Raw genomic sequence first — 57,343 nt, 5'->3', positions numbered from 1 at the left:
AGGCTACCAGGAATGCGGCCGCGATGCAGACCAGGACGCGGTTCATCCACCTCGGCGTTAAAACGGGGGGCGGGGCGAGCATCGACAATCTGTTCTGATTTATCCCGGCTGATAGAAAGCACGTCATCGCGTGAGCGAATCGCATTTTCATCCAGCGTGGCGTGGAACGTGGTTGGCTTCGGCGTTACATCGCCCTGTTCCTGCGGTAGATTCTGCGCTGTCCAGCCCGCCAGCCCGCCGCTCAGGATCGAAAGTGATGTCGCGCCGAAGGTGTGCAGCATCCACCACGCTCGTGGCGCGGAGAAGAGATTGCCTTCATCGTAAATCACCAGATGCTGCTGGTTATCGATCCCCAACTTGCCCATCGCGCGTGCGAAGTCTTCGCGAGTCGGCATCATATGTGGCAGATCGGTGCTGTGATCGGACAGCGTTTCAATATCAAAAAAAACCGCGCCAGGCAGATGACCGGCGCGGTATTCAGCATGAATATCACGGGTGCTGTTGCCCGGCGGTAGCATCCGGGCGTCGATGAGTGTGATGCTGCTGTCATTCAGGTGGCTGGCAAGCCAGTCTGCGGAGACAAACCGCTCATGAGAAACGGGCAAATCAGAAGACGATGCTGACATAGCTCCTCCACGTTGGGGCCGACGAATTCGACCCCGAATCTATCATTGATGTGCAATGATAGATTCATTGTCAGCGATTTTTCCTCATCCGACAAGTCGCGGATTATTGGGCAATACCGTCTCTATATGCTTGTTTTAATTGCGGCCAGTAATCCTGATTGGCTTCAATCATCTCGTCCAGAATGGCTTTGGCGTGCTGCATTGTCGGCACGGTTCGGTTCAGAGTAAATGCCTGCAAGGCCTTCTCGTAGCTGCCTTCCAGCGTGGCTTCGACCAGCAGCTGTTCAGACGCCAACTGCTGTTCCAGCAAGGCACGATGGAACTGCGGGACATTCCCCATCCGCACCGGTTCCGGCCCTTGCGAAGTGATATAAGCAGACACTTCCACCATCGCGTCGTAAGGCAGATTGGCGATGGCACCTTTATTCTCGACGATCACCAGATGGCGCTGGCGCAGATCGAACGCCAGCGAGCAGGCGACATCAACGATGAATGAACCGTGCACGCCAACGTGGAACGCATCGGACAGAACCCCGGTTTCCTTGTAGTTGGCGGCGGCCGCAAACAGCTTCTTCTCACGCCCGTCCATCACTTCATTGGCGCGTGTGTAGTCAGGATCCTGATGCTCCACGATCTGATTCGGCATCAGGTAGTACTGCAAATACGGATTCGGCACGAATTCTGGGAAATGATCCATGACTGGTTTGATGTTGCGCCAGGTTTTCACCCACGACGGATCGGCGTGCTGCGGATCGGTATCGGCGGCATCGGCGGTCAACAGGCCGTAGCGGGCGATGTGTTCGCGCAGTTCTGGCATACGATCGACGCCGTCGACCAGCACGCGGGTAAACCAGCCAAAGTGATTCAGCCCGAAATAATCGACCGTGATGTCGTGGCGATCGACGCCCAGCACGGCTGCAATGTTACGCATCGCAGCTACCGGCATGTCACAGATATTCAGTACGCGGGCGTTAGGACGCAGGCGGCGCACGCCTTCGGCAACAATTGCGGCGGGGTTGGAGTAATTGACGATCCACGCCTCTTGATGCGCATAGCGCTCAACCAGATCGATCAGCTCAGCCATCGGCAGAATCGTACGCAGGCCGTAGGCCAGCCCGCCGGGGCCACAGGTTTCCTGCCCGACGACGCCGTGACGTAGTGGGATTTTCTCGTCCTGTTCGCGCATCTTGTACTGGCCGACGCGCATCTGGGCAAAGACAAAGTGAGCTCCAGTAAACGCGGTCTCTGCGTCGGCTGTGACGGTAAAGACGATGCTGTCACTGTGGTCGCGAATGACCTTTTCCACCACTGGCGCGATGATATCCTGCCGCGGGCCGTCGATGTCATACAAACGAATCTCCGCCAGCGGGAAATCCGCGAGACGTACCATCAGACTCTTTACGATGCCCGGGGTATAGGTACTGCCGCCACCAGCGATGGTCAGAATGAATGGGGGTTTCGTCATGGTCAGTCTCCTGTTAAAGCGCGTTTTCAACTGCTTCGCGTATCGTTTTGACGTGAAGTCCGTAAACCACCTGTACGTTGTTACCCTGTCGGATAACGGCTTTCGCACCGGTGCTCTTAAGCTGTTGTTCGTCTACCAAAGCGGGGTCGATGAGCGTGACCCGCAGGCGGGTGTAGCAGTTATCCACCACTTCGATATTGGGTTTGCCACCCAGCCCGGCGATGATGGTGGCACCCACAAGTTGGGCATCGCCTTTCGCCGCGTCCTGCGTTTTTGCCGGATTCTCGGTCTTGGCCTGATATTCGGTTTTGGAATAAAGTCGCGTCTCTTCCTCATCGGTTTCACGCCCTGGTGTTGGCATGTCGAAGTACAGAATCAGGAAGCGAAAGACGAAGAAGTAAATCACCGACATGGTCAGCCCAACCGCGATGTACATCGGCCAGTTGGATTTCTCGGTGCCTAGCGGCAGGTTATAAAGCAGGAAGTCGATGACGCCGTTGGCACCAATCGCATGCACGCCCATGATGGAGAACAGCATCATGCCTATGCCAGTCAGTACGGCGTGGACGGCAAACAGCATCGGCGCGACGAACAGGAACGAGAACTCCAGCGGTTCAGTAACGCCCAGTAAGAAAGAGGTAAACGCGGCCGGAATCAGAATGGCTTTGGCGGCCAGCCGTTTTTCTGGCTTCGCTGTCACATACATCGCCAGCGCAGCGGCCGTCAGACCAAACATTTTACTGATACCGCGAGCATCCCAGACCACGGTGGAACTCAGCTGTTTGACGTCCTGACAGGCCATTTCAGCAAAATAGATGTTACGTGCGCCCTGATACAGCTTGCCGCATACTTCTGCGGTGCCGCCCAGTTCGGTGTACAGGAACGGGGTATAGACCAGATGATGCAGCCCAGTGGGGATCAGTACGCGTTCGAGAAAGCCATAAATCGCGATGCCAACAGGACCCGCACCTTTGATAGCGAAGGCCAACCAGGTAATACCGTGCTGAGCAAACGGCCACAGGGCGCTCATCGCAAAGCCCAGCGCAATCGCCAGCGGAATAACCAGAATGGCGACGAAGCAGTGGCCGGAATAGATCGCCATCACGCCGTTAAACTGTTTACTGGAATAGCGGTTATACAGATAGCCTGCGAATCCGCCGATCAAAATACCAGCGAACACGCCCATTTCCAGCACCTGAACGCCCAGCACCATGCCTTGCCCGGCAGGGCGCATTTCTGCGGCTGGTACGAGTTTGCCCTGCAATTGCAGCGTGATGTTCATGGCATTAATGAAGATGATAAACATCACCAGACCAATCAGCGCAGCGTAGCCTTTATCGCGTTTCGCCAGTCCGATCGGGATCCCGACGGCGAACACCAGCGCCAAATTAGCCAGAATCGCCACGGCAGATTTGGAAACTAGTTGACCAAAATCCTGAATCAAGGGGTGATTAAGTAAAGGGACGTAGCCCGCTAAATTGCCGTTACCGAACACATTCCCAAATGCGATGAATAACCCGACAATCGGGAGTATCAGCACCGGCCCATACAGGGACTTGCCGAAATTTTGCAATGCATTGACCGCTCTTTTCATTATCAGCCCTCTTACTGGCCATTATGGTGGGTACGGCAGCAAGGCTAGCAGTGAATGACAAAGAGATTCCAGTTATCTTATTGTTTTAAAAACAAATAACCTATAACGTTACAAGTAACCTTCAGAACTGTGATCGCCGATGATTTGTTACATTCAGCATTGGGGCGGTGAGAAACGAAAAAGCGTGATGCGTAATCGTTAATGAAGGGAAAATGAGAGGTAATATTTTTTTAATAAAATGTTATCTACTTGGTAGGCAACAAAGGCCGCTACCCCTATAATTTGCGCCACTTTCACTGGCTGGGTATACAATTCTTATAATCCGGCTGTAATCTGACAGTTTAGTTAATGAGGTCAATATGACGATAGAACGTACCTTCTCCATCGTAAAACCTAACGCGGTTGCTAAAAATGCCATCGGTGCGATTTACGCACGCTTTGAAAGCGCAGGTTTTACCATTGTTGCGGCTAAAATGCTGCGTTTGAGCCGTGAGCAAGCGGAAGGTTTTTACGCTGAGCATAAAGGCAAGCCGTTCTTTGATGGCTTGGTTGAATTCATGATGTCTGGCCCGATCATGGTGCAGGTGCTGGAAAGTGAAAACGCCGTTCAACGTAACCGTGACATCATGGGTGCCACCAACCCGGCAAACGCACTGGCGGGAACGCTGCGTGCTGATTACGCGGACAGCTTCACGGCGAACGCGGTACACGGTTCTGATTCTATCGAATCCGCTCAGCGTGAAATTGCTTATTTCTTCAGCGATGATGAAATCTGCGCGCGCGCGTAAATGAAACAACGGTTACGCACGATGAATTGTTGTGCGTGATAACAGGTCAGCCTGTGATGTTGCTTCTTTTTTGTTGCGTTAGTGCGCGACAGCGAAGTAATGACACAGAAAAAAAGCGGTGATGGTAGCTTACCTGTTTTAAAATTTGTACAATGCTGCGCCCCGGATGAGCCTGCACTTATCCGGGGCGTTTCTTTGGTCATTACCATCGAATTCAACCTTCTTTTTAGCGCCATAACGTGTAATAACGAGGCCAGGATTGACAATGTCTAAGCAAATCGCGTCTGAAACCGTCATGTCTGAAACGACGGCATCTCACACTACCGCATCTACAACTACCGTATCCGAGCAAACCGTGTCCGAATTCACTCCGGCGTCCGCTGATGCCTCTCAATCCGTCAAAGCCAGTGCGGAAAAAATCAACCTGTTGGATCTTAACCGCCAGCAAATGCGTGACCTCTTCATGTCGATGGGAGAGAAACCGTTCCGCGCCGATCAGGTCATGAAGTGGATGTATCACTACTGCTGTGATGACTTCAACCAGATGACGGATATAAACAAAGTCTTCCGCACCAAATTGCAGGAGATCGCTGAAATTCGCGCCCCTGAAGTGGTGGACGAACAGCGCTCTTCCGACGGCACCATCAAATGGGCGATTCTGGTGGGTGGTCAACGGGTTGAAACGGTTTATATTCCAGAAGAAGATCGCGCCACGCTGTGTGTGTCGTCTCAGGTAGGCTGTGCGCTGGAGTGCAAATTCTGTTCAACGGCGCAGCAGGGCTTTAACCGTAACCTGCGCGTATCGGAAATCATCGGACAGGTGTGGCGTGCGGCGAAGATTATCGGTGCGTTTAAAGTCACCGGCCAGCGTCCAATCACCAACGTTGTGATGATGGGCATGGGCGAACCGTTGCTGAACCTGACTAACGTGGTGCCGGCGATGGAAATCATGCTGGATGATTTCGGCTTTGGTTTGTCCAAGCGTCGCGTGACGCTGTCTACGTCAGGCGTAGTGCCTGCGTTGGATAAACTGGGCGATATGATCGATGTTGCGCTGGCGATTTCTCTGCATGCGCCGACCGACGACATCCGAAACGAAATCATGCCGATCAACAAAAAGTACAATATTGAGATGTTCCTGAGCGCGGTACGTCGCTATCTGGAAAAATCCAATGCGAATCAGGGACGTGTTACCGTTGAGTATGTGATGTTGGATCATATCAATGATGGCACCGAGCACGCGCATCAACTGGCGGAATGCCTGAAAGATACGCCATGCAAGATCAACCTGATTCCGTGGAACCCGTTCCCGGGCGCGCCGTATGGCCGCAGCTCAAATAGCCGCGTTGACCGTTTCTCCAAGGTACTGATGGAGTATGGCTTCACGACGATCGTACGTAAGACCCGTGGGGATGACATTGATGCTGCCTGCGGTCAGCTGGCGGGTGAAGTCGTAGACAGAACCAAACGTACGTTGAAGAAGAAAATGGCCGGTGAACCTATCGCGGTGAAAGCAGTCTGATATCAAATCGGCGCGGGTTAATGCGGAAGCGTTAACCCGACGTCGTTCGCTGAGGTAATTTGCAGGGTAAAAGTGAGCAAATTGCGAGGCGTGCCGCGTTGTTGTTAGGTCTGACTGTCACCCTGTTCATATTCAGGTAACCTCGCAGGTCAGGATGTCTGACAAAGACGACAAGGCGGGGGTACAGGGATGGCAAAGCCACTATCACAGAGACTTTCTTTATTACAAGGAATGTCTTTATCACAGGGAATGTATTGGCTGAATGGCCTGGTCGCGGTGCTGTTGCTAGTGGGGTGTGTGAAATCGCCTCAGGAGACGACAAATCCCGCGGTCGCCCAAACCCGCTTGCAGCTGGGGTTGACCTATCTGGCGCACAATAATCTGGATTCGGCACGGCAGAATCTTGAGAAGGCGGTAGCGATTGCTCCGCAGGATTATCGAACACAATTGGGGATGGCGCTTTACGAGCAGCGGATAGGTGAAAATCGTCTGGCTGAACAGCGTTATCAACATGTATTAAACATGGCGCCGGAAAATGGCAGCGTCATGAATAATTACGGTGCGTTTCTGTGTAGTTTAGGGCAGTATGTAGCGGCTCAGCGACAGTTTAGTGCGGCTGCACAACTTCCTGATTACAGTCAGGTTGCTGATGCGTTGGAAAATGCGGGATACTGCTTTTTCAATGCCGGACAGACTGAAGACGCGCGCAATTTATTGAGTCGGGCGCTGAAGTATGACCCGACGAAAGGCAGTGCTTTGCTGACGGAAGCGAACCAACAGTTTGCTGCCGGGAAAAATGAGCAAACGCAGCTGCTGCTTGATATTTACCAGCATATTCTTCCGGCCAGTGCCGAAAGCTTATGGTTACAGATTCGTTTCGCCGCGTTAGCGGGCCATGATGGCGATAAAGAACGTTATGGCAACGTGCTGGCGCGAAGTTTTCCACAATCTAAACAGTACCAGCATTTCTTAGCTAATGAATACTGAAGCCACCCAAGATAAAACAGAAGCAAAACTACCCGGCGAACGTCTGCGTGAGGCGCGTGAACGCCTTGGGCTGACTCAGCAAACTATTGCTGAGCGTTTGTGCCTTAAAATCACCACCGTTCGCGATATTGAAGACGGTACGACGCCTGCCGATTTAGCGCCGACCTTTCTGCGCGGCTATATCCGTTCTTATGCCAAGCTGGTTCATTTACCCGAAGATGAACTGCTTCCCATCGTGGATAAGCAGGCCATACCTAAAACGATCTCAGTCTCGCCGATGCAGAGTTTTTCGCTGAAAAAAAGCCGCAAAAAGCGTGATGGCTGGTTGATGACAATCACCTGGCTGGTCGTGCTGGTTGTTCTGGGGCTAACGGGCGCATGGTGGTGGCAAAACCATCAGGCTCAGCAGGCGGAAATCAACAGCATGGTCGATCACGCCAGTTCGATGCAGGCACAGACGGAAGGGCAGTCCGTTCCACTGATGGACAACAGCGCAGCGCAGGAAACGGCGACGCCGGACTCGGCAGCGGCACCTTCTACGCCAGTTGATCTTTCTGCTACTGTCGCGGCGACACCTTCAACGCCTGCTTCTTCTACAACCGCATCGTCCGCTGCACCATCCAACCAATCACCTTCACACGCGAACACCGCACAGCCACAGGCTGCGGGCAATGTTCTGTTGGGTGCTGGGGCCGTGGCTCCCGCTGCGGGTACGGTAGCGGAGAGCAATCCGGTCTCTGCGGCTCATGCCTTGGTGATGACTTTCACGGCCGATTGCTGGCTGGAAGTGACGGATGCCAGCGGTAAGAAACTGTTCAGCGGTATGCAGCGTAATGGCGGCACACTGAATCTGGATGGTCAGTCACCCTATAAACTTAAAATTGGTGCGCCTGCTGCGGTACAGATTCAATTTCAAGGTAAGCCGGTCGATTTAAGCCAATTTGTGCGTAGCAGTCAGGTTGCACGTCTGACGCTGACCGCAGAATAACGTGTTGTTCAGGTAAGACTGCAATGTTGGAGATGAAGTAATGCATAACGCTGCACCCATAACCCGTCGAAAATCAACACGGATTTACGTCGGCAAGGTGCCTGTTGGTGATGGTGCGCCGATTGCGGTGCAATCCATGACCAACACGCGAACCACCGACGTTGAAGCTACCGTTAACCAAATCAGAGCGTTGGAACGTGTTGGCGTCGATATCGTCCGCGTCTCCGTGCCAACTATGGACGCGGCAGAAGCCTTTAAGCTTATCAAACAGCAGGTGAATGTTCCGCTCGTTGCTGACATCCATTTTGACTACCGCATCGCGCTGAAAGTTGCGGAATACGGTGTCGACTGTCTGCGTATCAACCCCGGTAATATCGGTAATGAAGAGCGTATTCGCTCGGTTGTCGATTGCGCGCGTTACAACAATATCCCGATCCGCATTGGTGTTAACGGCGGTTCGCTGGAAAAAGATTTGCAGGAAAAATACGGTGAGCCAACGCCGGAAGCGCTGCTGGAATCGGCGATGCGCCATGTCGATATCCTCGATCGTCTGAACTTCGATCAGTTTAAAGTCAGCGTCAAAGCTTCGGACGTATTCCTTGCCGTGCAATCCTATCGTTTGCTAGCTTCACGTATCGATCAGCCACTGCACCTCGGTATTACCGAAGCGGGTGGCGCACGTAGCGGAGCGGTGAAATCAGCTATCGGCCTCGGTTTGCTGCTGTCTGAAGGCATTGGCGACACGCTGCGTATCTCGCTGGCGGCCGATCCAGTTGAAGAAGTGAAAGTCGGTTTCGATATCCTGAAATCGCTGCGCATCCGTGCTCGAGGGATCAACTTCATTGCTTGCCCAACCTGTTCTCGTCAGGAATTTGACGTGATCGGTACGGTGAATGCGCTGGAACAACGGCTGGAAGATCTCATCACACCGATGGATGTTTCGATTATCGGCTGCGTGGTGAATGGTCCCGGTGAAGCGCTGGTGTCGACAATTGGTGTCACCGGTGGACACAACAAGAGCGGCTTTTATGAAGACGGCGTGCGGCAGAGAGAGCGCTTCGATAACGAACAGATGATCGATCAGTTAGAAGCCAAGATCCGCGCGAAAGCCTCCATGATGGACGAAAATCAGCGTATTACCGTCAATCTGGTGGATAAGTAACTCTGACGGCGTGACGGTATGCCGTCACCCGCATAATTAACGATTCCTGAACCCGATGGGGATGCCCCGCATTGAAGATGCGACGACAATCCCTCTATAATCGGGTTTATTTTTTGAAAAACGCATAGAGAACTGACGTGGCAAAAAATATTCAAGCCATCCGTGGCATGAACGATTACCTGCCAGCCGAAACGGCATTGTGGCAGCGTATTGAAAACAGCCTGAAACAGGTGCTCAGCGGCTACGGCTATAATGAAATTCGTTTGCCGATTGTCGAGCAAACGCCGCTGTTTAAGCGCGCTATCGGTGAAGTGACCGATGTCGTCGAAAAAGAGATGTATACCTTTGACGATCGCAATGGCGATAGCCTGACTCTGCGCCCGGAAGGGACGGCAGGCTGCGTCCGCGCCGGTATTGAACATGGTATTCTCTATAATCAGGAACAGCGGCTGTGGTATGTCGGCCCGATGTTCCGCTACGAGCGTCCGCAGAAAGGGCGCTATCGCCAGTTCCATCAGTTGGGCTGTGAAGTGTTTGGTCTGCAAGGGCCGGATATTGATGCTGAACTGATTCTGATGACAGCCCGCTGGTGGCGTGTGCTGGGCATCGCCGACCACGTGAAGCTGGAACTGAACTCGATTGGTTCGTTAGACGCGCGCGCGCGCTATCGCGAAGCGCTGGTGGCGTTCCTCGAACAGCATAAAGATCAGCTGGATGAAGACTGCCTGCGCCGGATGTACACCAACCCGCTGCGCGTTCTGGATACGAAAAATCCGCAGATTCAGGTGTTGCTGAACGACGCGCCAGTGCTGACGGACTATCTGGATGATGAATCGCGTGCACACTTTGAAGCGCTGGGTGAACTTTTAACGCAGTCCGGCATCCCATATACCGTTAATCCGCGCCTGGTTCGTGGTTTGGATTACTATAACCGCACCGTATTTGAGTGGGTGACGACCAGTCTGGGCGCGCAGGGCACGGTCTGTGCCGGTGGGCGTTATGATGGTATGGTGGAACAGCTGGGCGGGCACGCGACGCCAGCGGTCGGTTTTGCGATGGGTCTGGAGCGTCTGGTTCTGCTGGTGCAGTCTGTCAATCCAGATTTCAAAGCACAGTCAGGCGTAGATGCTTATCTGATTTCTTCCGGTGCGGGAACGCAGGTTGCGGCAATGCAACTGGCGGAGAAATTACGTGACGCGCTGCCGCAGTTGAAACTGATGACCAACTACGGTGGTGGCAACTTTAAGAAGCAATTTGCTCGCGCTGATAAATGGGGCGCACGCGTCGCATTGGTATTAGGCGAAAATGAAGTGGCGGCCGGTCAGGTTGTGGTTAAAAACCTGAGCAATGGCGAGCAGGATACATTGGCACAGGCCGACGTCGCATCGCGGCTGGCAACGTTACTGGATTGAGGAGAGAGACACCGTGGAAGTCTATACCACAGAGAATGAACAGGTTGATGCACTACGTCGTTTCCTCGCGGAGAACGGAAAGGCGTTAGTTGTCGGTGTTGTGCTGGGCGTTGGCGCACTGGTTGGCTGGCGTTTCTGGCAAAGCCATCAAAATGACAGTGTGCAGGCGGCATCGGCATCTTATCAGCAGGTGACGGAGCAATTGGCCGAAGGCAAAGCTGAAGCGATTGCTTCAACTGAGAAATTTACGGCTGAGAATAAGAATACCTATGGTGCGCTGGCTTCTCTGGAACTGGCTCGTCATTACGTTGATCAGAAAGATTATGCTAAAGCCGCACAGCAGCTGGTACAGGCGCAGTCACAGACTAAAGATGCCGACCTGCTGGCGGTAGTGAATCTGCGTCTGGCGCGGGTTCAGCTACAAGAAAACAAAGCGGATGACGCGCTGAAAACATTGGATGCCATCAAACTGGAAGGTTGGGCGTCACAGGCTGCGGAAGTGCGTGGTGATATCCTGGTGAGCAAAGGGGATAATCAGGCTGCGCGCGATGCCTACAACAAAGGGTTGTCTTCCAATCCATCGCAGGCACAGCAAGCGTTACTGCGTATGAAACTGAATAACCTGTCCAGCTAAGAGGAATTCCATGCAATTGCGTAAAACACTTTTGGTAGGACTGGTTTCTGTTGCCCTGCTGAGCGGATGTTCGCTGTTTAACAGCGAAGAAGATGTTGTCACTATGTCTCCACTGCCGCAGGTGGAAAACCAGTTCACGCCAACCAAGGTGTGGAACAGCTCGGTTGGGAGCGGGATTGGTGAGTTTTACTCCAATCTTCACCCCGCATGGCAGGATAATCGCGTTTTTGCTGCCGATCGTCGTGGCACCGTGAAAGCGATGGATCTGAGTGATGGCAAAGAGGTTTGGCGTGCGGATCTGTCAGAGAAGACCAATTTCTTCTCCCGCAATAATCCAGCGCTGCTGTCCGGCGGCGTAACGGTTTCTGGTAACCATGTCTATGTCGGCAGCGAAAGAGCGCAGGTTTATGCGCTGAACGCGGAAGATGGTACGCCGGTATGGCAGACCAAAGTGGCTGGCGAAGCGTTGTCTCGCCCTGTCGTCAGCGACGGTGTCGTGCTGATTCACACCAGCAACGGCATGTTGCAGGCATTGAATGAAGCCGATGGCGCAATCAAGTGGAGCGTCAACTTAGATATGCCGACGCTGTCTCTGCGCGGTGAATCTGCCCCGACAACCGCATTTGGTGCGGCGATTGTGGGTGGTGATAACGGTCGTGTAAACGCCGTGATGATCAATCAGGGCCAGCTCATTTGGCAACAGCGTATTTCACAGCCGAGTGGCGCAACCGAAATCGATCGTCTGAATGATGTCGACACCACGCCAGTGGTAGCGGGCGAAGTGGTTTACGCGTTGGGCTATAATGGCAACATGACCGCGCTGGATCTGCGTTCTGGTCAGGTTCTGTGGAAGCGTGAACTGGGTTCAGTGCATGATTTCATCATTGACGGTGACCGCATCTATCTGGTCGATCAGGACGATCGTGTTGTTGCATTGAATACCAACGGCGGCGTGAGCCTGTGGCGTCAAAGCGATCTGCTGCACCGTAACTTAACGGCTCCGGCGCTGTATAATGGTTATCTGGTTGTCGGCGATGCCGAAGGGTATCTGCACTGGCTGAATACGGCGGATGGTCGCTTCGTAGCGCAGCAAAAAGTGGATAGCTCTGGCTTCCTGAGCAAGCCTGTGGTTGCCAGCGATAAGCTGCTGATTCAGGCGAAAAACGGTGATGTCTACGCGTTCACTCGCTAAGTAACCCGTATTGATTTGGAGCACAGCGTTTTTGGGTGTGCTCGTATAACGGCTCCTGACATTATCAGGGGCCGTTTCGTCTTTTTATCGTCAGCGAGTATTTCGCTGTAACGTATTGAAATATAAGTAATGAGGTTGTAACAATGATACCTGTCGTCGCGCTGGTCGGGCGCCCGAATGTGGGGAAATCCACGCTATTTAACCGCTTAACGCGCACTCGTGATGCATTAGTGGCGGATTTTCCTGGGCTGACTCGTGACCGCAAGTATGGTCGTGCAGAAGTGGAAGGGCATGAATTTATTATCGTCGATACCGGTGGCATTGACGGTACAGAAGACGGTGTAGAAACGCGCATGGCGGGCCAATCGCTGGTCGCGATTGAAGAGGCGGATATCGTGCTGTTCATGGTGGATGCTCGCGCGGGGCTGATGCCTGCGGATGAAGGCATTGCCAAGCATTTGCGTAGCCGCAAAAAAACTACGGTGCTGGTCGCCAATAAGACCGATGGCCTCGACCCAGATACGGTCACGGCGGATTTCTACTCGCTCGGTATGGGCGAAGTGTACGCGATCGCGGCGTCTCATGGCCGTGGCGTGACGTCACTGCTGGAAACGGTTTTGCTGCCGTTCGTGCAGGATGAAATAGAAGAGCCGGTCGAGTTAACCGAAGAAGAAGAGAACGCGGCTTACTGGGCTGCGTTAGAAGCGGAAGATAAGGCCAGCGAAGAAGAAGCAGAAGACGATTTCAACCCTGAAGATTTGCCGATCAAACTGGCGATTGTCGGGCGTCCGAACGTGGGTAAATCCACGCTGACTAACCGTATTCTGGGTGAAGAACGCGTGGTGGTGTATGACATGCCGGGCACGACGCGTGACAGTATCTACATCCCTATGGTGCGTGACGAACGTGAATACGTTCTGATTGATACCGCTGGGGTACGTAAGCGCGGCAAAGTGACGGAAACGGTAGAGAAATTCTCCGTGATCAAGACGTTGCAGGCGATTGAAGATGCCAACGTAGTTCTGTTGGTTATCGATGCGCGTGAAGGCATTTCCGATCAGGATCTCTCGCTGTTGGGCTTTATCCTCAATAGTGGGCGCTCACTGGTGATCGTAGTGAACAAGTGGGATGGCCTGTCACAGGAAGTGCGCGATCAGGTGAAAGATATGCTGGATCTGCGCCTCGGCTTTATCGATTTTGCCCGCATTCACTTCATTTCTGCGCTACACGGCAGCGGCGTGGGTAATCTGTTTGAGTCGGTAACCGAAGCCTATTCTTGCGCGACTCGTCGCGTCAGTACGGCGATGTTGACCCGCGTGATGCAAATGGCGGCAGACGATCATCAGCCGCCGCTGGTGCGCGGTCGTCGCGTGAAGCTGAAATATGCGCATGCCGGTGGTTATAACCCGCCGATTGTGGTGATCCACGGTAACCAGGTGAAAGACCTGCCGGATTCTTACAAGCGCTACCTGATGAACTACTATCGTCGTTCGCTGGAAGTGATGGGCACGCCGATTCGTATTCAGTTTAAAGAGGGGGAAAACCCCTTTGCAGACAAGCGCAATACGCTGACGCCAAACCAGCTCCGCAAGCGTAAGCGGTTGATGTCGCATCTTAAAAAAAGTAAGTGATTTATCTACGGGGCGAATAGCGATATTCGCCCCGTTTTGTTAGAGACGAAACCAATAATAATCAAGGAAAGCCATGTCCTGGGAAACCTGGAGTTTTGCGTTCAACGTCACGATGCCCAATTTGTTGATGTTGTTTATGGGCGTTGCGTTGCGCAAAATCGGCCTGCTAAATGATGCCTTTTGCGATGCAGCGATGCGTCTGGTGTTCAATCTTTCTTTGCCTTGCCTGCTGTTTTTCAGCGTGGCAAGCAATCATCAATCGTTTTCGGAACAGTGGCCGCTGGTGCTGTATGGCACGTTAGGCACGCTGGCGACATTCCTGCTGCTGGAAATTGCTGCTGTCCGCCTCATTAAAGAACCCACTGAGCGTGGCATCTTCGTGCAGGGCGGCTTCCGCTCTAACACGGGCATTATGGGGCTCGCGTTTGCCGTGAGCGCGTATGGTGAAGAGGGCGTGGCGGTGGGGTCGCTGTATCTGGTTGTCACGGTGATCATGTTCAACGCGCTGTCGGTGATTACCCTCACGCGCAGTTTGCAGCGTAAATCGCCTGATCAACGCATCAGCGTTCTCATGTTATTACGAGGCATCGCCACCAACCCGCTGATCATCGGTTTACTCTGCGGTGCCGCGTATGCGCAGAGCCATCTACCGATGCCAGCCGTGATTAAGCAAACGGGCAGCTTTATTTCCTCAATGGCGTTGCCGCTGGCGTTGCTCTGTGCCGGAGCCAGTCTGGAGTGGCGTAGTATGTTTCGGTCGTCCAACGTCGCGATGCTTGCTTCCGTGGCGAAGCTGTTGGTCGTTCCGGGGCTGTTGACGTTTGGGGGATGGCTGGTGGGCTTCAGGGGCGTTGAACTCGGTATTATCTTCCTGTTCTCCTCAACGCCGACGGCATCGGGAAGCTACGTGATGACGCGAGCGATGGGCGGAAACGCTACTCTGGCGGCGAATATCATCGGGTTGACGACGGCGGGAGCCTTCTTTGTGATTGCGTTCGGGCTCTACTTTTTACGTTCACTGGGCGTGATTTAGCGCTGTTGGCTTCTGTTGCAGTAAGTGACAGAGTCTTACGTCTTGCCTTTTGGCTGACAGAACAGGAATTTGATAGCGTACTCTTGGACAGTCTTCTTCCTGAGGCGCAGTGATGAAAACAAAGCATTCTGAGCGGGGCGTATATTGCCAGCGGATTGCCCCGCAGACCCAGTATCAGGGCAAACAAGGCTTGGTTTACTCGGTTGGAATTTCACGCGAGACGGTGGGTGCCCAGCATCTTCATATGCAGTTGGCGTGGATTCCACCGCGTTCGCAAGGCAAGGCGCATAAGCACGAGCATCACGAAACGGCGATTTACGCGCTGAGCGGTATTTCCTGTGTGTATTACGGGGAACAGCTTGAAAACATGATTGAATTACCCGAAGGTAATTTCCTCTATATCCCTGAGAACGTCCCACATTTACCCTATAATCCCAGTGATGATGTCGCCGTGTTGGTGATTTCCCGCACTGACGCCAACGAGCAGGAAAGTGTGGTTATGCTGCCTGAATTGGACAGAAATGTGCTGCCTGAACGTGGTGAAACGAGAGGATAAATATGGAAGCAAATTGCCCGAGCTGTGGTCATCCTCTAGCTTGGAAAAGTGGTGCGCGGTTTCAGTGTACTGCCTGCCAGCAGGATTATCTGCGTGAGGCTGCGTGCCCTGAATGTAAGCACTCGCTTCAGGAACTGAAAGCCTGTGGTGCGGTGGATTATTTTTGCCAGCAGCACGGGATGATTTCCAAACGGCGAGTCGCATTCAGCTACGCGCCTGCCGATTAAATTCATTATTACTTAATCAATGGTTACTCCTCTACGCCGTTGCGCCACAGCTCGGTCAGCTCCGGCGGCGCGCGGTCTTCGGGGATCAGCAGAATGATATCGGTATATTGATTCTGCTGCGGTTGGCAGTAGCTGATGTGGATGCGGTAATAGAACTGGTCGCCGCGCCCTGGGCCATCAGGTTCACCGGGTTCGCGAGCCTGAGGTGCGGCATTACGGATCGCGTTACAAATCCGCTCCCGTTCGGATGGCGGTACGCTGGCGAGCGCGAAACGTCGCGGCCCCGCCAGCTTGGGGATAAAGGCAAATCCCCCTTCACGCGCTAGCTCAATGATGGCATCGTCGTTGAGCTCTGGCAGCGTTTTCATAAGAACTCCTGTCGTACCTCCACGCCTACCGTTTCCCACGATTGCATGACGATATCGGCAACGGTGTGGTTAAAACGTTGAGCGGCATGTTGAATGGTGTGGCGCGCGAAAATTTCGAAATCCGCATTTTGCGGCAGCGTTTTATCACACAGCGTGTCGTACCAGATGCGGCCGGCTTTTTCCCATGAATGGCCGCCCAGCGCGATAGCTGTGAGATAGAATGCCCGGTTGGGGATACCTGAATTCAAGTGTACGCCGCCGTTGTCTTCACGCGTGTTCACATACTCGTTCATGTGAGAGGGTTGGGGGTCGATACCGAGCAGCTCATCATCATACGCCGTGCCCGGATGAGACATTGACCGCAGCCCCATGCCGTGAATACCCTCGGCCAGAAGCTTGTCACCGATAAGCCAATCGGCCTGCTCAGCGGTTTGCCCCAAATGATACTGCTTGACCATGGAGCCAAAGACATCGGACAGCGATTCATTTAGCGCACCGGACTGGCGGAAATAAATTAGCCCTGCTTCATTTTCGGTGATGCCGTGAGTGAGTTCATGTGCGACCACATCAAGCGCAATCGTGAAGCGATTAAAGATTTTGCCGTCGCCATCTCCGAACACCATCTGCTGCCCGTTCCAGAAGGCGTTCTGATAATCCTGACCGTAATGTACTGTGCCAGCCAGCGATAGCCCCTCGGCGTCCAGCGAGTTACGTTGGAAAATCTTCCAGAAGAAATCATAGGTTACGCCCAGATAGTTGTAGGCCTCATCGACGGCAACATCACCGTTGCTGGGTTGGCCTTCAGCGCGAACCAGCTTGCCGGGCAACTGTTGCTGCTGTTCGGCATCGTGAATGCTGCGATTTGCCTGCCCGGCGGGTAATTTCTCATGGGGTTCCGGGCGCGGATGGTGGCTGACCATTAATGACTGAACGTGCATCAGCGTTTGTTGCGCACAGTGGCGCTGTTCGTCTGTGCCGTTTGCGATAATGCGATGCAAAATGTAAGGGGGGATCACGCTACAAATCGGTCTGGACTTCATACCTCATCTCCTTGAAAACGCTCATCAGGGGTAACACAGACGATCAACAAAGCTCACTGTCTTTTTATCCTATCCGCGTCACCGCGCAGAGGCTGATAACCCGTGCGGTGAAAACGGTGAATATAAATTAGTGAGCTGGGAATGAGTATAGTTCAGATGGCGGGGGTAAGAATGGGGGATCGCCGTTGTTTTAGGACAAATCCCCATTCACGCATTTTATGCCGTTCGCGTTATTTTTGCGTCGGAGATGAGGGTTTTCGCCGCTTTTTCGCGGAATTTTGATTCGGAGCCAGTGTCGTGACCTGACTTTCTACCCAGCCGTCCTGTAAACGAGTTTTCAGCGTTTCGCCGGGGGAAATTTGCGCGACGTTTTTCAGCACTTTACCGTCCGGGGCGGTGGTGACGTTATAGCCACGCGCCAGCGTCGCCAGCGGGCTAACGCCTTCCAGTCGCGAACAGGCGATGCCTAGCTTCTGCTTGTTCTGATTCAACTGACGTTCTACTGCGCTTTGCATCTGATAGCTAAGCTGCTGCAAGCGCTGCTGCGCACGATGAATACGGGTTTGCGGCTGCTGTTGCATCAGACGCTGTTGTAAGCGTTCACTTCGGCGCGAGGTCTGCCGAAGCTGCTGCTGCATGGCGTCATCCAACCGCTGACGCAGTTTAACCAGCTGTGCCTGCTGACGCGCCAGTCGCAGCTGCGGATGCTGCTGCTGTAAACGGTGGTGCAGGCGGGTAAATTCCCGATTGCGCTGGGCAAGGTAATAATCCATCGCCATTTCCAGACGCTGGCGCTGGGACTGTATCTGACGCAATAGCTCAAGTTGGTTACGACTTACTAACTCGGCAGCAGCCGACGGCGTGGGCGCGCGCAGGTCACCGACGAAATCGGCGATAGTGACATCAGTTTCATGGCCGACGGCGCTGACGATAGGAATGCGGCTGGCGAAGATGGCGCGGGCGACCCGTTCGTCATTAAAGCTCCAGAGATCTTCCAGCGAACCGCCGCCGCGCCCGACGATTAACACATCACACTCATCCCGCTGGTTAGCCAGCTCAATAGCGCGAACAATCTGTAGCGGCGCTTCCGCACCTTGCACCGACGTGGGATACACGATCACCGGCAGTGACGGATCGCGGCGCTGCAACACCTGCAAAATATCGTGCAGGGCGGCACCGCTGGCTGACGTAATCACGCCGACCTGCTTGGCGGGAGAGGGCAGAACCTGCTTAAACTGTTGGTCGAACAACCCTTCGGCAGCGAGGCGCTGCTTGAGCTGTTCAAACTGCTGCTGTAGCAGGCCATCACCAGCGGGCTGCATGCTTTCCGCCAGTAGCTGATAGTCGCCGCGAGGTTCATATAGCGTGATGGTTGCACGAATCAGCACTTGCTGACCGTTTTGTGGGCGGAACGTCACTCTGCGGTTGCTGGTACGAAACATCGCGCAGCGTACCTGTGCACGTTCGTCTTTTAGCGTGAAATACCAGTGGCCGGATGAGGGCTGAGAGAGGTTGGAGATTTCGCCGGAGAGCCAAATCTGGCCCATTTCCATTTCCAACAGTTGTCTGACCGTCTGATTCAGGCGGCTAACGGTAAAAATTGCAGAGGAGGGAAATTGAGACATTGTGAGCCAGATCAAATTTTAAAACAGTCACTTAATTGATCGATACTACCTACCTGAAAAAGGTAATCAAGCATTTTAGTAAAATAATGCTGGAGGCAACCGATTACGCCCTGTAGAATGCCACGGCAATATTTTATCTATTCTTACATCCACCTTGGTGAGATATTGCCCATGCTACGTATCGCTAAAGAAGCACTGACGTTTGACGACGTCCTCCTGGTTCCCGCTCATTCTACTGTTCTGCCTAATACTGCCGATCTGTCCACGCAGTTGACGAAAAACATTCGCCTGAATATCCCTATGCTGTCCGCAGCGATGGATACCGTTACCGAATCCGGCCTGGCCATTGCGCTGGCGCAGGAAGGCGGTCTGGGCTTTATTCACAAAAATATGTCCATTGAGCGTCAGGCTGAAGAAGTTAGCCGCGTGAAAAAACACGAAAGCGGCGTTGTGGTTGATCCACAAACGGTAACGCCAGAAACGACGCTGCGTGAAATGAAAGAGTTGACCGAGCGCAACGGCTTCGCTGGTTACCCTGTCGTGGCAAAAGACAACGAACTGGTCGGTATCATCACCGGTCGTGACGTGCGTTTTGTTACCGATTTGGAAAAACCGGTTAGCGCGTTCATGACGCCAAAAGAGCGTCTGGTCACGGTCAAAGAAGGCGAAGCGCGTGATGTCGTGCTGCAAAAAATGCACGAAAAACGCGTCGAAAAAGCGCTGGTGATTGACGACCAATTCCACCTGATCGGCATGATCACGGTAAAAGATTTCCAGAAAGCAGAACGTAAACCGAACGCGTGTAAAGACGAGCACGGTCGTCTGCGCGTAGGTGCAGCGGTTGGCGCAGGTGCGGGTAACGAAGAGCGTGTTGATGCGCTGGTTGCCGCAGGCGTTGACGTCCTGCTGATCGACTCCTCACACGGTCATTCCGAAGGCGTATTACAGCGTATTCGCGAAACACGTGCTAAATACCCGAACCTCGAAATCATCGGCGGCAACGTAGCGACGGGCTCAGGTGCGAAAGCGCTGGTTGAAGCGGGCGTTAGCGCCGTGAAAGTCGGTATCGGCCCTGGTTCTATCTGTACGACCCGTATCGTGACTGGCGTGGGCGTTCCGCAGATTACGGCTATCTCTGATGCGGTTGAAGCGCTGGAAGGCACAGGCATTCCAGTCATCGCCGATGGCGGTATCCGCTTCTCCGGCGACATCGCTAAAGCCATCGCAGCAGGCGCGGCGTGTGTCATGGTCGGTTCCATGCTGGCGGGTACGGAAGAATCCCCAGGCGAAATCGAACTGTATCAAGGCCGTTCATTCAAATCTTACCGCGGCATGGGTTCACTGGGCGCAATGTCCAAAGGCTCATCAGACCGTTACTTCCAGACCGATAACGCCGCCGACAAACTGGTGCCGGAAGGTATCGAAGGCCGCGTAGCCTATAAAGGCCGCCTGAAAGAGATCGTTCACCAGCAGATGGGCGGCTTGCGCTCCTGCATGGGCCTGACCGGTTGCGCCACCATTGATGCATTGCGCACGCAGGCTGAGTTTGTACGCATCAGCGGCGCGGGCATTCAGGAAAGCCACGTTCACGACGTTACCATTACTAAAGAGTCACCGAACTACCGTATGGGTTCATAAGGTGATTTAACGCAATAAACCCTGTACTATTTTGCGCCGCTCCGCCTTTGCATAAGGCCGAGCGGTTAGCTGGGTTTACTTTTCGCTTTTGTCTTTTGCTTTTTGGAACATGCTCCTCATGACTCAAAACATTCATCAACACCGCATTCTTATTCTGGATTTCGGCTCGCAGTACACGCAGCTGGTTGCACGTCGCGTGCGTGAACTGGGCGTTTACTGTGAACTGTGGGCATGGGATGTCACGGAAGCACAGATTCGCGGGTTTAATCCGAACGGGATCATCCTGTCCGGCGGCCCGGAAAGCACCACTGAGTTTGGCAGCCCACGTGCGCCAGAATACGTTTTCAATGCTGGCGTACCGGTATTAGGCGTGTGCTATGGCATGCAGACGATGGCGATGCAGTTGGGTGGCCACGTTGAAGGTTCCAACGAGCGTGAGTTTGGTTATGCGCAGGTAGAAGTGAAAACGGATAGCGCGCTGGTGCGTGATATTCAGGATGCGTTGAGCGCCGCTGGCGCACCGTTGCTGGATGTCTGGATGAGCCACGGCGACAAAGTGACGGCCATCCCTGAAGGGTTTGAGACCGTTGCCAGCACCGATACCTGTCCGTTTGCCATCATGGCTAACGAAGAGAAGCGTTTTTACGGCGTGCAGTTCCACCCGGAAGTGACGCACACCCGTCAGGGCCAGCGTATGCTGGAGCGTTTTGTTCTTGATATTTGCCAGTGTGAAGCACTGTGGACGCCAGCCAAGATCATCGACGATGCGGTGAACCGTATTCGTGAGCAGGTAGGCAACGATCACGTGATTCTGGGTCTGTCTGGCGGCGTGGATTCTTCCGTTACTGCAATGCTGCTGCACCGTGCGATTGGCGATCGTCTGACCTGCGTGTTTGTCGATAACGGCCTGCTGCGCCTGAACGAAGCCGATCAGGTGCTGGAAATGTTCGGCGATCATTTCGGTCTGAACATTGTTCACGTTGCGGCGGAAGATCGCTTCCTAAGCGAGCTGGCGGGTGAAGATGAGCCAGAAGCCAAGCGTAAAATCATTGGTCGCGTGTTCGTTGAAGTGTTTGATGAAGAAGCCAGCAAACAAGAAGAAGTGAAATGGCTGGCGCAAGGCACCATCTATCCAGACGTGATTGAATCTGCTGCTTCTGCAACTGGCAAAGCGCACGTGATCAAGTCACACCACAACGTGGGTGGCCTGCCGAAAGAGATGAAGCTGGGTCTGGTTGAGCCGCTGAAAGAGCTGTTCAAAGACGAAGTGCGCAAGATCGGTCTGGAACTGGGTCTGCCGTACAACATGCTGTACCGCCATCCGTTCCCAGGCCCAGGTCTGGGCGTGCGCGTGCTGGGTGAAGTGAAGAAAGAGTACTGTGACCTGTTGCGTCGTGCGGATGCGATCTTCATCGAAGAGCTGCACAAAGCCGACCTGTACAACAAAGTCAGTCAGGCATTCACCGTCTTCCTGCCGGTTCGTTCCGTGGGCGTTATGGGCGATGGCCGTAAATACGATTGGGTTGTCGCGCTGCGCGCGGTAGAAACCATCGACTTTATGACCGCGCACTGGGCACACCTGCCATACGACTTCCTCGGCCGCGTCTCCAACCGCATCATCAATGAAGTCGACGGCATCTCCCGCGTCGTTTATGACGTATCGGGTAAGCCACCGGCGACGATTGAGTGGGAGTGACCGGTACTGGCTGGCAATGGCTCTATGCCGTCTGGTAGATGGAATTACAGGGCGCCCTGCTCAACGTGCTAACCTGAGCCTGTAATAACTTCGCAAGGATGCAAGCATGTTGCCGTTGGCAGGGAAGCCAGCCCGAGTGTCGGCGCACCGCTGCATGTGCGCCATCGCCCGGAGCGCACCCTTCTCGATCATCTCACCCGAATGCCGGTACTGGATGAGCATAGGCAGCTGATTCCGGTGGAATCAGCCTGTGCGGATTATTTACAGCGGGTCAGGGCAAGAAGCTCCGCCTGGGTGCTGGCGGAGACTTGATATCTTTAATACTTATATGCATCTGGCATGAGTTTTAGTTATTAGCAATTCAACATTGAGGTTGTGTAAGTGACGTTTAGGGATTTGTTCACGCTAAATACGGAAGCAGCGGCACCGGTTATTCAAATCATCAGTCACGAAACCTTGCGTATTCGGGCTTGCTGCATTCAGGCAGCCACAGACCTGAACAGAGACCTCTACGTATGGAACATGCCGCAGGGCTTGAGAAAATACGATTTCGAAGACGATTCCTGGGAATTGGAGGATGACGGTGAACAGCCTCAGGAAGCTCTGGAGTGGCTGGTTGAATCTTCGCAAGACCAATCTGAATTCATCCTGCTTCTGGAAGACTTCCATCATTTCCTAAATGAGCACACCCTGACCAGCCGCTTGCGAGCGTTTGCAATTGCCGTTGCCAGCCGTGAAATCAATAACGTCACTGTTGTGCTCTCCCAGCCTGCTCCGCTGCTGCCTGCAGAGTTGGAGAAAGAGGTGCAGGTGATGGAAATGCCATTGCCGGATGCCGATGATCTGAAAACTCTTATGCTTCAGGCCAAGCAGCGGTATGAATTGGATGACAGGGATTATCAGGAGTCATCCGCTCTGATCGAGTCTGCGCTGGGTCTGTCCACCAGTGAGGCACAACTGGCTTTCTCAAAGGCTGCTTGCCAGTTCAAGCGCCTGACCGAATCTGAAATCCCGTTTATCGTCAAAGAAAAGGAGCAGGTGATTCGCAAGAGCGGACATCTGGAATACTTTCATCCGAAAGCCACGCTCGACGATATTGGCGGCCTGGACAACCTCAAGTCCTGGCTGAACCGCCGTCGTCAGTCGTTTACCGAACATGCTCGTGAATTTGGTCTGGAAACCCCAGGAAGGGTGTTGCTGCTGGGTTTGCCGGGTACGGGCAAAAGTCTTGCAGCAAAGGCAGTGGCCAATGCCTGGCAGTTGCCGTTGTTGCGTCTGGACATGGGCAAAATCTACGGCGGTATTGTGGGGCAGTCGGAGGCTAACATCCGTTCGGCACTACAAACTGCCGAAGCACTGGCGCCCAGTATTCTCTGGGTTGATGAAATCGAAAAAGGCCTGTCAGGCATGCAGAGCTCCGGTGCAAGCGATGGCGGCACTACGTCTCGGGTGCTGGGTACCTTCCTGACCTGGATGCAGGAAAAGGAAAAACCGGTGTTTGTGGTCGCGACTGCCAACCATATCGCCCAATTACCACCAGAGTTGCTACGGAAAGGTCGTGTCGATGAAATATTCTTTGTCGATCTGCCGGTGCAGCAGGATCGCAAAGACATTATCTCTATTCATCTGAAACGCCGAAATCGGCTGGATGATTTCTCTTCTAAGGAACTGGATGAACTCGCGATTGCCAGCAAGGGCTTTACTGGTGCTGAACTAGAAGAAGCCGTTAAGGAAGCCATGTTTCTGGCTTTTGACGAAGGCCACCAGTTAAAAAAGGACGATATCCTCAAGGCCATTCAGGCCACCTCGCCACTGTCCATGGCGGAAATGATTCAGGATACCCGTGGCTGGGCCAAGGGGCGCGCTGTGGCTGCCAGCTCTACCGAGCCAGAAGCTCTGGAGCTTTCCAGCAGTAAAAAGCCCCGTCTCAAACAGGAAGGCGAAAACCCGTTCGTCAAAAAATAACCAGGACCGTTTGTTATGGAAAACCCGTTTTTTACTGCCCTTGAACAGCAAGGCTTCAAGGCAGACACACTGGACAGCCAGACCAATAGTGTCCTGATGCCGTTTATGCATTACCTGAATAGCAGCATCAAGGCACTAGAGAACAAGGAAGTCAGCTGCGAATGGAAGCCTGTCGCCAACAAGCGCTATCAGCTCAAGCCTGACAAACGGATCTGGCAACTGTTGCCGGTGAACGAAATTGAAGTTGTGGCTGGTAAGCAAGGCTGGTTTGAAATTCTCACCGTTGATGGAGAGCTACCCGATGCTGATTTTGACCCGGATGAGGACGACCCCATTCGACAAGGCAAAGGCAAAGGACGACGAGAGACGGATATACCCGACGGTGGTTATAGCGCCTCGGATTATCAGCTGTACTTACCTGAGCTTAAATTAGATGACGACCCAATATCATGGAGCGGTTATCAGCTAGAACTGCGTCCATTGGCCCGTCAGCTTGACCAGTTAAAGTCGGTTTATATCGACGGCCAGCCATGTACGGTGACGAAGCAGATTGACGCTCGTCTGATTCTGCAAGGCCATGTGAGACCCAACAGCACTCTGTCCGTTGACGGGCAAGACACGCCTTTCACCCTGATTAAAGGGTTGGACGAATCCCGTCTTAAACAATGGCAAGCCAAATCAGAAGGCAATGGTTGGCTGCTATTTTCAGAGTCGCGGCCTCAACTGGATGGACACAGGCTGGAAGATGTCACCAATAAAGAACTGGCGAAACTGGGTTGCGGTCATTTTCAATACCGAGGCCAGCCCCTGCACAGTGATCACTGGGAGTTGCATGTAGAAGACAACAAAAAGTCACAAAGTCTGATACTAGAAAGCCGTACTAACCAAGAATTCAATGATACCGACTCTCTTACCTGCTCCGCATTTTCAGCTCTCGTTTGGGAAGTGGAATCAGCGCGTGTCGAAGAAAAATGGATTCAGCTGATCGAGAAAGAAGGTGGCGAAGATACCGGTAGATCCGATCTGGATTACTTCTTTGGTGATAACCAAAACATCAAGATTCTAGACTCGACTGAACGAAAATTTGATGACGGTTTTCGTGTGCTTAAAGCACGTCAAGAAGAGCGCCAGCTCCTGCTGGCCAGAAATATCAAAGGCAAGAAAAACTGGAACAGCGAATATCCATCCCAACAGGGAAAAACGACTGAGATTCGTGTCAGCGTAGACACCAGCCAGCTCAAACGCCAGAAGGATGCCATCAATCAGTTGATGAATCGCCCTTCAGCAGGCCACTGGCCTCTGATTCAGATGTTGCAAAAGCGTGAGCAAACTCGTTGGCCAGACGTCCAACCTGTACGAATCGTTGAATCCGAGTGGAAAGTACTGACAGACCCAAACTTCGATGGCTGTGATCGTCAGCGTGAGTTTGTTACCAAAGCCCTGGCTAACGAAGATTTCACCATTTTGGATGGCCCGCCGGGTACAGGTAAAACCACCACCATTCTTGAACTGATCATGCAGCTGGTGCTGCAGGGTAAGCGTGTTCTGCTATCGGCTTCTACGCATGCCGCGATCAACAATGTGCTGGAACGTGTCAAGGAAAATTCATTGCTGTCCGCACAGATCTTTCCCTTGCGTATCGGTGATGAAAACAATGCCATCGGTGTTGAAGAATTCCAGTTCGATAATATGCTCAGCGGTCTTCAGAAAATCCACGGGTGTGATCAGCTCAGCAAGCAGCTGATGGTAGATTCTTCCAATCTGGTTTGCGGTACTACCATCGGCATTCTGAGACTGTTCAATGATCGCGAGGTGTCGCTGGATACCGGCGAGCCACCGTTTGATGTGATGATCATCGACGAGTGCAGTAAAACCACTTTTCAGGAATTCCTGGTGCCTGCCCGCTTCGCCAAACACTGGGTATTGGTAGGCGACGTGCGTCAGCTATCGCCGTTCACTGATCGTGAGCAGATCGTCGCCAACCTCGATAATCTGATGCTGGTTCCACCAAAAGGTAAAATACCCGGTCAGAACCTTCCTGCTGCAGTCCAGCAAGCCTGCTTCCTGCTGGAGGAGCTGCGAGGTGACCATCAGAATCCCTATTCCCAGCCAGTGTTGGTGCCTGTTACCCGTGACGTTGCAAGTGCATTGGTTGAAGAAATTCGAACACGTACTTCGATGCTAAAACTTGCCAAGGGCCTGGATAACCTGTTGGTCGTAACGGCAAACGCAGAACGTGATGCAGATAGCCATCAGCTTGGGCTGAAACAGATCCAGCAGAAGCCGGATCAGCTGTATCGCCACCGTTTATGTTTTGTCGAAGAAGGTTGTCTGGGCGAACTGACGGGCTGGATTCCGGACGATATGTTGATTCTGCATCCCGATTGGTGCCGCACGTCCCAAGCGGCGCAGCATGAGGTTTCGGGAACTGGCTGTGAGTCGTTCAAAGTTAAAACCTCTGAATACAAGGATACCGTGCAGGTTCATAAGGAACTACTCGACCGGATCGACAGCACCAAATGGTCGGAAGAGGTTTGTTGGCGTCTGGAGCGCGAGTACTGGCTGCGGTTATCCGCCAACCAGAAGCAGAAAACCGGTTATCTGGAAGATACTCTGGAACGGCTTTTCCCCAAGTCAGTACCAGCTGATGGCCGAATTCATGTACTCAAAAATATTGCTTTTCCGTCGATTCTGGAGGCCCTATCGGGGATGGACTGGTCAAACGCAAGAGCGACGATCCAACGACCTTGAATCAGGGGTTTGATGCTTCTGAGAAGTCCCAACGCTATACGACGCTGACCTATCAACATCGGATGCATCCGGATATATCGGCATTCCCTCGACAGCAATTTTACCCACAAGGTGTTTTGAAGGATGGCGGTAAAACGTCTTCTGACCAAGTATGGCAATACACAAGGTATAAGTCTCGTAATATCTGGCTGGATGTTCGGGGAGAAACCTGGGGCAATAGCAATAAACAAGAAACGCAGGCTCTGATAACTGAGCTTGAAGCGTTTTGTGATTGGGCAGAAGGAAAAAGCAAAAACAAAAAAGGCGAAGCCTTTGATGTTGCGATTTTGACCTTCTACAAAGGTCAGGAAAAAGCCCTGCGGGAAGCCCTTCAAAAGCTGCCGGGTAATGCCAATCGTTATGCACGGTTTAATTTCAAAGGCATATCGATCAAGTTGGCGACGGTGGATTACTTTCAGGGTCAGGAAGCGGATGTGGTGTTCTTGTCGATGGTGAATACCCATCGTGATGGCTTTATGGACTCACCTAACCGCCTTAACGTCTCCATTACCCGTGCCCGCTATCAGTTAGTGATTGTTGGGCATCATGAATATTTCTCTCAGCGTTCCCGTACGCTGGAGCTAAAGAAACTCGCAGAATCCTGCTGTGCTTCGACTGCAAGTAGCCCAAAACAGTCGCACCATCATGCAGGTAAGAAAGGGAAGTCTCATTAATGAGTGGCAATAAAAACAACAGAATGAAGTCGTTAGCGGAACATAAAGGGAATGCTCCAGGAGAGGCTGCTAATCAATCCAGTCCTGGCAAACATGCTGATAGTAAAGCAGGCTCGCTAGCCTTAACGCTCAGCAGAGCCGTTCAACTGAAACGCTTTCCCATCATCGCCAGATGTACGTTTTTGCGGAAGCGCCCCGATCTGGTGTCCTTGTTAAAGGGTGTTCAGAACAATCCTGCCGATGTTCCTTCTCGACTGAAGGTGTATCTAAAACGGGAAGCGCTGTGGGATGAATCAGGCATCTCGGATAAAGGCCAGCAAGTTATAGATAGCGGCCTGTTCGAAGCCAAAGAGCGCGGTCTTTACCATATCTGGTACACAGATAATGATCCGTTGCTGGGCGCTCGCCCGATCATGATGCAGCGTGATACGGCATTTTTTGATCCTAATATTCAAAGCTGGAAAAAAGGGCAGGATGCAGCTCGATCGGAATTTCGTGTTGAGCATTCCTTGCACCTGAGTGTTCTGGAAGAGTCCTTTGTCGATCACAACAAGACCGAATTGAAGAACATCAGTCTGCAAATGGCATCGCTTGAACCCGAAGTTATTTGCTCGCTCGAAAAATCAGCAGAGATTCAGCTTGAATGGACACTGGGCTTTTCAGCATCGCAGCTCAGCCTGAAAGGCCAACTGGATATGTTGCAATTCAATCAGAATAAAACCAGCTCACGCCCAGAAGCTCTGGATATTTCCATCTATGATTTTGGTGATCGCCTGAACGATGTTATGGCCGCTATCGCTGGAGAATTCGACGGCAACTGGCTGCCTGATAACCGTCGTATGGAAACTCAGCTTGAACAGATTCAGCGTTATCCATCAGCTGTCCAGAAATTACAGATCGGCAGTTTTGATCGCTCGGGTCTGACAACCTCTATAGGGCAGTTTCAGTCTGTTCAGGCCAAGCATATTCCCATTCAACCAGTCGACCAGTTGGATGCCGAGAAATGGCAGCGTTTCTGGTTGGAAGACTTCTACAGCAGGAAATACCACTCATCGGCAGAGGCTCGTAAAAAACAGTCGGAATGGCTGGACCATCCAGCCTTGAATGATTTTGAACTTCCGCTTAAAGAACAGCAATCCTTGTTGTCAGAGCTTTCACGCGAAAGCCAGATGCAGGCTTATTGGCATATAGCGGCGATGGCGGATCTCACTCCGTCCAGAAGCCGCAAGTTGCGGATGCCAATCAGCTTGGTAAATATTGATCTACTTGATCTTGGTGAGTTACTGCAACAGCTGACAGGTGGCGAATACATCGAACACTTCATCTATTCAGATCGCTATGTACATACCTCACGTCAAAGCCGCAACCTGAGCTATGTAGCTGCGTGTCTTGCTGATGCTGAAGGCTTGCTGCTAACTCTGGATAAGCAGAAAGGAAATGAGGCAGAGCTGCCAGACAACTGGTCGCGGAAAATCCTGCAAAAGCAAAACGATAACCACGGTCGCTACTGGATTCTGATTGGTAAGGAGCATATCTGGTGCTGGGAATGCAGCAGCGGGCTGGACTTTATTCGCGAGAATGGCGAGCAATTCAGTGTTGATGGCTCACCGACCTTTACGCCCAAAGAGGTGGGAGAACTGCCTCGATACTTGCAAGACCAAATTAATAATATCGCAGCGGAGGCTCTCTGATGGCACGGATCGTACCTCGTCAGGAACAATTTCGAATCGATTATCAGAATGAGTACCTGCCTGCTTTGTTTAGCAGGCAAGCGTCTGATGTTGACTTCAGCGACTCATTAGATTCGTTCGATGCTGGAAACGTAATTGCTGAATACGTCAGTTGTTCTAGTCTTACCCTGCTGATTTCCTGTAAGCAACTAAAAGACGAATCGTTGATTTCGGCCATCAGAGAACAGGCTGAAAAAGGTGTTCGTATTTATCTGCTGCTGGGCGACAAAAATGCCAACAAGGTGGCGATTGATACTCTGTCTGGTCGTTGCCTGATTCGCACAGGTGTGAGCCCGCAAGGTGTTCTGATACTGGTGGATCACACCACCACTCGGGCACAAGGGCTGATGTTGATGTCGGGTCAGCCTCTGGTATCTGCTGATAAATCCGCCTGGGGAATCCAACTGGAACGTCAGCAGATTGATGACAGTTTCCGCAGTTACTGCAAACTGTTCTGGGAGCAGAGCAACGAGGAATACTTGCGACAGAACCAGCAACAATCTATCGTGCAGCATCCGGATGGCGCGGTTGTTACCAACCATTCTCATCATCTATGTGGCACCTTACGCGATTGCCTGGGCGATACGCTGGAACACCTGCAAGCAGCCTCTCATTCTGGTTTCGGTGCTACCGGCGATGGCTGGCGGCTGCTGTTGGGAACGCAGTCCCGTGAGATAAAAGAGCAGGCTCGTACAGGCGTTGCACTCAGTGATAACCTGATTCCGTCTTTATTGCTATCAAAGGACGGAAACTGGTTGTTGCCAGACCAAACGGATTTCTCTGCGGCCAATTGGTGTTTGAAATTATCAGCACAGCAAAGTCAGAAACTTGGTCAAGCATACGACCAGGCATTTGAAGAAGCTGCATGGCAGTATCGAGGCGATTCTTCGATTCGTGAATACGTTGATCAGCAATCGCTTCGTTTCGCAGACCAACCTGAGCAGGAATGTGCGGTTGCAAAGGTTCGCGCAATTGAACTTGAGGATATCAACACTCAGGACATTGACAGCTTCCTGAATGATGAAGCCGAACAGCTGGCATCTAGGGTGACTGCCTGGCAACGTAGCCAACTGGCCCACTTTATTGATTATGACGTGGTGGTGCACCCGCCCTACTGCCCTGAGTCTGCAAAGCCGGATGCCTTGTATCAGGCCTGGGGGAACTCAGAACAGGATTGGCAGCAACGCCTTGAAGTGCTCACTAATGCCCAGTCCAAAATCGACCAACAGCAAGCAAGTATCGCTGACAAGTTAAGAGGCTTTATCAAGGGGGTCTTACTCGGGCAGGGACAATCGGTGAAATCCCTGAATCTGGAAATAGACACCCTTAAGAATTGGTCTGTCACCAAGGCTACACCGACAGAGCGAGAGCTGCATCGCCAGCAATTAGAGTCCTTGCAGGATAAAATTCGCAAGCGTGGTTCCGACACTGATCAGGAGTTGGATAAAGCCGAGCAAAACCAGCGCTGGGAACTGCAGCGTGACAGTCTGAAAGCCGAACAGATGAAAAAGAGCGACTTGTCCCAACAGGGGGTGTCAGCTCTCGAACAGCTGAAAAAGAACAAAACCGAGGCCACTTTTCAGGTTGGGCAAAAATTCAGAGCTAGCTGGATCTCGGCTGCCGAAAGGCTGACAGATCAGCAGCTGAATGACATCGAAGTCAACGACATCCAACCTGAACAGTTTTTTGCAGAAGCTTTGCCTGAAATACCTCAGGCGGCACCAAAAGACGCTGTTGAGCCGGAAAAGCAGGCTCGACAGGAGGCTATTCAACAAACCAAAGCCAGACGTGAAGAATTAACACAACAGGCTCGCCAGGCCTGTATAAAAGCCAGACGAGAAGCTCTGCAGTCGATGGATGTGGGTCAGGCTAACAATTGGAAAACATCCATTAAAGAGAACCCCTGGAAAAAGCATTACAGCGCTTTTGAGCGCTGCTTGGCTGATCATGAACAGGGGGTGAAGAAAATCGAGCGTGATATCCAGGAGGCTCAAAAAGCACTGGATAACAGCAGATCTGAACAGGAGCGAGCAGAAAAAGCACTGAATGAACACGGTTCATCGTTTGTATATCAGCCGAAACAAGCATCTGATGCCTTTGCCAAACAGCTCGGTCTGAAAGGTAATACAGCTGCTGAAAACCAATTCCTGTGGCCATCAGAAGAGCTGCCAGCAGAAGGAACGGAACTGCGTAAATATCAGCAGAATCGTTATCTGGTGGTATTTGATACTGATCAGATTAATCAGGCCAGACAGGATGCTGAATGTTTGAACGCAAAAATTGTATGCGACAAGGAGTCCGCCAATGCCTCAACAGAAAATTACCCTGACGATTGATGACGACGGAGCCATTAGCGCCAAAACCAGCGGATTCAAGGGCGAAAGCTGTCTGGAGGCGTTGGATGAATTACTCAATCTGGAAGGTGTCGTCAGCAGCGTCAAGAAGACCGATGAATATCATCAGCAGCCTCAACAAACGGCTCGGGTTCAGTCGCTCAGGGGGAAATCCTGATGAGTGCTGTAATCAAAACCGCTACGCCATTTGTGATTGAAGAAGTGCTGATGGAGGCTCTGACAGCAGTTGGGGCTGAACCACAAAGAGTCACTTCAAGTGATGTTGATCTTGTTCAGCGCAATCGACTTCAGATTGGGGATATTCTAACGAATCGTAGTGATATACAACGGCTGCCAGCTATTTCGGTTTGAGCGAGATCGTTGGGTAATGATGCATGATTCAGATGAGTATGCAGGTCGTACCGTCGATCGCTTTTCAGAAAAGGGTTATATCAAGGTTTCCAGATTTCTGACTGATGTGAGTGGTGCTTACGAATCTGCTTATGAAAAGCATTTGGAAAAACTGGCTGAGCAGGAACGAATCCGCCTTGAGGAAGAACGTAAAGCCAGGGTTGAAACTACTCGCCAGTAAGCCATTGCCAATGGCCAAATCCTAGGGCTACTCCGTTAAGGAAACCACCAATAGTAAAGGCCAGATTCAGCTGGTACTGACCCGTATGGTGTAGCTGTGCGACAGGACTATGGTGAGTACTTCAACGTTGCGCATATTGAACCAGAAAGCCATATATATGGCCCTGGTAAACGTTACGTTATTTGGCTCCAGGGTTGTTCGTTAGCTTGTGAAGGATGCTGGAATCAGCAGATGTGGTCATTTGAGCCTGAACAATTGATACATCGGGAGCAATTATTGGATGACATTCTTCAATACAGGGATATTGATGGCATAACCCTACTTGGAGGTGAGCCTCTACAACAGGCACCAAACACACGTTGGTTATTAAGTTCTATCAGGCGCTCCTCGGGCTGCTCGACGGTTTTATATACCGGTTTTACGTATAGTGAGCTAGTAAAACGCAAGGATTGGGCGTTGCTCAGAGAACATTGTGACTTGATGATAACCGGTCGCTACTCTTCTTCTTTAAGGAATACGAATCTTCGTTGGAGGGGCTCGTCAAATCAGGAATTAATTTACCTGGCGGGGGCAGAATTCCTCTGGAGCCGCCAGAAGACGCTAACGAGGTCGAAGTCATTATTGATGAAAATGCTGCTATCAGAGTTCTTGGTTACCCGGACAGCAGCTTTTTCGGGACTTTAATAGATTCAGAGTGACTTGGATTTGTCCAGCCAGACTTCCAGCCCCTGGGTGTTGAGGTCGGCATCTGTTGCCAGCCAGGCGCGGGCCTGTTGCAGGTCTGCCGCCGGGTTGATGGTCGCCAGTTGTGTTGTCAGCCAGTCGAGCATGGCTTCGGCAATGCGCTGGTGACGACCTTCAAGCGGGCTGGCGTGTTGTTCGGCGATAGCGACAAAGGCATCCAGTGATTCCAGTAACTGCCGGACATTCGCGGCCGTCGGCTGCACCGGCCCGTAGTGGGTCAGGTACATAAACCTGGGTTCAAGCGCGACCAGCTGTTCGATGCCAGCACGAATGGCGAGTGGGTCTAAGTGCACCGGTGTGGTGGTGACAAACAACAGGTTTTCGCCCGCAGGCGAGTCAAACACCTTGTAGGAAATGCCAAAAGTATCACCGGTGGAAATGCTGTGACTGCTGCTGTCGTGAACACAGAAATGGTGTTTGGCGTGTCTGGGGGGGCGTTTCAACATGCAGCTCTTGGCGAAAGATGCTTTGTAAAAGCCGCCCTAGGCCTCCTAGTTGAGCTGGATGTTTGTGATGGTAATGCGGGTGAGTTGGTCATCTGAAGAGGCTAATCCGACATCTTGAGCGTTTTTACGATGCATGGCATTTTTCATGGTTTTTTGATTGGGTTTTTCTTCAACGTATTGTTTTATAATTTATTTATTGTTCTATTGGTAATGGAGTGGGAATAAACCTGCGTCTGAAATAGCGTTGTGCTAAACAGCAAAAACCCGCGTAACTGCGGGTTTTTTTACATCTGACGAAATCTTTCTACGTGGTTGAGCGACTGATATTTTTAATTATTGTGAGTATTGGGTATAAGTCGAACGCCTGCGGCTCTGGTGATTTCGGTAAGAAACGACAACGTTGCAAAGTAGTTTCATTGGATTGGTGTTTCGGGATTAGACAGATTTAAGTGGTGACAAATTATCCAACCACAAACGGTGGCGCAATCTTTTTATGTACGGTAAAATTACGTACAAAAGGAGGTCACTATGACTACTACTGCTCGTTTAGATCTTCGGTTGAATGCTCACGATAAAGAACGCATCACTAAGGCTGCCGCATTACGTGGTATAGCTGTTTCTGCATTTGTGCGTGATGCGGTGTTGCGTGAAGCGGATACCGCCATTGCCGCAGATACCGCTGTTACGCTTTCTGAGCAAGAATCTCGCCGTTTCTTGGCTGCGTTGAATCAGCCGTTTCTGCCTAATGATCGTTTGCATAAAGCGATGGAAGAAGCTGCCAATTTGATGAAACGCTAATCTATGGCTCTGATATTTTCATTGCTGGACGGCCACCGCCATGACCGTTCAAGTTTTTCTTGTGGTGTTTTGGCTCTTGATGATTATCTACAAAAGCGAGCCTCGCAACATCAGCGTGATGGAATCGCTACGACTCATATCCTGCTCGATGAGTCGCAGCCTACCTGTATTCTGGGCTACTGCTCATTGTCCGCAGCACACTTATATTTGCACGAGCTCAGTGAAAATGACCGTAAGCGACTGCCTGGATATCCGGTGCCTGCTATGCGTATGGGGCGTTTGGCGGTATCGACTGCTGAACAGAAGAAAGGTTACGGACAACTTTTGCTTGGACATGCTGTGAATATGGCGTTATCTGTGCGTAATACGATGGGGGTGCGAGTGCTGGTTGTTGATGCGAAAGATGCACGGGCTGCTGCGTTTTATGAGGAATACGGTTTCCGACAAACAGCTAGCGAAGCGTTGACGTTGTATCTACCAATATCGAACAGCTAGGTAAGCTCAATTATACCCATGTTGTGTGAAGTGACTCATACTGCTTTACTTCCTTATACATGCAGATCTGCCTGCGGGAACTTCATCCCACGCTTCCCCTAAAACGCGATAGCGCTTTAGCGAGTCATAAACTCACGCTTTAAAGATGTGACTCATCGTCCGTGGTTTTATTCATCACAAAACGCGATCCTACCCACACGGAAATCAAAAAGGGTTTTTGATAGGTGGAGGGAAATGGAATGAATCACACTGACTGGCATCCGGCGGATATCATCGCGGGATTACGGAAGAAAGGGACGACGCTGGCGGCGGTTTCCAGAGCGGCGGGGCAGGCGTCATCTACGTTGGCGAATGCGCTCACCAGACATTGGCCGAAAGGCGAACGGCTGATTGCTGAAGCGATGGGGAAAAGGCCGGAAGAGATTTGGCCGTCGCGTTATTCAGGCGTGAAATGAGGGCAGGGAGTAGGGGAAATAAGCGAGAAAGCGCCATCGAATGACGGTGCTTTGTTTACATGACTCTGCCACATGACAGAGTCATGCTGAGAGTACTGCTATGATGTCGCTTTTGGGCCGCCCATTCTTTCTTCAATAAAAAGAATGAGTGACTCAGCTTCTTGTTTATCAGAAAAATCACGAAGCGAAATAGGGATAGCAATTATATTATCAACAAGTAAAAATAAATTATTATCGATTTTATTAAGGTGAGAAATCGCATGCCATTTATAGAGACTGTATGAGCTTTCCGTTTCTCCGTAGATACCATCATTGTTTATCGTTATTTTTACCTTTGTTGGAAACACCCCTGAAGGATAGCTTTTTATTTTCCTGGTGAGTAATGAAAGTAAAATATAAAGTACGACTAGTGAAGCCGTAAGGTAAGAAAATAACTTTATGAGTGGATGAGTTTCACGTTCGCTGGATAAGAAAATGATCGCCAGTAATATAAATAGCGACAAAAGTAACAAAGCAAATGAAAGCATTGACAGGGAATTAATTACCCTGTGCTTATAACTCTGTCTCTTTTCATTCCAACTAGATATCGACTTAATACTCTTTTCATAGTCGTTTTGTGTTAACGTCCGATGAATAATGAATTCTTTATTGTTTGTTTCCATTTTCTTTACGATCTCTGTTATCCATACAATATTATATTCACATCATGCATGAGATGTAGAGGATTTTTCTGTCTAATGTCCTCTCTGTATGTGAGAACTAACAGTAGCCACGTCGGCGAATGCGCTGAAAGGTTAAATAGCCCAGATCTCTGGGCTATCAGTATGGAGAATCACGCAGTCACACGTGAGTGTTAACGCTTTTCCTGTTGCTTCAAAATCCCTGCCTTAAGCACATCCACTTCCTTGCCGTTAATCGTGGCGGTCGCGGAGGTGACCTGAAATTTCAGATCGCTGAACTGGCAAAAGCCGGATTGGTACATCGGTATGAGTGCAGACTTCCGGGACACGATGTATTGCTCTCCAATCGTTTCGGCATCAAGACTATTTGCCCCAAACACAGGAAAAGCGAGCGTCTGTTCGGTGGATGCACCCTCGCTGTTTCTGAGTTGCAGCGTGGCGCGAAAATTAGCGACTTCGCCTAATTTATTCGTATTGATAGAGAAATTAAGCTCGCATTGATACGGGGTGTCCTTTCCGCCGAGGAAGATTGATTCATGCTTTAACGTTAAGATCGGTAATTCACTGCGCGTTGCCTTTCTCTCTTGTTTATCTTTCTCACACTGACGAAAATAATTATCGTCTGGTGTTCTGGCCGTTTCTTCGTAATATTTTTTGGCTTGATGGCAATTTGCTTCAACATACTGCCCGTTGTAATACATCTGGGATAAATAGTTTCCGGCATTACGAACGTTATTTTTATAAGTCCGTTCGAACAGTGAATAGGCTTTTTGGTAGTCGGTTCTGACTCGTAAGCCAGTGTAATACATCTTCCCCAGATTCATTTGCGCAGTGTTATCGCCTTGGCTGGCTGCACGCTCATACCATTTAAGCGCTTCATCTCCGTCAATGTTAACGCCCCATCTTCCTTCTTCGTACGCCAGACCGAGTATATTCTGGGCATCCCGCTGACCGCCTTCTGCCGCGACACGGAACCATTTCAGGGCTTCGACATTTTTATTTTCAATATCGCCATAGCCAAAGTTATAGAGATGGCCGACAAGGAAATTCATTTCTGGATCGCCATCCTTTGCCCAAGCTATGGCTAGCCGCAGAATATCCTGCTGGCTAAAACCGATACGGCTGAAGAAGCGCTGGGTTTCATCATCGCTGCTGCTTAAGTATCTTTTTACTGCCTGAATCAAGCGGGGGCGATCCGATATATTGCGTTCCGCAGCGGCTTTAGCATTATAAATAGAGCGGGTGATTGTGTTTATGACTTCAGCACCCATTTTTAGATCGGTTCGATTCATTTTTTCTGCGAACTGTTTAGCGCGTGCTTTATCCTGCGCCACACCTTTGCCGTATTGATAAAAATACCAGACGTTGTAGCAGCCAAAATTGCCGTCTATTTCGCAGGCCTGCTGATAATACTGGAGTGCTTGCGTGGTGTTTTGCGGGACGGTGATGCCGTATTCATAGATGAACCCCAGCGTGCTCAATGCCTGCGGGTCGTTGTCTTTCGCTAATGTCGTCAACGCGGTTAATGCAGCAGCATCCTGCTGCGTGAGGCGTTCGTAGAGCGTATCTACCTTGTCATTTGCCTGACTGATGGATGCCGCCGACAGGCCGATCAGCGTGGCAATAACGGTTTTCCTTATCATCACTTTTATGTCCTTAATGCATTCCCTGAGTGAATAGCAACGTGTAGCAAAGGTGTCGATCAAGGCGGGGGGTTACCGTAAGTCGTGTTTTTCAGAGCCATCGCCTTAATCACCGTCCTCATTATCCAACGCGCTCGGTTTATTATTCCTCAACAGCGCCCATTTTCTGAACTGGGTCGGCGTCATCTCCATCTGCTGGGAAAAGGCACGTCTGAACGCAGTGTCTTCACTGTAACCGCATTCGGCGGCGACTTGCTTGATATTGGTCACCGGGTTTTCAAGCAGCAGGCAGGCCATTTCAATTCTGACGCGGGTAATAAAATTTTTCGGGCTTTCCGCCGTGAGTTCTTTGAGCTTGCGGTGCAGCGTCCGGTCGCTGAAATTCAGGGCGCGCGCTAATTCTTCTGCGGTGATTGACGGGTTCTCGTAGCGGATGAGTTGTTCGGCGCGCAGCAGCAGGGGGTGTACGGTGTTAATGAACCCCTGTGGAGCGTAAATACGTTGGGAGAGCGGCTGACTATCCGCCACGGCGATATCCGCTGCCAATTTTGCGATCTTAGGCCCGCCACTGCGGCGGATAATATGCAGAGCAAGCTCGACCCAGGACAGCGGCCCGCCGGTGGTAATGATGCCATCTTGTTCTTCCAGCGCTTTGCCCCATACCGGTTTTGCCTTCGGGTATTTCTGCTTAAACGTGTGGTAGAGCCACCATGTCGTGGTGCAAAACCGGCCATCCAGCAGCCCGGCTTCGGCCAGAATGAAGCCCCCCGCACAGGCACCGCCTATCAGCGAGCCCTGTCGATATTGCTCTCTGAGCCACAGCGCGGATTCATTAATGGATGACATCGACATCGGTAATTTATCGGGCCCGAGCATCATTCCGGTCGCCAGCACGACATCCGATTTGCCCACCGCGTCAAACGAGCTGTCTACGTGAATCAGCCTGCCCTGAGCATCACGCACGGGTTTGCCGTCCGCACTGACAATCGACGTTTCAAAAGACAGCGGTGAGGCTGGGGAAGAAATGCTGTCAGGCTGTGTAATCAGCGTTTGGTTCACCATCCAGAAGATATCGGAAAGCCCGGAAATGGCTGATTGCATACTGCCCGGCAGCGCCAGAATGGAGATGTGCATAGTGATTTTTCCCGTCAGACTCTATTTGGCGAATTTTGCATGAACAATGTCAAGTTTGCCATCTTACCGCAAGCATCAACCACGATTAAAATTCAACCATTCGCTATCCCTGATGAAACGCATCGGGGGAAACCGGCAGCCGAATCACTCTTTCAGAGGAAAGCATATGACGCATTACCGCATTAAATGGCTCGGCCATCTGGCTATCGCGTTAGGGCTGGTGCTGTCTGCCAGCGTTCACAATGTTGCGGAGGCGGCAAAAATTAACAATATCGTCTTAGTTCACGGCGCCTTTGCCGATGGCTCTAGTTGGTCTGCCGTCACGGCCCGACTACAGGAAATGGGATACCACGTAACCGCGGTGCAAAACCCGCTGACCTCTTTAGCGGATGACGTTGAAGCGACGGATCGCGTACTGCAAAGGCTGCAGGGCGATGTGCTGCTGGTTGGGCATTCGTGGGGCGGGGCCGTTGTGACGCAGGCCGGCAATGATCCCAAGGTTCGCGGCATTGTCTATTTGTCGGCGCTGGTGCCAGACAGCGGGGAATCTGTCTCTGATTTATTGCAGCGCCTGAAAGCGCCGATGGAAGGCATGGCACCCGATTCCAATGGCCTGATTTGGCTGGATAACCCTGAACAGTACCGTGAGGTGATGGCGGGGGATGTCCCACTGAAGAAAGCACAGGCGCTGGCTGCGGTGCAACAGCCGATTGCCGCAAAAGCCTTTGGCGATCGAGTTCAGCAGGCGGCGTGGAAAAATAAACCAACCTGGTATTTGTTGACGGAGAAGGACAAGGCATTAAATCCATCGATTCAGAAAGCCATCGCGAGCCATATCGGTGCAAAGACGCGAGCTATTTCGTCCAGCCATATGTCTCTGGTGTCACACCCGGAAGCTGTCGCGGATTTTATTGATAGCGCGGCTAAAGCAGTTAAATAAGTGAGCGTTAAAACTCAATGTAGGAGAAGTTATTGTGAATATTTTACATATAGACTCTAGTATTCTTGAGAACGGTTCCGTTTCCCGACAGATTTCTGCTGACGTTGTGGAGCAATTAGTCAAACAGCATCCGCAGGCTGTCGTCTCTTATCGGGATGTGGTTAAAGATGAAATTCGCCACTTAACCGGACCGATTGCCGCAGGTTTCCGCCAAATAGCCTCTTCTTCAGCAGATGAGGCAACGCTGCGGGAACACCAATTATCTGAAGCGTTGGTGACGGAGTTTCTTGCGAATGACGTGATTGTCATTGGCGCGCCGATGTATAACTTTTCCGTCTCGAGCCAATTGAAATCGTGGCTGGATCGGCTAGCGCAGGCCGGCAAGACCTTTAAATATACGGAAAAAGGTCCGGTAGGTTTATCTGGGGGAAGAACGGTTATTGTGGTTTCCTCCCGTGGTGGTTTCTATACCACACCGCCTTTTTTAGATATGGATTTTCAGGAGCGCTATCTTCAGGGCTTTTTCCGCTTTCTTGGTATTACCGATATTCATTTCGTCCGCGCGGAAGGCGCTTCAAAAGGAGATGAAATCAAGAATCGTGAAATCAAAAATGCGAAGTCCTCTATTCATTCTGTGATTACATCCATAGACTAAATATATATACCCTAAATAATTCGAGTTTCAGGCAGGCGGCAAGCGAAGGAGTCCCGATGAGCTTACTTGAGTAAGTGATTCGGGTGACTGAACGCAGCCAACGCACATGCAACTTGAAGTATGACGGGTATATAGCCGATCAATAATCATTGAGGTAGCAATCATGCTCTATGCCATTACGCTGTATTACACCAGCCCGAAAGATGAACTTGAAAAGAGTATTGACGCACACAAAAAATGGCTGGCTGATAATATTAAAAAGGGAAATGTTATTTTTGCCGGCCCGCTGGAAGATGGCACAGGTGGGTTTATTTTAGCCTATGGTGTAGAGATTTCGGATATGGAAGACATTCTGGCCGACGATCCGTTTGTTAATCTGGGATTAGTCAAAACAGAGATAAAAGCCATTGAACCAGGCATCTGTTCGAGCCATTTCTATGCCGAATGGGCAGGGCATGCGAAGGCGTTGTAAATAGTCTATCGATGTCCTTATTATTATGGCTGTGTTAAAGCGCCATGTGTTCATGGCGCTTTAACATCATTGTGGAATAAATAGGATGTCGGGGGGGGGGGCCGATTTACAGCCCTGCGAATGGGAATGGATCTGCTGGTTTAAAGTGTTTTGAGGCTTGACCAGAATAGATTGTGCTTTGGTTCGGTCCCAGATCTAATTTCGCTGCCTTCCCGCCACGTGGAGCAAAATCGATATCTTTCAAGTCGACCCAAAAAATATTGGGCGATACGGCAGATTCAAAAAAGTATTGTAGCGATTTATGGTCGACAACGGTGCGCCAGCGCGTTGAGGCAATATTTGGCATACCCGGCAAGGAATAACCATAGGGAACGGATGCATTCCGTATGATACTGAATGCGGCGGCTAAGTCCGCTTTATCTTTTTCTATTTTACTTTTCTCTGCTACCCCTGCAATGAGTTTATTGGGGTCAACATTTTTTACATAGAATGAGGCGCGAACAAAGCGATCGGCGGCGCGGTTCGTTCCCGGCAGCATCACATTCCCACCTATCTGATCCCAATAGGCATTCAGCGTCAACTGCTGATCAAACGTCGGAGAGTTGGTCATCACCTGATAGTCCTTATTATGGTGAATGACCTGCTTGCCGTCGATATATTCAATAATTGCGCTGTCACCGGATGAATCGGATAAGGAGAGGTGAAGCGTTGCCTTTCTATCCTGGTGCGGTAATTCTTTTGTGACCAGTATAAATTTTTCCGCTTGCAGCGCCTTTACGGCTTCATCGACGGTAGCAAAATTATCTAGTACATATTGTGCCCACGCCGCGACGCTCAAGCCCGGTTTTTGTGCCGTCGGTGCGGTTTTAGGATATTTAGACTCCGCCAGCCAGAGTACGTTAGCCGCCAACCCTTTTTCATTCACACCATCGGTTGTGGAGGCCATATTGGCGTTACTGTCGAAAGCAGAGGCAATGACACTGCCGTATTTTGATGTCCACTCCAGAGAATGCTGGCCTGCGGCACCAGAACGCTTTAATTCTCGTGGGAAAATCCAGAGGTTGGTCTCGGTATCATCGGCCCAGTCCATTGAACGGGCGGTAATGGGGTAATCAAGGTTATTTGGATCCTTATAAACGAACCGCGTACAGGCGAGTGAAACCGCTGAGCCTAGCGTTAATGCTGCTAATGACAGTGCGCATACCGTAGACTTAAGGTGCTTATTATTTCTTATCATTTAATTTCTCCACGTTTATTCTCAGAGGGGTAGTTCACTAATATTACTGCTGATTATAGTCAGTGATTTATTTATGGGAGGTGGTAGCTATAAAAATAAATATAACGATGTATGATGATTAGTTTATTTATTATTATTCAATGGAGCTGTATTTTTTGACGGTCCGTTTATTTTAGGTTTATTTTCAACCAAGCCCCGCATTAAAACGAGCGTTGTATAACACGCGTTGAGACGGTTGTCGGCTTACCCACACAACGTAAAAATAGGTCAATATTTCACCCAGCGCTTAACCTAACCGCCAACTGGCAGTACACTGGTGGCGTGATTTTTTGACCGATTTTCACTGTGGGCTCTCACCTGCAGGCGTATCGATTCCGTTCCCTCTTTTTCAGTGAGCTATCTGGCCTATGACGTACCTCAAATTCTTGGGGATTGGGTTTATTTGTGTGCTGTTGTTGTCTTTTTGGCAAAGCTGGGCGCAGTCAACGCGTAACGGCGAAACGTTTAATGGGCAAAGTTGGTGGTCTGCCAAACGTGATTCTTCCGGCTTAGCGCCGAACCCTGTGCAATTTCGCCAGACTGCTATCGTCCAGGTTTATGCTGCGCCGACTTACGGCTGGCGCGGGCTGGTGGCGGTACATCCGTGGATCATTTTCAAGAACGCGGGGGAAACGCAATATCGCCGCTATGAAGTAGTGAGCTGGGGGAGTGACAACGTCGTCCGTCTTAACCGTTCGGTGGCGGATGCGTATTGGTATGGAGCGAAACCGAAACTGCTGGTGGAGCACCGTGGTGATAAAGCGGAAGCCATGATTCCGCAGATTGAGGCCGCGATCAAAAGCTATCCGTGGCCGAATACCTATCACGCTTGGCCGGGGCCGAACAGCAATACGTTTCTCGCACACATTGGCCGCGAAGTGCCCGCGCTCAAGCTGGATATGCCCGCTAATGCCATTGGCAAAGATTACCGCCCGATCACGCGACCGGTTGGGCTGTCGCCGTCGGGAAGCGGTGTGCAGATTTCGCTGCTAGGCGTGCTGGGTATCACGATGGGCCTGGAAGAGGGAATTGAGGCCAACATTCTGGGGCTAAACATGGGTGTGGATATGAACCCGCCTGCGCTGCGTTTACCCTTTGTTGGCCGCCTCGGCTATGAAAAAACGGGCAGTGAAGAGGGCCGAGGGTAGCGCTTCACCTTTACGCGCCGCATTGCCGCAGGTGTGTCAGCAGATTAGCGACTTCGGGTTGCAATGTCGCGCCGGATTTCACGCCCAGCCAGAGCTGTCGTGAAGCCCACTCATCGGTGAGGCTGATGGCGCGTAACCCAGTGCCGAGCACTCCAGGGCGAATCGCGCCCTCCGGCAAGACGCTGATCCCCAGCCCCGCTTCGATCATGCGACAAATCCCGTCAAAGCTGCTGACCTGTACCCGCAGGCGCAGCACTCTCCCCAGTTCATCCGAGGCATCTTTCAGCTGTTTCAGCAACGAACTGCCATTATTGAGACCGACGTAGTCGTAATCCAGTGTCTCGTTAAAGCTGACTTCTGGTCGCGCGGAAAGCGGGTGCTGGGGCGGAACGAGTACGACAAGCTTATCCTGACGATAAGGAATCTTCTCGACCCCCTGCGAGCCGACATTGTCAGCGAAGATGCCGATATCCGCTTCTCCCATCGCCAGCGCCGTTACTACGGTCTTACTGAGCTTTTCCTCCAGGTTAATACGAATGAGCGGTCGGGCCAGAAGGAATGATGCCAAATCCTGCGGAAGAAACTGAATAATCGCCGAGGTGTTCGCCCACATGTGTACGTGGCCGCGCACGCCAACGGCGTAGTCATTCATCTCACTCGCCATACGTTCCACGTTGCTCAACACATTACGCGCGTGATTCACCAACTCCTTGCCTGCTGGGGTTAACGTCAGGCCGCGCGGCATTCGGATGAATAACGCACAGTCCACGGTACGCTCCAGTTCAGCGATACGCTTGCTCAGGGCAGAAAGCGTGATGTGGAACTTTTCTGCGGCTTTGGTCAGGCTGCCGGTTTGGGCAACCTGCAAAAAGATGCGGAGCGACTGGAGGTCAAAGTGCGTCGGGTTAATCATGGTGTATCTAGCGTCCTCAGCAGAGCAGAAAGCGAGCCAATGACTGGCGTATTGATACCGCGCAGCATGCGGGCACATTTCTTATGTCACGCTGTAATGTAGCACGGCGGATGGTTTTCCTGACAGGAAAGGGTCATTGAGTATTCAGGGATTATCAAAACGCGGCTCTGCGCCTAGGATGGCGTTGTCCTCTCTCTATTTTTGCCCGATGGGTTATCTGGTTGCGTTATGTTCAGTCTAATGATGTTAAGCGATATGTTGCTGTGTTTGTTTTTGGGAGTAGGGCTGGGGGTTTGTGGCGGTATGCTGGGGATTGGCGGCGGATTGATCGCGATTCCGGTGTTGGGAATACTCTTTGGTATGGATCAGCATCTGGCGCAGGGAACGGCGCTGGTGATGATTACGCCCAATGTGCTGATCGGTTTTTTGCGTTACCGCCAGCGTAACCGCATAGATACGCGGATTGCGCTGACCATGTGCGTGTTTGCGTCGATATCTGCCTATTTTGCTGCACACATTGCCTCGTCGATTGATGTTCATCACCTCCAGAATGCCTTTGCCATCTTCCTGCTGGTGCTGGCGGCGTACTACATGTTTCAGTGGTACAACAAACAGCGTAACCATGCCTCGGACATTGTGCTGTCGACCAAATACCTGCCGCTGCTCGGCGTGGCGAGCGGGTTTATGTCGGGCATTTTTACCGTCGGTGGTGGGCTGGTGGTGGTGCCTGTGCTGGTCACGCTGTTTGCCTTTGCTCAAACGCAGGCACAGGGCATGGCGCTGATTCTCGTGGTGCCGGGCGCACTGGCGGCGCTGCTTTCCTACTCGCAGGCTGGCAACGTTGACTGGAGTATCGGCCTGCCGCTGGCGCTGGGCGGGATCTTCAGCGTGTCCTGGGGCGTCGCTCTGGCGCACAAGATGCCGGTTGCTTACCTACGCGGCGCGTTTTGTCTGGTGCTCGTCGGCGTGGGAATCACCATGTTGGCGGTGAAATAATGCGGTGAGAACGAGGGTTAGCGCTGTTACTCATACTTATTTCTTTAAATAGACAGGTATTCAGCTTAAAGTTTTCAGCGCTTTCTCCGTTGATAGGTAGGAAGTGATGCGGTTAGCGTGAATGATGTCTCAGTTTCCTAACCGCTGCTGGAACGGCCCGAGTGAAGTTGGGCCGCGTCCTCTCTGAAGCCCAATCTGAATAAGGCGTGATGTATGAGTCTCGTGAGCTATCTAGGAAAGCAAACTCTCGGTGTACTGGCGGGTTATAAGCAGGATGGTGTGGTCATCCATATTTGCGGCGTCTATCCCAATGCGGATAACAGCCTGCGCGTTTTTTTCCCACACGGGCATGAGTTTGCCGTTGGCGATCTGGCAACTATTCACCTTGATAACCGCTCCGGGGTTGATGAATTTGATGCCAATATTCAGGTCTATCGTGCTTCTTACAAAGGGCGCGTCGTCGTCAGTGACGGAGATTGGGTCGTGCTGGAACCGCGAGAGTGCCAGCTCCTGCATGGTTTCACGCCTGTGCTGGATATTCGCGAACCGGGCTATCAGTTTCCGCAAGATAACCGTCCGTCAAAACCGGTGCCGCTGACGCCGATGGTCGATTTTCCGCAGATGGAAAAGCAGGATTTCTCCAATAAGGTCGGCGTATTAATTACGATGGCCGCCGAACAGCCGCATACCACGGTGCTGGCGTTCCTGTCGTCCGTGGATAACGATATCTTCCTGATTACATTCCCCGAGACCTTTAAATCTCAGCTGCTCAAACGTAATCCACACTGCTTTTTTGCGATGGATGAACGCAGTCATTATACCTTCGAGCGGACCATTGAATGGAACTACACCATTATCGAAGGGGAAGCGTTTATTATCGCGCGCGACAATCCGCTCTATGAAAAAGTGCGGCATGAATTCGTCGCTAAGAACCCGTGGGAAATTGCCTTCTTCACGCGTCCTGATGTCGAGGTTTACCATATTAAAAGTAAACAGCTCGTGTGCCCCGGCAATACTCGACCTGCTTAGCTAAAATATAAAAAAAGAAAATAAACGGGATAGTGCTATCCCGTTTATATAAGTGGCGTTGGTCTACAGCGTTTTTTCTGTCGGTTCCAGCGCCCATTCAACCTTGCCTTTACCCGTGTTTTTGGCTTGGTACAGGGCGACATCCACGCGTTTCATGAAGTGTTCTGTGGGCTCCTGAGGCTGTTTTTGGCCGGCACCAATACTAACGGAAAAGTGATGCCTGTTTTTAATAATGATTTTGCTCGCGTTTTTTAATACTTCTCTTGCCAGCGCCTCTGCCCGATCCTGTGTTCCGGAATACAGAATAATCGCAAACTCTTCGCCCCCGATTCGGGTCGCCACCACCTCACTGTTATCGAAGCGGGAAAGAATATGGCCGAATTTACTTAATACTTCGTCGCCTTTTATGTGTCCATATTTATCATTGATGACTTTGAAATTATCGATATCGATAATAAATAAATAGGGCGATTTCGCTTCGAGCTTTTTTAATTCATTAATAAAAAATCGACGATTAGGAAGCTGGGTAAGTTCATCGCTGAATGACTGTATTTTTGCTTCGATGTACTTATCGTTGATTTTATAGATCAGGTTATACACGCCAAACCCGACGCCAAACATCCCAATAATTCTCAGTAAATCCTCAACGTAATATCCAATGAATTTAGTCTGATAAACAAATTCATCCATAAAATCAAACGTGGCAGAGCATATCCATACGTGTAGCCCGAGGCGAATGGATAAAGCCGAAGTATGGTTAAGTGATATTTTACTGGTACAAGATAGGATAAAAAAAAGAAAAACCAGTGCGATCGCATCGGTATAAGACCCAGGATTGTTGTGCAACTGCTCCTGAAAATCTCGATGCTTTAAGAATAGGACATTAAATATAACGATCAGCGCTGACGATAACAGGGCGAGCCTTATGGAATAAGACGCCTTCTTATTTTTATCAATGAAATCATGATCATATTGTTTAAAAGGCATCACTCACCTCCTCTTGTATCACCTTTTAATCCTATCATGAAACAGATTGAATAGATTCAGTATTATGCAACCGGTGGGTACTCCAGAGAATGACGTAGGGCGGGCTGATGCTGCAAAAGCAGACGCCTGATGGCTCAGGCGTCTTTACCGATTAGAAATCGGCTTTCAGTACAACGCGGTAGCGGGCTTTGCCGTCACGTACGTGCTGGATGGCTTCGTTAATTTTCGACATTGGGAACAGTTCCGTCTGCGGTTTCACGTTGGCGCGCGCGGCGAGCTTCATCAGGGAACGCAGCTCATGCGGTGAACCGGTAGATGAACCAGAAACGCTGCGGTCGCCCGCGATAAGCGTGAAGGCCGGAACGCTGAATGGCTTCATCACCGCGCCGACGGTATGGAACTTCCCGTTATAGGCGAGCGCGTTGAAGTAGGGTTGCCATTCCAGATCGACGCTCACGGTATTGATGATGAGATCGAACTGGCCTGCCAGTGCGGTCAGCGCCTGCGGATCGCGGCTATTAACGACCTTATCGGCACCCATCGCCAGCACTTCTTGCTCTTTTGCTGGGTTCGAGCTGAACGCGGTGACTTCACAGCCCATCGCGTGCAGGAGCTTAATCGCGATGTGACCCAGGCCACCGATACCGATCACGCCGACGCGGCTGGTCGCAGTGACATGGTGCATTAACAGCGGTTTGAACACGGTGATGCCGCCGCACAGCAACGGACCCGCCGATTCGATATCAATGGAATCAGGAAGCGGGATAGCCCACTGCCAGTTCGCACGGATTTTATCGGCAAAACCGCCTTTATTCAGGATTGTCGGCACGCTACCTTGCTGACAGTTGGTTTGGCTACCGCTGATACAGGCATCGCAGTGCCCACAGCTGCGTGCTGTCCAGCCAATGCCGACGCGCTGACCAACCTTCAATCCTTTGTTCTTCGCCGCGTCACCCAGTGCGTGTACACGGCCAATGATTTCATGCCCGGCAACCAGCGGATAGCTCGACATGCCCCATTCGTTATCGATCATCGACAGGTCGGAATGGCACACGCCACAGTAATCAACCGTGACTTCTACGTCTTCCGCTTGCAGTTCACCGGCATCAAACTCATACAACTCCAGCGCTGCGCCTGCTTCCGGTGCGGCATAACTCTTTATCATCGTCATCACAATTTCCTCAGTATGGGTTTGATTAACCAGTCTAAAGGGTTATGGCATTTTTCTCTATGTCACAACGTGCCTGTGGTTTTTCATTTTGTGTCGAGTGGGCGTTCAAGCAGCCTGATGGTTGGCAGAAGTGGCTCTCGTTGTATTAGTGTATTCGAGGTAAGAAGGAGGGAGGGTAAACCGAGAATGCCACTTGGCAAGTTGTGAACCCCCCCAAACTGATTGAATGGGGTTTCCTCGATTTTGTTAATCGGAAGCGGAAATAGAAAACCTTTGCGCCTGTATCGGGTAAAAACATGCCGAAGATAGGTAAGGTCTTGGCTGATGTACGCGATCAGCTTGGCATCCCATGTCTTGATGATTATGGACAGAGGCGATAGGTGCACGGTTTCTGGCATACCATGATTTCAACCTGTTTAGCTGGCTGTGTTGGTAACTTGGCGCACTTGCAGCAGGTGGTTGGGCATGAGAAAAGTGTGATGGATATCGCAAATAGGTGCGTGCATAACTTTCTATTACATACTGTCTGTTATGTAATTGATAGACTAAATTGGGTCTAAAGCATTAAATCCGTTGTATATCGGCTATTTGGCCTGTTTGCACGGTGGTAGTTGAAATTTCTAGGTGCACTGCAGCGGGAAAACCTTATAGATTTAGAACCTAACTCATTACATTTAAAGGATTACTATGGCTGATTATATCAATAGTAACATTCTTAGCCAATCATATGTACATGTAGAGCCTGAGTGGCTTTCGACTGTAAAAGGGAAAGAGAAACAAGAAGCTATTGAAAGGATAAAAAATATAATAATAAAACATGCAGAAGAGAGGATGAAGTTCTTTCTTTATGACGATGTTGATATCGATGTTTCCTTTGAAGATGGTTCTATTAAAGCACGTATTACTGCCTACGGGAGTGTTTGTATTTTACTAAATGCTCTTAATCCAGTTGGTAATTTTATAACAAACTACTCTTCATATAGGGAAGGAATAAAAACAATAGTTTCTGATGTCGCCAGACTCAGTGATGTTGTCAATGCTGAGGTTTTATTCCAGACTAAATCTAGGAGTAAAAATGAAATTATTAGAGTTGAGGCCAGAAAGGGTATCGTCGGTTCGCTTGAAAATATCAATAAAAAAATAAATGAAATTAGCTATAAAACGAAATCACACAAAAAAAATTCTGTTATGTCTATATATCATTCATTCTTGGAATTGCATAATAATATCCTTGAGTTGATGGATAACGTAAATGATACGAATGATAGAGAACTTGTTAAAACAGCACTTATTGATGGGGTTAAAAATATAAATCTAGGAGAGTTTGCATTTGATCTCACCGAGCCCATGTCGAAAAAAATACACGATGATTTGTTAAAAGAAAGAAATGAATTAGTCAAGAATTTAGAAGGCTGCAAGTAACTAAAGTTAGTATTTACGTGTTCGTTGTCAATATTATTCATGGGGAAATAGGTTAGTATGTCAGATCTAAATTTAGTTGAAATTGCAGTATGGCGTGATCGTGAATGCACTCATCAAATTGTTGATTTTGATCTACCTACGACCGTGTGTGACAGGTTAGATAATTTTTTATCAGAAGTTAATAGCTTCTTGGTTGATGGCGATTACGTGCCCACAAGAAATTATTTTCGATTACTATAAAGTTGATCAAAAAACTAAAGAGGATTATATCTCGCCCTAAAGAAATTTTTATTTCAACACGGAAATTATAGCCTTGAAAGCTATTCAAAGCTAGCTAAATAATAGATTGATTTTTAAATTTTTTTTGTGAGTTATTTCATATAAGGTTATTTTATGAAGTCACGTGAACTAAAAACCATCCATGATTTAATCGTTACAAATTACCAAAAAATTGATTTGGGTAATGGTCGTTATCTGCATGTTTTTCAACCTGCGACTACAGATACAATATACCAATTTGAGGCAAATGCAGAGGATATAGTTACTGAAGGTGAAAGATATAATATTGGGTATACTGAGGAGGTTGAAGGCGTAAAGATTATAGACCAATCATGTTTATCTAAATGTTCGGTCTTAGATAAGGACTTTAGCTATCAATATGCTCGTAATATGTCTAAGCAAAAACATGATGAAAATAAAGGAAAAAATGACGTAAGAGTTAAACATGATGAGGTTGAAGGCTATTATTGGGGACGAAAGTATGCATGGAGGGAGTTTGGTTTGGCACTTCCCCGAGATGCATTTGAAAGATACCTGATTGATTGTATCAATCATCCTCATATCGCCTGTAAAATTGAGACTGAAGGTTATCCGCAAGGTGATGATTCTTTCGCTTTTTTAGAGGAGGGGTTAGCAGAGGCAATCGATAATTTAATACAGTCAGCCTATATGGTAAATAAAGGGCCATACTTTAAATCACCCTTATATTATGGGGGCGAAAAAAGATTTACTATCAAAGGTGTTCCTGCTATAACCGACAAAAAATAACATAGTTAATAATCAAGCTTACCATCTGACGTAGATCTGATTCTTAAAGAAAATACGAAGTCTTTTTTTTTCTTATTCACCATGTTCTATTATTGGTAGCAAGGCTCCGTCCCTTTATCAATTCAGTTTACGATTAATACTGTTTTATATAGTGCTCTATACGATCAATGATTGTATTATTGAAAAGTAGAAAGGCGAGCCATTTGGTTCGCCTTTTCATTGCCTCTGGAATTTCTTTTTTGGGACACAAGTTGGGACACTGAGCATTTTTTAGGGTTGAGTCTTTAGCTTCCCGCTGGCATGATCCAGAACAGGGATTAACGGGACGTTAATCGCAACATTTTGATTTTAAATGACTCGGGGTGCCCTTCTTTGTGAAGGCTGAGAAATACCCGTACCACCTGATCTGGATAATGCCAGCGTAGGGAAGTCACGGTATGCCCCACCGGTTGCCGCCTTCTTCCGCGCCGGTTGGGAGACTTATGAATACGCGACCCGCCGACTTTTCTGCCGCTCAGGCAGCAACATCACTGACCCAATTCCGTTCTGCTTCGCCGTTGGTGCACTGTCTGACCAATGATGTGGTGCAATCTTTTACTGCTAATGTGCTGCTGGCGCTGAATGCGTCGCCTGCAATGGTGGTCGATCCCGAAGAAGCCGCGCAGTTCAGCGCGGTGGCCGATGCGCTGCTGATTAACGTCGGGACGCTGGAACGCACGCGCGCTGAGGCGATGCGGGCGGCGGTAAACAGCGCCCATCAGGCGGGTACGCCGTGGGTGCTCGATCCAGTTGCCGTAGGCGGTTTGACCTTTCGGAGTGAATTCTGCCGTGAACTGCTGGCGTGGAAACCGGTGGCGATTCGCGGCAATGCGTCTGAAATCATGGCGCTGGCGGGCTTAGCTGCACAGGGGCGGGGCGTGGATAGCGCCGATGATTCGCTGACGGCGCTCCCTGCCGCACGTGAGCTGGCGCAGCAAGTGGGGACGATTGTTGCGGTGACCGGCGTGGTGGATTATGTCACGGACGGCGAGCGAGATATCGCGGTAACTGGCGGCGATAGCATGATGACGCGCGTGGTCGGTACGGGCTGTGCGCTGTCGGCGGTTGTGGCGGGTTTCTGTTCTCTGGAGGGGGATCGCTTATCGCATGTAGCGGCGGCGTGTTATGTCATGGCGCAGGCGGGACAGCAGGCAGCCTCGGTGGCGCAGGGGACGGGGAGTTTTATACCCAACTTCCTCGATAGACTCTATACCCTGCGCGCGGAGGATCTGGCATGAAGCGTATCAATGCGTTGACGATTGCAGGCACCGATCCGAGCGGCGGTGCGGGTATTCAGGCGGATTTAAAAGCCTTTTCCGCGCTGGGCGCTTACGGCACCTCGGTCATTACCGCGCTGGTGGCGCAAAACACGCGCGGCGTGCAGTCCGTCTACCGGATTGAACCGGATTTTGTCGCGGCACAGCTGGATTCCGTGCTGAGCGATGTGCGTATCGACAGCGCCAAGATTGGGATGCTGGCGCAGACTGATATTGTCGAAACCGTTGCCGAGCGTCTGCGTCATTACGCGGTGCCTTTCGTGGTGCTGGACACCGTGATGTTGGCGAAAAGTGGCGATCCGCTACTCGCGCCGGAGGCGGTGGAATCGATCCGTCGTGAACTGCTGCCGCTGGTTTCCCTGATTACGCCCAACTTGCCGGAAGCCGCCGCGCTGCTGAATACGTCACCCGCCGCTAACGAGCGGGAAATGCGTGAACAGGGGGAAGCGCTGCTGGCGATGGGCTGTCAGGCGGTGCTGATGAAAGGCGGTCACCTCAGTGAAGCGGAAAGCCCGGACTGGCTGTTCAGCCGTCAGGCCGAACCATTGCGTTTTAGTTCTCCGCGCGTGAATACTCGTCATACACACGGTACTGGCTGCACGCTGTCTGCTGCGCTGGCGGCGCTGCGACCACGTCACGATAGCTGGGGCGAGACGGTCAAGGCAGCGAAGGACTATTTACAGCAGGCATTACAGCAGGCCGACACGCTGGAGGTCGGGCACGGCATCGGCCCCGTTCATCACTTCCACCACTGGTGGTAGCACCATAAGTAAATTGACTTGTACTTTGCGTGACATATTTGTCAGTAATTTCAAACTAAATTAAGCGTGCTCGGCATAGACAGCACGCGGTTCGTCCGGTTACTTTGCTGTGAATTCTTGGCGTTAATGTGAAATAGGATGTGGGGATAATATATGGCAGGTTCTGCTCGCAGTGCGATGGCTGCCAAAGCGCTTCAGACGATACTCAATATCGGCCTGCTGGTGCTGGCGATCATTCTGGTGATTTTTTTAGTCAAGGAAACGTTCCATCTGGCGAAAGTGCTGCTGATCTCCAGCGAGAAAGATTCCTCCTATCAGTTGATAGAAGGCATTGTGATCTATTTCCTGTATTTTGAGTTCATTGCGCTGATCGTGAAGTATTTCCAGTCCGGCTATCACTTCCCGCTGCGTTACTTTATCTATATCGGCATCACGGCCATCATTCGCCTGATTATTGTCGATCACAAAAGCCCGTCGGATACGCTGGTGTATTCCGCGGCGATCCTGCTGCTGGTGTTTACGCTGTATCTGGCAAACAGTAATCGCCTGAAACGGGAATAGGAGAAACAGGAATAGTTGAAACGTGCCGCTATTCCAGCAGCGAGCATTGGGGCGGCAGCCGACAGTGAATCGCCGCGGGAAGCACCTCGATGTGGAAGCGTTTGGCGCTGAGCGGCTCGCCGTCCAGATTAAACGTCATATCGTCCGGGGCGGTGATCTCTAGCCACGGCAGGGTAGCGGAAATCATGTTCTGGTTTTCGCTGCCGGTGAACCAGGCTTGCAGCATATTCGGCAGCAGCTCGGTTGCCGACAGCACGCTCAGTTCCAGCAGCCCATCGTTGACCAGTGCCTCCGGGCAAAGCTGCTGTCCACCGCCAGCCTGACGACCATTTCCTACCGCGACAACCAGCGTATCCCCCGACCAGTGAAAATCCGGCCCGCGAATCTCACAGCGCTCGGCTTGCAGCATGTCCATGCGAAAGAGTGCGTGCAGCACGTATGAGGCGCTCCCGAGCGCAGCCTTCATCTTGGCTGGTGTTTCGGTGGTAATGCGTGTGGCAAATCCGCCAGTCGCCATGTTGATGAAGTAATGGCTGTCGTTCACCTTGGCGATATCAATCGCGGTGGCGCGGCCTTTGATCGCCAGCGTTAGCGCGTTGTGCATCTCCATTGGAATCTGACAGCTGGTGGCAAAATCGTTGGCGGTGCCCAGCGGCACAATTCCCAGGCAAGGACGCCCCGCTTCCGGCTGCATCGCTAAGGCTGCGGCGACTTCATTGACGGTACCGTCGCCACCAGCGGCGATCACGTTATCAGCGCTGAGCTGAATCGCCTCTTCGACATAGCGTTTAGCGTCGCCGTATTCCCAGGTTACGCGCACATGCAGCGTATAGCCGTCCTTGCGTAGCGCATCAATCGCTTCGCGAAGTTCTTCATTACCCGCACTTTTTCCATTCAAAATCAGCAGTGTGATTGGATTCTTTTCCATGTCTTATTTCTCTGGCTGCGATGTTGTCGTTAATTGGGTGTTTTCGTTAATTCAGCGGTCGTTAATTTACGGGTTAATTGACAGATTAATTCACAGATAGTGCAGTGAATATCGAAACGTTGCAGTTAAGCATAGACACTAAATCGGTAGGCAGATATCAGAAGAATCGGTGAATGTTTGCGGTGGGGAAATGGGTGAGCGTAAGAAAAAGAAAAGCCAGCTCAAGGGAGATTGAGCTGGCCAAGGAGGTGGTTCCTAGTAGTATCACTACGCTTATTTTTCGTTCTATGTTTTCTCAGCGACGCAATATTAACCACAAGGCTAGCGAATTGATGTGATCTGTTTCTAATATTCGTTAAAAAACCCTGAGCTTTGTAACGATACCTTTGGGTGGTTTACGCTCTTGTTCGTCGCAGGGAAGGTGCGGTGATAGGGGGGCATACCGTAAAGGAAAGAGGGGCTGACGAACGGGGTAGCCGGATGTACGAGACATCCGGCGATATTACCGGTTTATTCCGCGTTAGGATTACGCGTGGTGGTGCCCGGCAGATTGCGCAGCAGTAGCGCATAATCCAGCGAGACATCGTCCGGTACGGGCAGATAGACGATATGGCCGTTACCCGGCGCGACATCGGTCGGTTGCCCTTTGGCATTCTGCATGGTGTCGATGGTGAATTGAATATTGCCGTTCGGCGTCATCATCTCCACGCTGTCGCCGCAGGAAAATTTGTTCTTCACATTGACTTCCGCCAGCCCATCGCGGCGCACGCCGGTGAATTCACCGACAAACTGCTGACGATCGGAAACGGAATAGCCGTAGTCGTAGTTCTGGTAATCTTCATGCACGTGGCGACGCAGGAAGCCCTCGGTATAACCACGGTGTGCCAGACCTTCCAGCGTTTCCAGTAGCGTCGAATCGAACGGTTTACCTGCGACAGCGTCGTCGATGGCACGACGATAAACCTGTGCGGTACGGGCGCAATAATAGAATGACTTGGTGCGACCTTCGATTTTCAGCGAATGAACCTGCATTTGCGTCAGGCGTTCAACGTGCTGAATGGCACGCAGATCGCGGGAGTTCATGATGTAGGTGCCGTGCTCATCTTCAAATGCGCTCATGTACTCGCCAGGGCGCAGGTTTTCTTCCAGCATAAAGACTTTGTCGGTCGGTTCGCCGATGCCCAGTGCGGGTTCAACGTTTTTCACCGCGATAGGTTCGTGCTGATGGACGATATTCCCGACCTCGTCCTCTTTGCCTTCCTGAACCTTATATTCCCAGCGGCAGGCGTTGGTGCAGGTGCCCTGATTCGGATCGCGTTTGTTGATGTAGCCGGACAGCAGGCAGCGACCGGAATACGCCATGCACAGCGCGCCGTGAACGAAGATCTCCAGTTCCATATCCGGGACGTTCTGGCGGATTTCTGCAATCTCTTCCAGCGACAGTTCGCGGGACAGAATTACACGCGTCAGCCCCATTTGCTGCCAGAATTTCACCGTCGCCCAGTTGACCGCGTTGGCCTGAACGGAAAGGTGAATATCTATCTGTGGGAAGTTTTCCCGCACCAGCATAATCAGGCCCGGATCGGACATGATCAGCGCATCTGGCCCCATTTCGATCACGGGTTGCAGATCGCGCAGGAAGGTTTTCAGTTTGGCATTGTGCGGCGCGATGTTAACGACGACGTAGAATTTCTTGCCCAGCTCATGCGCTTCGTTAATGGCTTGCGCCAGCGTCTGATGGTTGAATTCGTTATTGCGCACGCGCAGGCTGTAGCGAGGTTGACCGGCATAAATCGCGTCCGCGCCATAGGCAAAGGCGTAGCGCATATTTTTCAGCGTACCGGCCGGAGAAAGCAGTTCCGGTTTAAACATGGTATCTCTCGATTCTGATCACAAGTCAGGCTGCTCCACGGCGGGAGCAGTAAAGGCGGAGGATTCTAGCGCTAATAGGGGGAAATTGCAGTAGACGACATACGAAATGTGGGGCCTTGTTTGACGTAAATCAATCGTTTGATGTAAATCAATTTTTTGACCTAAATAAAGAATGGCCTGCCATTAATAGAGCAGGCCAGATAACGCAGGATTAACGCGTCGCGATACGGGATTTTCCGAACGTTTCGCGGTTGTGGAGCTGATATAAATCGACCTGTGGGCCAGCCGGTATAATCTGCGTCGGGTTCAGCCAGGCAATACCGTAATAGCCTGCTTTGATGTGGTCGATATTGACCGTCTCCGCGACGCCCGGCCACTGATACAGCTCGCGCAGGTAATTCGACAGGCTCGGGTAGTCGGCAATGCGCTTCAGATTACATTTGAACGCGCCGTGGTAGGCCACGTCAAAACGTATCAGCGTGACAAACAGACGCCAGTCGGCCTCGGTCAGCGTGTCGCCGAGCATATAACGGTGGCTGCCCAGATGTTCGTCCAATTCGTCCAGCGTGGCGAAGAGCGTGGTGACAGCATCGTTATAGTGTTCCTGCGTTTTGGCGAATCCGGTCTTATACACGCCGTTGTTGACGTTGTGGTACACGGTTTCGTTCCAGCGGTCGATCTCGCTGCGCAGTTCCGATGGATAGAAGTCGAGGTGGTTGCCGGTCAGATCGTTAAATTCGCTGTTCAGCATGCGGATAATGTCCGCCGATTCGTTATTCACGATGCGTCCCTCTACCCGATCCCACAGCACAGGGACCGATACCTTTCCGGTATAGTCTGGCACGCTGGCGGTGTAGAGCTGGTGCAGGTAGTGAATCTCACCCACATGCTCGCCGGCATCCTGCGGGGTGGCAAATTCCCAGCCGTTATCCGCGATGCGCGGGTTGGCAACGGAGAGAGAAATGATGTTCTTCAGCCCTTTCAGCTTGCGGAAAATCAGCGTGCGCGATGCCCACGGGCAGAGATAGGAGACAAAAAGCTGGTAACGACCGGCTTCTGGCACCAGCTCGGTTTGCCGAAATTTGGTTTCTTCACGGTGGAACGCCCCGTTTTTGATCTCTTCCGCTGCGACATCGCCGTTAACCCATTTGCCATTCACTAAGCCTGACATCGTTTTTCCCCTTAT

54 protein-coding genes, 1 pseudogene and 1 riboswitch (1 of these 56 only partly in view) are annotated in these 57,343 nt (G+C 51.1%); of the genes and pseudogenes, 38 read left to right on the top strand and 17 right to left on the bottom strand.

What is annotated here, in order from left to right:
* The 3 genes from sseA to BJJ97_RS20795 all read right to left on the bottom strand — a co-directional run.
* Nucleotides 1-626, bottom strand: the 5' portion of a protein-coding gene (gene sseA, locus BJJ97_RS20805) for a 3-mercaptopyruvate sulfurtransferase (RefSeq protein WP_095995203.1). 244 nt of this gene lie to the left of the window's left edge; the window shows 626 of its 870 coding nt (coding positions 1-626); its start codon is at nt 624-626; its stop codon lies off the left edge, out of view.
* Nucleotides 627-729: 103 nt separating this feature from the next.
* Nucleotides 730-2,091, bottom strand: a complete 1,362-nt coding sequence (locus BJJ97_RS20800) for a 6-phospho-alpha-glucosidase (protein ID WP_095995202.1) — start codon at nt 2,089-2,091, stop codon at nt 730-732.
* Between the two features lie 13 nt (nt 2,092-2,104).
* Nucleotides 2,105-3,685, bottom strand: a complete 1,581-nt coding sequence (locus BJJ97_RS20795) for a PTS transporter subunit EIIC (RefSeq protein ID WP_095995201.1) — start codon at nt 3,683-3,685, stop codon at nt 2,105-2,107.
* Between the two features lie 359 nt (nt 3,686-4,044).
* Between BJJ97_RS20795 and ndk the strand changes: the two genes are divergently transcribed.
* The 12 genes from ndk to BJJ97_RS20735 all read left to right on the top strand — a co-directional run bounded on the left by ndk (nt 4,045) and on the right by BJJ97_RS20735 (nt 15,817).
* Nucleotides 4,045-4,473 carry a nucleoside-diphosphate kinase gene (gene ndk, locus BJJ97_RS20790; RefSeq protein ID WP_010280064.1) on the top strand — a complete coding sequence of 143 codons (429 nt, stop codon included), beginning with the start codon at nt 4,045-4,047 and terminating at the stop codon, nt 4,471-4,473.
* Nucleotides 4,474-4,768: 295 nt separating this feature from the next.
* The gene (locus BJJ97_RS20785) at nt 4,769-5,995 is read left to right on the top strand and encodes a bifunctional tRNA (adenosine(37)-C2)-methyltransferase TrmG/ribosomal RNA large subunit methyltransferase RlmN (RefSeq protein ID WP_052012080.1); all 1,227 of its coding nucleotides are present in this window, start codon (nt 4,769-4,771) and stop codon (nt 5,993-5,995) included.
* Between the two features lie 189 nt (nt 5,996-6,184).
* On the top strand, nt 6,185-6,982 hold the full coding sequence (pilW, locus tag BJJ97_RS20780) for a type IV pilus biogenesis/stability protein PilW (RefSeq protein WP_193438346.1): 798 nt from the start codon (nt 6,185-6,187) through the stop codon (nt 6,980-6,982).
* Nucleotides 6,972-7,970 (top strand): cytoskeleton protein RodZ, encoded by a 999-nt coding sequence (rodZ, locus tag BJJ97_RS20775; protein ID WP_095995199.1) that lies wholly within the window; start codon nt 6,972-6,974, stop codon nt 7,968-7,970. The genes pilW and rodZ overlap by 11 nt, the downstream gene beginning before the upstream one ends.
* Before the next feature lie 40 nt (nt 7,971-8,010).
* Nucleotides 8,011-9,132, top strand: a complete 1,122-nt coding sequence (ispG, locus tag BJJ97_RS20770) for a flavodoxin-dependent (E)-4-hydroxy-3-methylbut-2-enyl-diphosphate synthase (RefSeq protein WP_039486108.1) — start codon at nt 8,011-8,013, stop codon at nt 9,130-9,132.
* A 137-nt stretch (nt 9,133-9,269) separates the two neighbouring features.
* Nucleotides 9,270-10,544, top strand: a complete 1,275-nt coding sequence (gene hisS / locus BJJ97_RS20765) for a histidine--tRNA ligase (RefSeq protein ID WP_039486110.1) — start codon at nt 9,270-9,272, stop codon at nt 10,542-10,544.
* A gap of 13 nt (nt 10,545-10,557) precedes the next feature.
* A complete protein-coding gene (locus BJJ97_RS20760; protein WP_039486112.1) occupies nt 10,558-11,178 on the top strand; it encodes a YfgM family protein in 621 nt (206 codons plus the stop codon).
* A gap of 10 nt (nt 11,179-11,188) precedes the next feature.
* Nucleotides 11,189-12,370, top strand: a complete 1,182-nt coding sequence (gene bamB, locus BJJ97_RS20755; protein WP_095995198.1) for an outer membrane protein assembly factor BamB — start codon at nt 11,189-11,191, stop codon at nt 12,368-12,370.
* A gap of 143 nt (nt 12,371-12,513) precedes the next feature.
* A complete protein-coding gene (gene der / locus BJJ97_RS20750) occupies nt 12,514-14,001 on the top strand; it encodes a ribosome biogenesis GTPase Der (protein ID WP_039486115.1) in 1,488 nt (495 codons plus the stop codon).
* Nucleotides 14,002-14,074: 73 nt separating this feature from the next.
* The gene (locus BJJ97_RS20745; RefSeq protein WP_095995197.1) at nt 14,075-15,034 is read left to right on the top strand and encodes an AEC family transporter; all 960 of its coding nucleotides are present in this window, start codon (nt 14,075-14,077) and stop codon (nt 15,032-15,034) included.
* 112 nt (nt 15,035-15,146) lie between these two features.
* Nucleotides 15,147-15,590: a cupin domain-containing protein gene (locus tag BJJ97_RS20740; RefSeq protein ID WP_095995196.1), complete on the top strand. Its 444-nt coding sequence runs from the start codon at nt 15,147-15,149 to the stop codon at nt 15,588-15,590.
* Between the two features lie 2 nt (nt 15,591-15,592).
* The gene (locus BJJ97_RS20735; RefSeq protein WP_039486120.1) at nt 15,593-15,817 is read left to right on the top strand and encodes a zinc ribbon domain-containing protein; all 225 of its coding nucleotides are present in this window, start codon (nt 15,593-15,595) and stop codon (nt 15,815-15,817) included.
* A gap of 23 nt (nt 15,818-15,840) precedes the next feature.
* Here the strand turns inward: BJJ97_RS20735 and BJJ97_RS20730 are convergent, their stop codons facing one another.
* The 3 genes from BJJ97_RS20730 to xseA all read right to left on the bottom strand — a co-directional run bounded on the left by BJJ97_RS20730 (nt 15,841) and on the right by xseA (nt 18,850).
* Nucleotides 15,841-16,185, bottom strand: a complete 345-nt coding sequence (locus BJJ97_RS20730) for a protealysin inhibitor emfourin (RefSeq protein WP_095995195.1) — start codon at nt 16,183-16,185, stop codon at nt 15,841-15,843.
* Entirely contained in the window at nt 16,182-17,225 is a 1,044-nt protein-coding gene (locus BJJ97_RS20725) for a M4 family metallopeptidase (protein WP_095995194.1), read from the bottom strand. Before BJJ97_RS20725 ends, BJJ97_RS20730 begins: the two co-directional genes overlap by 4 nt.
* A 230-nt stretch (nt 17,226-17,455) precedes the next feature.
* Entirely contained in the window at nt 17,456-18,850 is a 1,395-nt protein-coding gene (gene xseA, locus BJJ97_RS20720) for an exodeoxyribonuclease VII large subunit (protein WP_095995193.1), read from the bottom strand.
* A gap of 171 nt (nt 18,851-19,021) precedes the next feature.
* On the opposite strand from xseA, the gene guaB reads away from it, so the two are divergent.
* From guaB to BJJ97_RS22495, 11 genes are all read left to right on the top strand, one after another.
* A complete protein-coding gene (gene guaB / locus BJJ97_RS20715) occupies nt 19,022-20,488 on the top strand; it encodes an IMP dehydrogenase (RefSeq protein WP_005970134.1) in 1,467 nt (488 codons plus the stop codon).
* Nucleotides 20,489-20,606: 118 nt separating this feature from the next.
* Nucleotides 20,607-22,184, top strand: coding sequence for a glutamine-hydrolyzing GMP synthase (guaA, locus tag BJJ97_RS20710; protein ID WP_095700222.1), 1,578 nt, complete (start codon nt 20,607-20,609; stop codon nt 22,182-22,184).
* Nucleotides 22,185-22,565: 381 nt separating this feature from the next.
* Nucleotides 22,566-24,149 (top strand): AAA family ATPase, encoded by a 1,584-nt coding sequence (locus tag BJJ97_RS20705; RefSeq protein ID WP_095995192.1) that lies wholly within the window; start codon nt 22,566-22,568, stop codon nt 24,147-24,149.
* Between the two features lie 15 nt (nt 24,150-24,164).
* Entirely contained in the window at nt 24,165-26,900 is a 2,736-nt protein-coding gene (locus tag BJJ97_RS20700; protein ID WP_095995191.1) for an AAA domain-containing protein, read from the top strand.
* The gene (locus BJJ97_RS20695) at nt 26,897-27,613 is read left to right on the top strand and encodes an AAA domain-containing protein (RefSeq protein ID WP_095995190.1); all 717 of its coding nucleotides are present in this window, start codon (nt 26,897-26,899) and stop codon (nt 27,611-27,613) included. Before BJJ97_RS20700 ends, BJJ97_RS20695 begins: the two co-directional genes overlap by 4 nt.
* Entirely contained in the window at nt 27,613-29,304 is a 1,692-nt protein-coding gene (locus BJJ97_RS20690) for a hypothetical protein (RefSeq protein ID WP_095995189.1), read from the top strand. The genes BJJ97_RS20695 and BJJ97_RS20690 overlap by 1 nt, the downstream gene beginning before the upstream one ends.
* Nucleotides 29,304-31,679: a hypothetical protein gene (locus BJJ97_RS20685; protein ID WP_095995188.1), complete on the top strand. Its 2,376-nt coding sequence runs from the start codon at nt 29,304-29,306 to the stop codon at nt 31,677-31,679. Before BJJ97_RS20690 ends, BJJ97_RS20685 begins: the two co-directional genes overlap by 1 nt.
* The gene (locus tag BJJ97_RS20680) at nt 31,648-31,854 is read left to right on the top strand and encodes a DUF2997 domain-containing protein (protein WP_095995187.1); all 207 of its coding nucleotides are present in this window, start codon (nt 31,648-31,650) and stop codon (nt 31,852-31,854) included. The genes BJJ97_RS20685 and BJJ97_RS20680 overlap by 32 nt, the downstream gene beginning before the upstream one ends.
* Complete coding sequence (locus tag BJJ97_RS20675) at nt 31,854-32,048, top strand: hypothetical protein (RefSeq protein WP_095995186.1); 195 nt, start codon at nt 31,854-31,856, stop codon at nt 32,046-32,048. Before BJJ97_RS20680 ends, BJJ97_RS20675 begins: the two co-directional genes overlap by 1 nt.
* A 16-nt stretch (nt 32,049-32,064) precedes the next feature.
* A complete protein-coding gene (locus BJJ97_RS20670) occupies nt 32,065-32,268 on the top strand; it encodes a hypothetical protein (protein WP_125460913.1) in 204 nt (67 codons plus the stop codon).
* 96 nt (nt 32,269-32,364) lie between these two features.
* Nucleotides 32,365-32,952: a 4Fe-4S cluster-binding domain-containing protein gene (locus BJJ97_RS22495; RefSeq protein ID WP_095995184.1), complete on the top strand. Its 588-nt coding sequence runs from the start codon at nt 32,365-32,367 to the stop codon at nt 32,950-32,952.
* 5 nt (nt 32,953-32,957) lie between these two features.
* Here the strand turns inward: BJJ97_RS22495 and BJJ97_RS20660 are convergent, their stop codons facing one another.
* Complete coding sequence (locus tag BJJ97_RS20660; protein ID WP_095995183.1) at nt 32,958-33,458, bottom strand: MBL fold metallo-hydrolase; 501 nt, start codon at nt 33,456-33,458, stop codon at nt 32,958-32,960.
* Nucleotides 33,459-33,986: 528 nt separating this feature from the next.
* Between BJJ97_RS20660 and BJJ97_RS20655 the strand changes: the two genes are divergently transcribed.
* The 3 genes from BJJ97_RS20655 (at nt 33,987) to BJJ97_RS20645 (ending at nt 35,206) form a co-directional block, all read left to right on the top strand.
* Entirely contained in the window at nt 33,987-34,256 is a 270-nt protein-coding gene (locus BJJ97_RS20655; RefSeq protein ID WP_095995182.1) for a type II toxin-antitoxin system TacA family antitoxin, read from the top strand.
* Nucleotides 34,257-34,259: 3 nt separating this feature from the next.
* Nucleotides 34,260-34,751, top strand: coding sequence for a GNAT family N-acetyltransferase (locus tag BJJ97_RS20650; protein WP_095995181.1), 492 nt, complete (start codon nt 34,260-34,262; stop codon nt 34,749-34,751).
* Between the two features lie 239 nt (nt 34,752-34,990).
* Nucleotides 34,991-35,206: a helix-turn-helix domain-containing protein gene (locus BJJ97_RS20645; RefSeq protein ID WP_095995180.1), complete on the top strand. Its 216-nt coding sequence runs from the start codon at nt 34,991-34,993 to the stop codon at nt 35,204-35,206.
* Between the two features lie 98 nt (nt 35,207-35,304).
* Here BJJ97_RS20645 and BJJ97_RS20640 read toward each other — a convergent pair whose 3' ends face one another.
* The 3 genes from BJJ97_RS20640 to BJJ97_RS20630 all read right to left on the bottom strand — a co-directional run bounded on the left by BJJ97_RS20640 (nt 35,305) and on the right by BJJ97_RS20630 (nt 38,663).
* A complete protein-coding gene (locus BJJ97_RS20640) occupies nt 35,305-35,868 on the bottom strand; it encodes a YcxB family protein (protein ID WP_095995179.1) in 564 nt (187 codons plus the stop codon).
* Between the two features lie 191 nt (nt 35,869-36,059).
* Complete coding sequence (locus BJJ97_RS20635; RefSeq protein WP_095995178.1) at nt 36,060-37,529, bottom strand: SEL1-like repeat protein; 1,470 nt, start codon at nt 37,527-37,529, stop codon at nt 36,060-36,062.
* A gap of 105 nt (nt 37,530-37,634) precedes the next feature.
* A complete protein-coding gene (locus tag BJJ97_RS20630; RefSeq protein ID WP_095995177.1) occupies nt 37,635-38,663 on the bottom strand; it encodes a GlxA family transcriptional regulator in 1,029 nt (342 codons plus the stop codon).
* Between the two features lie 166 nt (nt 38,664-38,829).
* Between BJJ97_RS20630 and BJJ97_RS20625 the strand changes: the two genes are divergently transcribed.
* From BJJ97_RS20625 to BJJ97_RS20615, 3 genes are all read left to right on the top strand, one after another.
* The gene (locus BJJ97_RS20625) at nt 38,830-39,603 is read left to right on the top strand and encodes an alpha/beta fold hydrolase (RefSeq protein ID WP_095995176.1); all 774 of its coding nucleotides are present in this window, start codon (nt 38,830-38,832) and stop codon (nt 39,601-39,603) included.
* 34 nt (nt 39,604-39,637) lie between these two features.
* On the top strand, nt 39,638-40,258 hold the full coding sequence (locus BJJ97_RS20620; protein WP_095995175.1) for an FMN-dependent NADH-azoreductase: 621 nt from the start codon (nt 39,638-39,640) through the stop codon (nt 40,256-40,258).
* 163 nt (nt 40,259-40,421) lie between these two features.
* Complete coding sequence (locus BJJ97_RS20615) at nt 40,422-40,730, top strand: YciI family protein (protein WP_095995174.1); 309 nt, start codon at nt 40,422-40,424, stop codon at nt 40,728-40,730.
* Between the two features lie 106 nt (nt 40,731-40,836).
* Here BJJ97_RS20615 and BJJ97_RS20610 read toward each other — a convergent pair whose 3' ends face one another.
* Complete coding sequence (locus BJJ97_RS20610) at nt 40,837-41,967, bottom strand: linear amide C-N hydrolase (protein WP_095995173.1); 1,131 nt, start codon at nt 41,965-41,967, stop codon at nt 40,837-40,839.
* 407 nt (nt 41,968-42,374) lie between these two features.
* Between BJJ97_RS20610 and BJJ97_RS20605 the strand changes: the two genes are divergently transcribed.
* On the top strand, nt 42,375-43,154 hold the full coding sequence (locus BJJ97_RS20605; protein WP_095995172.1) for a DUF3750 domain-containing protein: 780 nt from the start codon (nt 42,375-42,377) through the stop codon (nt 43,152-43,154).
* A gap of 10 nt (nt 43,155-43,164) precedes the next feature.
* Here BJJ97_RS20605 and BJJ97_RS20600 read toward each other — a convergent pair whose 3' ends face one another.
* Nucleotides 43,165-44,067, bottom strand: a complete 903-nt coding sequence (locus BJJ97_RS20600) for a LysR family transcriptional regulator (RefSeq protein ID WP_095995171.1) — start codon at nt 44,065-44,067, stop codon at nt 43,165-43,167.
* 228 nt (nt 44,068-44,295) lie between these two features.
* Here BJJ97_RS20600 and BJJ97_RS20595 point away from each other — a divergent pair, with 228 nt between their 5' ends.
* Complete coding sequence (locus BJJ97_RS20595) at nt 44,296-45,063, top strand: sulfite exporter TauE/SafE family protein (RefSeq protein WP_095995170.1); 768 nt, start codon at nt 44,296-44,298, stop codon at nt 45,061-45,063.
* A 213-nt stretch (nt 45,064-45,276) separates the two neighbouring features.
* Nucleotides 45,277-46,092, top strand: a complete 816-nt coding sequence (locus BJJ97_RS20590; RefSeq protein ID WP_095995169.1) for a hypothetical protein — start codon at nt 45,277-45,279, stop codon at nt 46,090-46,092.
* Between the two features lie 63 nt (nt 46,093-46,155).
* Here BJJ97_RS20590 and BJJ97_RS20585 read toward each other — a convergent pair whose 3' ends face one another.
* Nucleotides 46,156-47,079: a GGDEF domain-containing protein gene (locus BJJ97_RS20585; protein ID WP_095995168.1), complete on the bottom strand. Its 924-nt coding sequence runs from the start codon at nt 47,077-47,079 to the stop codon at nt 46,156-46,158.
* 151 nt (nt 47,080-47,230) lie between these two features.
* Complete coding sequence (gene ahr / locus BJJ97_RS20580; protein ID WP_095995167.1) at nt 47,231-48,250, bottom strand: NADPH-dependent aldehyde reductase Ahr; 1,020 nt, start codon at nt 48,248-48,250, stop codon at nt 47,231-47,233.
* Between the two features lie 92 nt (nt 48,251-48,342).
* Between ahr and BJJ97_RS22355 the strand changes: the two are divergent.
* From BJJ97_RS22355 to psiE, 6 genes and pseudogenes are all read left to right on the top strand, one after another.
* Nucleotides 48,343-48,810: pseudogene (locus tag BJJ97_RS22355) on the top strand (integrase); the annotation flags it as partial.
* Nucleotides 48,811-48,937: 127 nt separating this feature from the next.
* Complete coding sequence (locus tag BJJ97_RS20570; RefSeq protein ID WP_095995166.1) at nt 48,938-49,672, top strand: hypothetical protein; 735 nt, start codon at nt 48,938-48,940, stop codon at nt 49,670-49,672.
* 393 nt (nt 49,673-50,065) lie between these two features.
* Nucleotides 50,066-50,719 carry a hypothetical protein gene (locus BJJ97_RS20565; RefSeq protein ID WP_095995165.1) on the top strand — a complete coding sequence of 218 codons (654 nt, stop codon included), beginning with the start codon at nt 50,066-50,068 and terminating at the stop codon, nt 50,717-50,719.
* A gap of 348 nt (nt 50,720-51,067) precedes the next feature.
* Nucleotides 51,068-51,164, top strand: a riboswitch (TPP riboswitch).
* A 37-nt stretch (nt 51,165-51,201) separates the two neighbouring features.
* Nucleotides 51,202-51,996, top strand: coding sequence for a hydroxyethylthiazole kinase (gene thiM, locus BJJ97_RS20560; RefSeq protein ID WP_095995164.1), 795 nt, complete (start codon nt 51,202-51,204; stop codon nt 51,994-51,996).
* Nucleotides 51,993-52,796, top strand: coding sequence for a bifunctional hydroxymethylpyrimidine kinase/phosphomethylpyrimidine kinase (thiD, locus tag BJJ97_RS20555; protein ID WP_095995163.1), 804 nt, complete (start codon nt 51,993-51,995; stop codon nt 52,794-52,796). Before thiM ends, thiD begins: the two co-directional genes overlap by 4 nt.
* Before the next feature lie 153 nt (nt 52,797-52,949).
* Nucleotides 52,950-53,357, top strand: coding sequence for a phosphate-starvation-inducible protein PsiE (gene psiE, locus BJJ97_RS20550; RefSeq protein ID WP_039512906.1), 408 nt, complete (start codon nt 52,950-52,952; stop codon nt 53,355-53,357).
* 28 nt (nt 53,358-53,385) lie between these two features.
* On the opposite strand, the gene yegS is transcribed toward psiE, so the two are convergent.
* The 3 genes from yegS to BJJ97_RS20535 form a co-directional block, all read right to left on the bottom strand.
* A complete protein-coding gene (yegS, locus tag BJJ97_RS20545; RefSeq protein ID WP_095995162.1) occupies nt 53,386-54,285 on the bottom strand; it encodes a lipid kinase YegS in 900 nt (299 codons plus the stop codon).
* Nucleotides 54,286-54,795: 510 nt separating this feature from the next.
* Nucleotides 54,796-56,157: a prephenate-dependent tRNA uridine(34) hydroxylase TrhP gene (gene trhP, locus BJJ97_RS20540; protein ID WP_039486474.1), complete on the bottom strand. Its 1,362-nt coding sequence runs from the start codon at nt 56,155-56,157 to the stop codon at nt 54,796-54,798.
* Between the two features lie 211 nt (nt 56,158-56,368).
* Entirely contained in the window at nt 56,369-57,328 is a 960-nt protein-coding gene (locus BJJ97_RS20535) for a glutathione S-transferase family protein (RefSeq protein ID WP_095995161.1), read from the bottom strand.
* Between the last annotated feature and the right edge of the window lie 15 nt (nt 57,329-57,343).

Source organism: Pectobacterium polaris (assembly GCF_002307355.1).
In the GTDB taxonomy this organism is placed as follows: domain Bacteria; phylum Pseudomonadota; class Gammaproteobacteria; order Enterobacterales; family Enterobacteriaceae; genus Pectobacterium; species Pectobacterium polare.
Note: the sequence above shows the minus strand (reverse complement) of the source record. Positions and strands in the feature narration are given on the sequence as shown.

Excerpts from the sequence above, each read along its gene's own strand:
- BJJ97_RS20685 (WP_095995188.1), top strand. The coding sequence starts at position 29,304 with ATGGCACGGATCGTACCTCGTCAGGAACAATTTCGAATCGATTATCAG.
- psiE (WP_039512906.1), top strand. The coding sequence starts at position 52,950 with ATGGCAGGTTCTGCTCGCAGTGCGATGGCTGCCAAAGCGCTTCAGACG.
- xseA (WP_095995193.1), bottom strand. The coding sequence starts at position 18,850 with ATGTCTCAATTTCCCTCCTCTGCAATTTTTACCGTTAGCCGCCTGAAT.
- ahr (WP_095995167.1), bottom strand. The coding sequence starts at position 48,250 with ATGACGATGATAAAGAGTTATGCCGCACCGGAAGCAGGCGCAGCGCTG.
- BJJ97_RS20700 (WP_095995191.1), top strand. The coding sequence starts at position 24,165 with ATGGAAAACCCGTTTTTTACTGCCCTTGAACAGCAAGGCTTCAAGGCA.
- BJJ97_RS20660 (WP_095995183.1), bottom strand. The coding sequence starts at position 33,458 with ATGTTGAAACGCCCCCCCAGACACGCCAAACACCATTTCTGTGTTCAC.
- BJJ97_RS20590 (WP_095995169.1), top strand. The coding sequence starts at position 45,277 with ATGAGTCTCGTGAGCTATCTAGGAAAGCAAACTCTCGGTGTACTGGCG.
- BJJ97_RS20570 (WP_095995166.1), top strand. The coding sequence starts at position 48,938 with ATGGCTGATTATATCAATAGTAACATTCTTAGCCAATCATATGTACAT.
- BJJ97_RS20800 (WP_095995202.1), bottom strand. The coding sequence starts at position 2,091 with ATGACGAAACCCCCATTCATTCTGACCATCGCTGGTGGCGGCAGTACC.
- BJJ97_RS20690 (WP_095995189.1), top strand. The coding sequence starts at position 27,613 with ATGAGTGGCAATAAAAACAACAGAATGAAGTCGTTAGCGGAACATAAA.
- BJJ97_RS20625 (WP_095995176.1), top strand. The coding sequence starts at position 38,830 with ATGACGCATTACCGCATTAAATGGCTCGGCCATCTGGCTATCGCGTTA.
- BJJ97_RS20785 (WP_052012080.1), top strand. The coding sequence starts at position 4,769 with ATGTCTGAAACGACGGCATCTCACACTACCGCATCTACAACTACCGTA.
- BJJ97_RS20640 (WP_095995179.1), bottom strand. The coding sequence starts at position 35,868 with ATGGAAACAAACAATAAAGAATTCATTATTCATCGGACGTTAACACAA.
- ndk (WP_010280064.1), top strand. The coding sequence starts at position 4,045 with ATGACGATAGAACGTACCTTCTCCATCGTAAAACCTAACGCGGTTGCT.
- BJJ97_RS20730 (WP_095995195.1), bottom strand. The coding sequence starts at position 16,185 with ATGAAAACGCTGCCAGAGCTCAACGACGATGCCATCATTGAGCTAGCG.
- guaA (WP_095700222.1), top strand. The coding sequence starts at position 20,607 with ATGACTCAAAACATTCATCAACACCGCATTCTTATTCTGGATTTCGGC.
- BJJ97_RS20675 (WP_095995186.1), top strand. The coding sequence starts at position 31,854 with ATGAGTGCTGTAATCAAAACCGCTACGCCATTTGTGATTGAAGAAGTG.
- BJJ97_RS20615 (WP_095995174.1), top strand. The coding sequence starts at position 40,422 with ATGCTCTATGCCATTACGCTGTATTACACCAGCCCGAAAGATGAACTT.
- BJJ97_RS20735 (WP_039486120.1), top strand. The coding sequence starts at position 15,593 with ATGGAAGCAAATTGCCCGAGCTGTGGTCATCCTCTAGCTTGGAAAAGT.
- trhP (WP_039486474.1), bottom strand. The coding sequence starts at position 56,157 with ATGTTTAAACCGGAACTGCTTTCTCCGGCCGGTACGCTGAAAAATATG.
- ispG (WP_039486108.1), top strand. The coding sequence starts at position 8,011 with ATGCATAACGCTGCACCCATAACCCGTCGAAAATCAACACGGATTTAC.
- BJJ97_RS20565 (WP_095995165.1), top strand. The coding sequence starts at position 50,066 with ATGAAGTCACGTGAACTAAAAACCATCCATGATTTAATCGTTACAAAT.
- thiD (WP_095995163.1), top strand. The coding sequence starts at position 51,993 with ATGAAGCGTATCAATGCGTTGACGATTGCAGGCACCGATCCGAGCGGC.
- guaB (WP_005970134.1), top strand. The coding sequence starts at position 19,022 with ATGCTACGTATCGCTAAAGAAGCACTGACGTTTGACGACGTCCTCCTG.
- der (WP_039486115.1), top strand. The coding sequence starts at position 12,514 with ATGATACCTGTCGTCGCGCTGGTCGGGCGCCCGAATGTGGGGAAATCC.
- BJJ97_RS20585 (WP_095995168.1), bottom strand. The coding sequence starts at position 47,079 with ATGCCTTTTAAACAATATGATCATGATTTCATTGATAAAAATAAGAAG.
- BJJ97_RS20725 (WP_095995194.1), bottom strand. The coding sequence starts at position 17,225 with ATGAAGTCCAGACCGATTTGTAGCGTGATCCCCCCTTACATTTTGCAT.
- pilW (WP_193438346.1), top strand. The coding sequence starts at position 6,185 with ATGGCAAAGCCACTATCACAGAGACTTTCTTTATTACAAGGAATGTCT.
- BJJ97_RS20680 (WP_095995187.1), top strand. The coding sequence starts at position 31,648 with ATGCCTCAACAGAAAATTACCCTGACGATTGATGACGACGGAGCCATT.
- BJJ97_RS20595 (WP_095995170.1), top strand. The coding sequence starts at position 44,296 with ATGTTCAGTCTAATGATGTTAAGCGATATGTTGCTGTGTTTGTTTTTG.
- yegS (WP_095995162.1), bottom strand. The coding sequence starts at position 54,285 with ATGGAAAAGAATCCAATCACACTGCTGATTTTGAATGGAAAAAGTGCG.
- BJJ97_RS20740 (WP_095995196.1), top strand. The coding sequence starts at position 15,147 with ATGAAAACAAAGCATTCTGAGCGGGGCGTATATTGCCAGCGGATTGCC.
- rodZ (WP_095995199.1), top strand. The coding sequence starts at position 6,972 with ATGAATACTGAAGCCACCCAAGATAAAACAGAAGCAAAACTACCCGGC.
- BJJ97_RS20670 (WP_125460913.1), top strand. The coding sequence starts at position 32,065 with ATGATGCATGATTCAGATGAGTATGCAGGTCGTACCGTCGATCGCTTT.
- BJJ97_RS20650 (WP_095995181.1), top strand. The coding sequence starts at position 34,260 with ATGGCTCTGATATTTTCATTGCTGGACGGCCACCGCCATGACCGTTCA.
- BJJ97_RS20655 (WP_095995182.1), top strand. The coding sequence starts at position 33,987 with ATGACTACTACTGCTCGTTTAGATCTTCGGTTGAATGCTCACGATAAA.
- BJJ97_RS20600 (WP_095995171.1), bottom strand. The coding sequence starts at position 44,067 with ATGATTAACCCGACGCACTTTGACCTCCAGTCGCTCCGCATCTTTTTG.
- bamB (WP_095995198.1), top strand. The coding sequence starts at position 11,189 with ATGCAATTGCGTAAAACACTTTTGGTAGGACTGGTTTCTGTTGCCCTG.
- BJJ97_RS20630 (WP_095995177.1), bottom strand. The coding sequence starts at position 38,663 with ATGCACATCTCCATTCTGGCGCTGCCGGGCAGTATGCAATCAGCCATT.
- BJJ97_RS20645 (WP_095995180.1), top strand. The coding sequence starts at position 34,991 with ATGAATCACACTGACTGGCATCCGGCGGATATCATCGCGGGATTACGG.
- BJJ97_RS20635 (WP_095995178.1), bottom strand. The coding sequence starts at position 37,529 with ATGATAAGGAAAACCGTTATTGCCACGCTGATCGGCCTGTCGGCGGCA.
- thiM (WP_095995164.1), top strand. The coding sequence starts at position 51,202 with ATGAATACGCGACCCGCCGACTTTTCTGCCGCTCAGGCAGCAACATCA.
- BJJ97_RS20605 (WP_095995172.1), top strand. The coding sequence starts at position 42,375 with ATGACGTACCTCAAATTCTTGGGGATTGGGTTTATTTGTGTGCTGTTG.
- BJJ97_RS20610 (WP_095995173.1), bottom strand. The coding sequence starts at position 41,967 with ATGATAAGAAATAATAAGCACCTTAAGTCTACGGTATGCGCACTGTCA.
- BJJ97_RS20795 (WP_095995201.1), bottom strand. The coding sequence starts at position 3,685 with ATGAAAAGAGCGGTCAATGCATTGCAAAATTTCGGCAAGTCCCTGTAT.
- BJJ97_RS20745 (WP_095995197.1), top strand. The coding sequence starts at position 14,075 with ATGTCCTGGGAAACCTGGAGTTTTGCGTTCAACGTCACGATGCCCAAT.
- BJJ97_RS20535 (WP_095995161.1), bottom strand. The coding sequence starts at position 57,328 with ATGTCAGGCTTAGTGAATGGCAAATGGGTTAACGGCGATGTCGCAGCG.